Genomic DNA, 57671 nt, shown 5'->3' with positions numbered 1-57671 from the left:
GTATTATTGTAAACTTCTCGACGTCCAGACATATGGACCACGCGTCCAGCCATAAAACTCTCTACATTGTGAGGTTGGGCATCCCATAGTTTACCTTCGATTGTACCGGTCTCATCCTGGAAGACAAAGGCGAGGTAGTTTTTCCCGGCCCGCGTTTGACGCACTTCTGCTGACTTGATCAAATAGAATCCTTCGAACAATTCATCTTTTTTCATTTGGTTAATTTTGACCATCATCTTCTCCATCTTCTATATATACATCTAGTTCCAGCAGGTCCTCATCGCTTTCGATTTGGCGGAGTGTCCGCTCGATGGCACTGGTCCGTCTGGTGAGCAAATCATCAATATTATTGGAAGCATTCTTTAAATGGCGCTGGGTCTTGGCCAGAATCCCTCCAAACTTATGGAATTCTGATTTGACCGATCCCAACACCTTGCTAATGTCATCTGCACTCTTTTGGATGTTGAGCGTTTTAAAGCCAACAGACAAGGAGTTCAAGAGGGCTGATAGTGTGCTTGGACCAGCCACTAAAATTTGTTCGTCCCGACGCAAGCGATCGAAGAATTCTGGATTGCGAACCACTTCGGAATAGAGGCCTTCAGTTGGCAAAAAGAGAATTCCGAAATTCGTTGTCGCTGGTGGAAAGAGGTATTTTTGTTGGATATCCTTAGCAAAACGCTTGATACTAGCAAGAAGGGCCTTGCGGTAACGCTCGATCTCCTCTTTCTCTCCCGATTCATAAGCTTCTTCCAGACGATAGTAATCTTCCAGTGGGAATTTAGAGTCAATCGGAAGATAGACTGGTTCTTCTCCTTGTCCAGGAAGCTTAATGGCATATTCCACGCGCTCACTGGATTGAGGAACGGTGACAAACTCCCGCTCATACTGGGCTGGGGTCAAGATATCTTCAATAATTTGGCCCAGCTGCAATTCGCCCATAATCCCACGCGTCTTGGTATTGGAGAGAACTTTATTAAGAGTTCCGACATCCCGCGCCACTGTCTGCATTTCTCCCAGCCCTTTGTTGACCGACTCCAATTGTTTTGAAACCGTCTCAAAGGAGGTCTGCAAGCGGTGCTGCAAGGTTTTCTCCAATTTTTCTTCTACCGTTTGGCGCATCTGTTCTAGCCGCACTTCATTGGACTCTTGGATCTGGCGCATGCGCTCATCTGTTTTGTCCCGATTTTTAGTAAAGTGCTCATTCATCTCAGCGCGCAGAGCCGTCGTCTGCTGGTGGATCTCCACTCGCATCTCGGTTAAGCGATCTGTCAGGGCGATCTCTAACTGCTGATTGGCAATCTGGCTTGCTTGCCTTTCTTTTTCAAAACGATAGTCCAACTGGTCTGTCAAATGATCCTCGTGGTCTTCCAGCATCTCTCGTAAAGCCGGTCTGGTGTCATCTGACCGTTGCAAGAGATAGATGAGGAGGCCCAGATTGAGCAGGCCAATCAGAAGCAGAATGATATTCATATTAACCTCTGTCTTTACTATAAACAATGACAAGATAGCCACGATCAAGACTCACTTGAATCAGTTGATCCAAAAATTCATTGGAGCCATACATGGCCTTCAAAAAATAATTCTCCTGATGGAGCGGATACTTGGCTCCTGTGATCTCTAAGCGACCTTGTCCGACAGGCATAAAACCAACATAGGACATGGCTGGATCTGGCTGAATCTCATGGCAGCCGGCTGATCTGTAGATCAAGCGATTTTGACCGTCGACTAATTGGATTTGCTCCATGTAGGGAGCTAGGTCTGGATCGGTCGGCAAAAAGATATTGGACAAGAAGTGATCCAAACGACCGCCAAAGGCACCATAAACGGTGACACCAGCCTCTGGATAGGCCTCAAAGGCCGCTTTTAAGGCCAATTCCAAATCCGTATCGTTCTTTTCAGGGATGGATTGAATAACCTGCTTGGCTTGGGTTTGGATCTGGCGCAAATCGGTCTCAGAGACAGAATCGAAATCCCCCACAGCTATATCTAAAGGCAGACCTTGTTCCAGTAACTTCAAACAGCCACCATCAACGCCTACATAAACGTCATGATCTTTTGGCAAGAGCGTGCTGTCACCTCCTGCCAGTATTGCGATGTTACCCATTTACAGCATCTCGGAGCGTTTGAACGCGCTCATTGACCTCCCCATTAAAGACATAAGAGCCCGCTACAAAGACATTGGCCCCGGCTTCTTTTGCTTGGGAAATACTTTGAGCATCAATTCCACCATCCACTTCGATATCAAAGTCTAAACCTTTTTCTTCACGAAGAGCGACTAATTCGCGCACCTTGTCCATGGTTTCAGGCAAGAAGGCTTGGCCACCGAATCCTGGATTAACGGTCATAACCAAGACTTGATCCACCAAGTTCAAGACATGTTTGATACTGTCTACAGGAGTCCCTGGGTTGATCACGACACTAGCCTTCACACCCGCTTGACGAATTTTTTGAAGAGCTCCGTGGATATGAGGAGTAGCTTCCACATGGATGCTGATGATGTCAGCACCTGCACGGGCAAATTCTTCGATATGGTGTTCGGGATTGGTGACCATCAAGTGGCAATCAAAGACCAACTTGCTATGCGGACGCATGCTCTCTACGACACCAGCTCCAAAGCTGATATTGGGCACAAAATGGCCATCCATGACATCGATATGGGCATAGTCAGCTCCAGCTGCTTCTAAGCGTTTCAATTCACTTTCAAAATTGGCATAATCTGCACTCAAAATTGAGGGTGCAATTTTCATTGTTTTCATCGTTGTAGTGTCTCCTATTTTGGCATTTTTTTCGAAACTTTTTTATAGGTTTCGCGACGGTTTTCAATCTCACTTAGAAATTGCAAGTAATCCTCATAACGGAAAGGCGCAATTTCCTCTCTTTCAACGGCTGGTTTCACCGCACAAGCGGGCTCATGCGTGTGGGTACAGGTACGAAATTTACAAGAGTGGCTCACATCGGCGATCTCTGGGAAGGCTTGATTTAAATCTTCACTGGTCGTCACTTCGTAATCAAGGGAGGAGAAGCCAGGCGTATCTGCGATCTTTCCTCCATTTAAATGGTAAAAGCTGACAGCTCGGGTCGTGTGTCGACCGCGCCCCAGACTATCTGAAATCTCACCCGTTTCAAGCTCCAGATCCGGAGCGATTTTATTGAGCAAGGTCGATTTTCCTACACCAGTCTGCCCCATAAAGACCGTGGTTTGATTGGTCAAAAGGGGCAAGAGTTCCTCAATCGACAAGACAAAATCATAGCCAATAACCTGGTAGATTCCTTGGTAGTAGTGGATGTCTTCCATATCTTCTAACAAGTCCAGTTTTGAAATATAGACAATGGGATGAATCCCCTTATGCTCCAAAAGAACCAGAAAACGGTCTAAAAGATTGGCGTTGAAATCTGGCTCCTTAGCTGACATAATCACTACTGCCTGATCAATATTGACAATAGGAGGGCGTACGAGGCTATTTTTACGAGGGGCAATGCTCAAGATGTAGCCTTCTGAATTCTCTTCAGCAGAAAACTCCACCTGATCCCCCACATAAGGAGTCTGTCCTTTTTTTCTAAAATTTCCACGAGCCCGTGTCTGGTAAATGTGACCATCTGACTCCACGTAGTAGAAGCCAGCCAAGGCCTTGACGATTGTTCCTTGCAAATCGCACTCCTTTGAGATTAATACTCCTATTATACCAAAAAATGAGAAATAAGGCTGGATTGCTCAATAAGAAAAAACGAAAAGTGAACCTCTCCGGACGCTTTTAGAAACGAATAGGTTCGTTTTTTAAATGGATAGAAACAGAAGACGGAGTATCTGTTATGACTTGTCTTTTAGCAGAATTCGGGAAAGGGCACCTTCCTTTTTTTCCTTGGCATTTTTCCTAAAAAGTGTATAATAGAACTATGCGGAGGTGGTGGAACGGCAGACACGCATGCTTCAGGCGCATGTGCCCCTTCGGGCGTGAGGGTTCAAATCCCTTTCTCCGCATCTTGGAAAGGTGGCCCAGCTCGGTACGGCACCGGACTCGAAATCCGGCAAGTGGATTTTTATTCACGCGCGGGTTCAAATCCCGTCCTTTCCTTCTACAACAAACAAGACATGAGCTATGAAGCTCATGTCTTTTCTGTTATTTTATTCCCGCATCTAGAAGGCCATCTGCTAGGCGGGCGAAGTCTTCTAAGCTCAGAGCTTCTCCTCGTACAGAAGGTTGCAGGCCTGCAGTTTGGATTCCTGCTTCCAGCTTGGCTTTGATTTCTTCGGTCTTGCCGAAGCGACTAGTCAAGTTGTTCCAAAGTGTTTTGCGGCGGTGGACAAAGCTAGCCTTGCTGACAGAGAAGAAGAAATCTTCATCCTTGACGGTTACTGCTGGCTCTTCGCGACGGACCATCTTGAGGATGGCAGAGTCGACGTTTGGTGCTGGCACAAAGACGGTGCGAGGTACAATAAAGGCTACCTTAGCAGTCATATAGTATTGGACAGCAATGGATAACGAACCATAAGCTTTGGTGTTGGGCTCAGCTGAGATGCGGTCTGCCACCTCTTTTTGCATCATGACCACAAATTCTTGGAAAGGAATCTTGGATTCGATCAAGTGCATGAGGATGGGAGTCGTAATGTAGTAAGGAAGGTTAGCCACTACCTTAATCGGAAGGTCTGGGTTTTTAAACTCTGCGATGTACTGGTTGAGGTCTACCTTGAGGATGTCTTGGTTGACAACCGTTACATTGTCAAAATCCCGTAAGGTATCCGCCAAAATAGGAACCAAGCGGTCATCGATCTCAAAGGCCATGACTTCTGCCGCATTTTCCGCCAAAAACTCAGTGAGAGCTCCAATTCCTGGACCGATTTCGATGACATTGACCTGCTTATCAATCTCAGCCGTATCCACAATTTTTTGAAGGATGTTGGTATCGGTCAAGAAGTTCTGACCGAAGGATTTTTTAAAGGTAAAACCGTGACGCTCCAGCACTGCCTTGGTCACGCTATAATCTGCAATTCTCATTTTTTCTCTTTTCTAATCAGTTTAGAGGTAAAGAATCCCCTCTACTTCCGTCTTAATAACTAGCCATCGCCTCTTCGACTTGGGCCAAACAAATTCCAAACAACTCCAAGCGTTTGAGTAATTGCTTGCCATTGCAGTAGCCGATGCGCAAGGCTTCGCCTAGATATTCCCGTCGTTTGCGACTATCGCTTCCCATCAACAGTCCAAGCCGCATCAAGTCGGTCTTTGTGATATCAAAGAAATTTTCATCTTCATAGGAACCCACCAGCCCAGCAAGGGCTTTTTCTAAATCTTCAAAGTTCGCATGCTCCACTCCAAGAGAACGCCCCTTGGTCTTGGATTTGGGGACTGCTTCACCACGATTTAAAAAGGCATGTTTGGCCTGGGGCACCTCTTGCATAATGATCTTGCGAATGCGCTCGCCATTATAATCTGGATCGGTAAAGACAATGACCCCACGCAACTCTTGCAAGGTAGCAATTCGTTCCAAGTCATCTTGATCGATCGCAGAGCCTCGCGTTTCATAGGTATCCACCTCATAAAAACGACGGAGATTAGCTGTGTCGTCCTTGCCCTCCACTACAATCACTTCTGGTATTTTTCTTTTCTCAGTCAAGGCCAAATACCTTTCTTGCATTGTCATAGGTTGCCTGAGCCACTTCTTCTGTTGTTAAGCTACGTAGTTCTGCAATAAAATCTACCACATAACGAGTGTAGGCTGTTTTATTTTCCCGACCACGTTTGGGAACTGGTGCTAGGTAAGGGGCATCTGTTTCAACCAAGATCTTGTCTAACGGAAGGCCAGCTGCCGCTTCTTGGACATCTGTGGCTTTCTTAAAGGTCACCACTCCAGAAAAGGAGATCATCATTCCCAAATCCATGAAGCGTTTAGCTTCTTCTAAACTTCCTGAGAAAGAATGCATGATCCCACCGCGAGGACCGACTCCTTCACTCTTGATGATGGCATAAGTATCTTCTAAAGCATCACGTGTATGCACCACAAAGGGGAGGTCCAAGTCTTTAGACAATTGAATCTGACGACGAAAAACCTTTTCTTGGACATCTTTTGGTGCTGTCATCCAGTGGTAATCCAGACCGATTTCTCCGAGTGCGACGACTTTGGGATGTTTTAGCTGTTCAAGTAAATAGGCCTCCACTTCAGGACTATAATCTCCCGCCTCAGTGGGGTGCCAACCAAGCGTGAGATAGAGTTCTGGATGCTGGTCTGCCAACTCCATGGCACGCTCAATCGTCGGTTTGTCAAAACCAACGATATTGTGGGCTACAACGCCCATTTCCTTGGCCAAGTCGAGCTCTTCTTGTTCTTTTCCTGCGAATTCTTCCACATTGAGATGGGTGTGGGTATCAAAAATCTGCATGATCTTCCTTTTCTTCCGAGTTTTTCTTCTTTCTATTATAGCAGAAAGCGCCTCTAAATTCACTTTCGGACAAAACAAAAACCAGTAGTCTCGAGTTTCTACTGGTTTTTAGGTTTTTATCTGAATTAGGCAGCCAAAACTTTGCGTCCTTTACGACGACGAGCTGCCAATACGCGACGACCATTTTTAGTTGCCATACGGTGACGGAAACCATGTTTGCGCGCACGACGAAGTTTACTTGGTTGATAAGTACGTTTCACGATGAATACCTCCTCATAGATTTTGTATTCGTTTAGCCGGCTAGTTGTGATCAGTTACTAAACATACTTTACTATTCTATCGGATTCGACTCTATTTGTCAATAGCTATGGCAAAATTGTTGCAAATACAGGTCGGAGAACACCTTTCTACACCTGACGGGTTGCCAAGTAGTAGGGTTCCAGAGCCATCAGCGCCTCTTGCAACTGATCCAGGATATTCTCAGGAGAATCTTCCTCGACTAGAGAAACATCGTATTTGACGAGGACCTTACGAACCGCCCCTTCTGCTACTGCTTGCAACAGATCATGGCGATTCTTTTCTGTTCCTTCTACCCTTTGACTCTCTCCATTTTTCTGGGCGAAATAATAAACTGGCTGAGAGATAGGAAGGGTGAGAACCTTGTGTTGTTTTTGAAGGCTCTGCTCATCTTTTTTTCGCTCGATAAAGCTCACCTCTAAGGAAACACCAAAATCAACTGCATCTCCATAGAGCCTCAAGGCAAACATAGGCTCTGCCATCGTCCCTTCTCCTTTTAGATAGGCCCAAAAATGAGGGCGCAAGACCTGGGCCTGGTTCATCCACTGGCTGGTCCGATCTTGCTCCAAGTAGGGGTGACGCTTCTGAAAGGCTGAGACTAAATCGGTGAATTCCTTACGAGCCGCTTGAGCTAGGGCACGATACTGCTCCATCTCTAAGGCTAGCACTCCAGCCTTTGCTGGGGCCTGGTAGTGAATTCCTTGAAGCTTTAAAAACTCTCGAATCGCTGCAAATGCCATTTGCTTCCTTTCTAAACCTAAAAAAGGAGAGATCGGCTCAATCCCGTCTCTCCCTTATGGGAAATAATAGCTAGATTATCCTTCGATGTCTACCACCACGTAACGGTTTGGTTCTTCCCCTTCAGAGTAGCTAGTGACTCCTTCCATCTTAGAGACGATACGGTGAATGATTTTGCGTTCACTGTTTGACATTGGATCTGTCTGTTGGGCTTGCCCGTCTTCAAGGGCACGCGTTGCCAACTTCTGAGCATAGCTTTGAAGAACTTCCGCCCGGTGTTCTACATAGTCATTAACATTAATGGTAATGTAAAAATTCTTTGAGTAGCGGTTATAAAGATAGTTTTGTGCCAAGAGTTGAAGAGCCTTCAAGACTTTTCCATGGTAGCCGATGACACGTCCTGGCTCATTGGTATCAATTTGCATATTGACTGTACGGCGGTTGTGACTACTTGAGATGGTCGCATCCACATCCATTTCATCGATTACTGTTTGAACATAGGCTGTCACATCTGTGACGACTTCTTCGATATTGTAGTTTTCCTCTACTTCGATACCAAGGTTTGAGAAATCAGACTCATTTGATTCTTTTGCTACTGGTTCTTTGACTTTCTCAAGGATATGTTCATGCCCTTTTTCTTCAAGAACGGTATCTGCTTCTTTGTCATGTTTCAGGATTTCTGTCTTGATTTCTTCAGAGACAACTTCTCCTTCTTCTTCGACCTTTTTGATCGCTGCAACGACGCGTCCGAGATCGACCGTTGCTTCGCTCACCGTCTTCACCGGTTCGTTTTGTGCATTGATCTCATCTGGGACACCTTTGACAGCTTTTTGATTAGCTTTCACAACCGTTGTTTCTGCAATCGGCTCAATCTCTACTTGGGCTGGTTTTTTCCCAAACAAGCCAAGAAAACCTTTCTTTTCACGCGCTACAACCGTAATATGTGCCTTCATACGAGGAATATCTAAATCGTTCAGACCTTTTTGAATCGCTTCTTCAACAGTTGCTCCAGTATATAGGACCATATGTCCACCTCTTTCTTATTTTTTCTTTTTCTGTGCTTTGTTTAGGGCACGGCGTTTTTGTTTTTCCATGTCGCGCGAAGCTTGCTCTTTTGCTTCACGCTCTGCAATAATCTTGAAGGGGTTGTTCAAGAGATAGGTTTGCCCGACTTGGTAAGCATTGGAAGTCACCCAGTATAGTGCGACCCCGCTGGCTGAGAACAAGGCAAAGAAGAAGATCATCACAGGCATCACATACATCATGGTTGTCGCACTACCATTACGCTCTGGCATGGCTTTATTGGTCAACCAACTGCTGAAAAATGTGAAGAGTGCTGCAAGAACCGGCAAGATATAAGTCGGGTCGATCGCACCAAGGTCCAACCAGAGGAAGTGACCGACTTTAAGGAATTCGACACGGCTCAGCGCTTGGAACAAGGCCATCAAGACCGGCATCTGGATCAAGAGAGGAAGGAAGGCTGAAGACGTTTTGACACCTTTTTCCTTGTATAGGGCCCGCATCTCTTCAGAAAGCTTGGTCCGACTATCAAGATCCTTCCCAGGATACTTAGCTTGCAATTCCTTGAGGAGGGGTTGAATTTCCTGCATTTTGCGGGTTGAATTCATTTGATATTGGAAGAGAGGCAAGAGGACCGTCCGGATGACAATGGTAAAGACGATAATCCCTACACCGATACTTCCGCCAAAGGACAAGAAGCGGATAGCTTCTGCAAAGAAGTAGACGAAGCGTTCCCAACCACCTGTCGACTGAGCTGTCACTTGAGAGGTTCCACAAGCTGTCAAGACCAATAAGGCCGCTCCTAATAATCCAGTTAACTTCAGTTTCTTTTTCACATTATTCCCTTTCTTGGTAGACATGCGCTAATTTTAAGACATGTACAAGATTTTTCTCTACTTGATGAAAGTCGAGCTCCTCCACTCCTTTACGAGCAATGACAACAAAATCATCGGTCGTAAGGAAGGCTTGGTGTTTGATCAAAACATGGCGAATCAAACGTTTGATGCGATTTCTGGTCACAGCATTTCCCAGTTTCTTACTAACAGACAGGCCGACTCGAAAATGCGGTTGGTCTTTGCGCAAGCGGTAAACAACGAATTTTCGATTGGCAACATTTTGACCACTTTTAAAAATAGCATTAAAATCTTTGTCACGTTTGACGCGGTAGCTTTTTTTCAAACCTCAACTCCCTCTATTAAATTTATTCTATTATACCATATTTTCAAAAAAAACCAATCTCACTCAGGAAATCGGTTGCTACTTAAATACAGATAAAAGTAAAGGCAAGGTGTAGTAGAGATTGAGCAAGATATGAGCCAAAATAGGAGCAAGGAGCGTCTTACTCCGATAATACAGGATCCCAAAAATCACACTCGGCAGGAGATAGATGATAGAAGCTCCCAGCGAAAAGGGATTGTGGAGAAAATGTAGGCCACTGTAGATGAGGGCTGGAAGCCAAATCTCAGCATAGAGTTTCCAGCCTTTGAAGTAGGCATTCACCAAGGCTCCACGAAAGATCAGCTCTTCTGTCACTGGCCGGATGACAACCATTGCGATCACCAGGATAAGCACTCCTGTGGGGCTAATTTCCCGTGGAAACAGACTCAAAACAGCTGCCCGTCCTTGAACAAAACCACTGATGAAGTAGTCCAACCAGTAAACTAAACAGGCCGCAAAAACGGCTTCTATCAGAGCTTGAAGAGGATTCTTCCCCAGCTTAAACTGCGCTTTTTTAGAAAAACGATAGACCAAAAATCCTGTAAAGACTGCATAGAGGCCTTCTAGGCCAAATAAGGTCCAATAATAGCTATTGGCGCTTGCTACACTATTGGAGACATACTGGGCCAAGGGGCGAAATTGAGGCCGAACATAAAAATAAAACAAGAGCAGAAAGAGGGGATACAGCAGTGAGAGCTTTCCTTTGATGAATTTCATAGATACCTTTCCTATAAAGTCTGACAAATCGTATAGTGCATCTTACCATAATCGTGACAAGGTTTCAATGAAAAAGGATGCCTTCCTACTCTCTGAGATAGGCCACATAACCACCTAAGACAGCGACTAAAATCAAGAGACAAAGAAGAGTTTCCAGCCATACGAGAGCTGTCAAGAAAGGTAGTTGCAACAAGCCTTGGGCCATTTTCAAAGAGGTCGCTGTGATAACTGTTGGAAAGGTCAGAGCTGAAAAAGCAGGTTGAAAACCTTCTGTGATCATTCTCGGTAGGCGCGTCAAAACAAAGAAATAAAAACCTTGCGAGGCCAACACCATGATCAGTAAGAACCAGACAGGAAGGCTTGCTCCACCCACACGAACCAGGGCTGCTAAAAGAAGGGAAAAGGGAGCACAATAGATGCCTTCTTGGCCCAATAGATGACTGGGTAAAGGGGACTGCTTCAAATCATGATAGATAAGGGGATAAAGAAGAAAGGTCAAACCAAAACCAATCACTAAAGCGAGATAAGCAATCTCTCTGATTCCTACAACTGGATAAGTCAAGGCTGCTACTGCAATGCCCACATAGAGAACGGTCCAACTGGGAGTGGCATTGGCTCTTGGTCGCGCTAGGACATGGGTCTTGGTAAAATAGAGAATTAAACCCAGATCCAAGAGAAAGGCAGACCACCAGACCAACTGTGATAGACCTCCAAAGGCGGGAAAGAGGCGCAAAAGATAGGTGGATAGAATCATCCCTGCCATGGGAAAGGTCGCCATCCCAGATAAAAGAGCTGGTTGTTGGAGTTCTATCTTGGTTTCTTGCCAGCGAATTGCATGATAAACCACAAAGAAAAACCAGAAGAACAAACCTGTCAGACTAAAGGCGTGAGCAAGGAAGGGTAGCGAGTCTGCAAGAAGGTTTCCAGCGCCAACCAGTCCTAACAGACAGCCTGAAAATACTAAGGGGATCTTTTTCATCGGAAGCTCCAATCATGTTGTCGCTTTCAGTATACCATAAAAGAGAAGGAAGCAGGATAAAAAAGAGAGTGGGACAGAAATCGGTAATTCGTTAGAATTCGATTTCGTCGTCCCACCTCCGCACAGTTGAGTAGGGCTGTAAAAGCTGATGAAATCAGCGTAGTAGAGCCCACTCAACCACTGCGTCTTACTCGACAATCCAAAAATAATTGAGAGGCTAGGACTTTTGTCCCAGCCTCTTCAAATTGTAGATATCTCTTTAATTTTTTAAGTATCATTTAGGTTGCATTATCTAAGAAACAGATGGATTACATTCTAAAAGAAGTTGGAGAATACCAACTTCTTTTTATCCATTCTATTAAAGACTAGGCCTGTACGACCATCATATAAAGAAATAAGGATAGGAGAAAGACGATGCTAACAACAAGGGTCGCTAACTTGAGTCCACGGTGGGAGCGCCAGTAACTTGGCTTTCCTAGGTTACTGGTCGCATCTGTTGAGAGCGATTGTTGTTGGCGAGGCTGCAGGGTGATCAGAACCACAAGAGTGAGGGATAAGATCGAGATCCCGATTGCAAATACCATTTCCATCTTAGGATCCTCCTAACACTCTGAAGAGGGTAAAAATAACTCCCAGCAGAATCACCAAACCAATGATCACATTAAAAGTAACATTGATCTTTTCAGAACGTGTCGTCTTTTCTTTTTCGGCAGGACGGCGTTTGAGAGACTCCATCCGTCCTTCTACTTCTTTGTAAAATAAATCTTTCTTACGATCACTCACTGTATCCACCTATCCCTTCTTGCAAGCGAGCTTTGAAAACAGCTGGCTCAACGCTACTTGATTGGGCAGTTTGTTGCGCGACAGCTTCTCTGTAGTTATCCACAGATTGGTAGATTTCCTGGATACGGGCCACCATATCTGCTTCTTTTCCTTGATCAAAGATATTGGCTTGTGCGAGGAAGTGGCGGTCATGCAGGGTATGGCTAAAGGCAAGGATGACTTGCTGGTGTTCGAAGGCCTTGCGAACAATGCCTTGCACCTCTGCATAGTGGTTGATATCCAGATAAATACTAGAGACCTTAAGCAACTCTTTGATCCGCTCTTGACTGATATTTTGGTACAAGACTACATTTGGATAGCGAACCATAGACAAGAGGCTCGCAGACATCTCCGTCAAAGCTGCTACACGGAAGGTCACATTCGGCAAGTTCTCTACTAGGTAGGTCAAGGCTTCGATCTGATCCGAATTAGTCAAGACAAAGGCGTCTTTACGGATATCGTCTTTCACCTTGAAATCATACAGGTAGCCAAGAGGTCCAAAATAGCTATGCTGATCTTGCGAGGTCAACTGCAAAGCGCGATGATAGGTCGCGTTTTGCGGAATCAAGATCTTCTTGGTCCGGATTTCTGGGCTCTTTAGAATCAACTGCATGTTGCCCGGAAGGCTGTCGTGAAGAGGCTCTTGCCACACCAAGACGTCGCGTCCTTTGATGCCTTTATTGCCTAGCTGGAGACTAATGCTAAAGGAGGTAGCCAGCGTATTGTAGACCAAACCATCTAGATCAAAACCACGATACTCTAGATAAAAGACAAAGTAATCTAAGCGATTCTTGAAAATCCGCATGGGTTGATGGTCCAAGGTCAAGATCAAATCCCCTGTTTGGTGATTCTCTGTCAAGCGCTCGATATCCCCTTCAAAATAAGTGGTCACCAAATACTGTCCCTGATCGCCACAAGTCGTTACAGCAATCTTACGACCGTATTGGTCATAGTGCTCAACCATGACCACTTGCCCTTTGCCATCTAACCACTCTAAGCGCTCGACGATGCGTTTATAAGAAGCAGCATGGTAAACAATCCGAGCCTTTTCTTGACCATAGTAGGTCACTTTCCCCGAACTGTTGTCCCCAGAAACTTCCCAGAAATCAGGCACTGGAACTTCATTAAAGTAGCGTCCCCGCTTCTCCCCTTTTGCTTGTCCTAAGAAATAGATAAAGGGAGACTCGACACCGTCTGGTAAGAAACCATTTGGCTCCAAAATAACGGTCGGATGGTCAAAACCAGACTCTTTCATGGAGTGGAGCAGGTCTTGGCTTTCACGAGAATAACTATCAAATACGTTCAGCATGTGTCACCTCTTCTATCAATTGTGCCCAAGCTTCTTCTACTCGGCTGGTCAAAAAGTCTTCTGCACGCGCATAAGATGCTTGACGCATGCTGGCTAGATCATCTTTTTTGTATAGCTGGATCATTTTTTCCGCAAAGGCAGAAGCAATCTGGTCGACCACTTGATCTGCTGAAGGCGGAATGAGATAGCCATTTTTACCTTCTGTAACAAAGGTCTGGTTGCCATAAGGAACGTCAAAACCGATTATCGGAAGACCAGAACCAATCGCCTCCATCAAGGTCAACCCAAAGCCTTCACTGGTCGACGCTGACAGGTAAACCTCATAGTTCTTATAAATTTCCTCTAAATTGGCATGCCCTTTGAGGTGGATATAATCTGCTGCCCCCAATTCATCAATTAGAGAACGCAACTTGCCTTCTTCTCCACCTTTTCCATAGATGTCAAAAGACAGTTCTGGCAATTCTTTTTTGGCGCGAACCACTGCTCGCACCAACCAGTCAATATGCTTTTCTGTCGCCAAACGAGAGGCAGTAATCATAGAAAATGGGGTGCGATTTTCGTTTTGTGGCAAGCTTGCAAGACTCCCAACTGGAATGGTATAGATAGCTGGCTGATGGTTGGTGTATTTGGCAAACTGCTCGGCCAAGATTTCTTTTTGGCGGTCAGTCGCGACAATAAAGAAGTCCACCTTGTCTGCATTGGTAAATTGGTACTCGTAGTAGTTGTTCCACAGGATATACTGATCATCAACATTATTGGCACTGAAGTGCTCGGCGTGAACGACCACACCCAGACGGGCTTTTTGCGCTTCTTCAAAGATAGGCTGACCGATATTAGTTTCCCGATCCAAAATTACCAGATCTTGTTTGGTCAATTGAAGAGTTTGCATGAAGTAGCGGATCAATTCTTGGCGACCAACTAGGTAGCGATCTGGAAAACGATAAATTTCGCGGCCATCTGCCATCTGCATGCTGTAGGCAACCGTCCCGTCTTCATTGTAAAAACGGCGCTCAATCAAGTTGGCTTGATTGTTTTTGGGAATGAAGTACTCAGTACAATAGCGGGTATAGGAGAAATAATCCTTTCTCACCAAAATTCCTCTAGACACGTACTCGCAACGTTCAACATAGGGACTGTTTTCTGCGCACAGGTAGCAGGTCAAAAAGTTGTCCTGGTCCTCATAAAAGAAACGCTTGATCTTACCATCGACTTCTTCACGAGTCGGTTTCCCGGCAAAACCTGCTAAGACCTGATCAATGGTATAGGTCGTTGGCGCAATTTTTATATCTGTAAAATGGCTGTAGAGCCAGATGATTTCATCATTTTTAAAACCGATATTTTCTGTTAAATGTTGGATATTATCGGCTAGAATCATATCCATAAAGACAAACTTGGCTGGTTGATGGATATTGCGTAACAACTGGGCACGGTAGGCCTGGGCATACTCAACACCACTGCTGGCCCAACCGATTCCAAGGTTGATATTGTATACTGTCATAATGTCCTCTTTTATGGGAAATGCAAGACAATTTCCCCTTTTTTATTGATTTCTACTCGACTCAGTAAGAGATTGCGGACCATTTGTTCTTTGGCCGCCTCTTTCATTCGTTCAAAGGATTGGTAGGCTTCTTGGAAAAATTCTACCAAAGGGTTTTTCTGACTGGTGTACTGACCAGAGAGCGCCATGCGCAATTGTTGCAGATAGTCTACCTGCTCTACCCAGTTTTCATCGATAGCTTTTAGGATCGCCATGCGCTGGAATTGGGCGATCACCTCATCGGTGCCTAAGATCTCATACTTAGCTTCCAACTCGCTTTTAGCAATCTCCCATAAGAAATTCTCTTTGGTTTTCTTGCTACGGAAGGTTTGGTGGGCCTTTTCCGGATCTACTTGGTAGCTCACATTGTCTAACATATAGCGATAAAAAGCTACCGGTTCCTTGTATTCTTTTTTATGGGCTACACTTGAAAAGACGGAACGAAGCACTTTTTCAACGATATCATCCAAGCGTCCTTCTTGTTTAATCAAGCGGTCGCGCTCTTCGTAGACGATGGCACGCTGAATATTCATGCTTTCCGCAAATTCTAGTGTCATCCGACGACTGGCCTGACCAGAACTTTCACTAGCATTTTGAGCTCGCTCCACCAAGTTTCTATACTTGCGCTTGGTCAGAGCTTTGGCTGAACCAATTCGCTCATCCACATCATAGTCTTGATAGGTATCCTGGATCCAGTCTGGCCCCCAGTTTTTCATCAAATCGTCTTCCAAAGAGACGAAGAACTTGGTCAAACCGGGATCTCCTTGGCGACCTGAACGTCCCCGAATTTGAAGGTCAATCCGCTGGTTCATCATCCGCTCAGTCCCAACAACCACCAAGCCACCTAACTCAGCGACTCCTGGTCCCAACTTGATATCGGTTCCCCGACCGGCCATTGAGGTCGCAACCGTCACAGCTCCTTTTCGACCTGATTCCTTAATGATCTGGGCCTCTCGAGGAGCATTGTTGGCATTAAGAAGATTGTGTGGAATCCCTTCCCGCAAAAGAAGATTCGAGTAAAGAATCGACATCTCAACGGATCCGGCAAAGACCAGAATCGGATTGCCCTTTTCGTGGATCTTCTTCACATAATCCAAGGAAGCCACGATTTTCTCTGGCAAGGTCTGATAGATTTCATCTGGCAAATCCTTGCGGATCTTCTTGCGATTGGTTGGGATCTTGATCACTGACATGGCATAGGTATCAAGAAACTCTGCCTCAGCGACCTTCCCAGTCCCAGTCATGCCACCCAACTTCCGAAACATCTTAAAGAGGTTTTGGTAAGTAATAGAAGCCATGGCCCGTGTTTCTTGGGTGAGCTTGAGACCCTCTTTGGCTTCAATCGCCTGGTGGAGTCCTCCTTGCAAACGGGTCATTTCCATCAAGCGCCCCGTCGCCTGGTCTAGTAAGACAATCTCCGGTTGCCCTTCGACATTGGGATGGATGACATAATCCTTATCCTTAATAAAGTTTTTATTGGCCTGCAGGGCTAAGCTGATATGGCGGACCAAGTCACGGTATTGGGGATCATAGAGGTTGGGAATGGCTAGAAAGGCTTCTGCTGCATGAGCTCCTTTTCGAGTCAACCAAACTCGTTTCTTTTCTTCATCAAACTTGAAGTCTTCCCCTTCTTTGAAGGTTTGGATCAGGGTATCAATAATCCCATAAAGGTTGGACTGAACCCGAGGAGAACCAGAAATAATCAAGGGAGTCTGAGCACTATCAAGGAGCACCGAATCAATCTCATCAACAATGGCGTAATTGAAGTCTGCCAAAAATTGGCCATCTGCAGAAGCCGTCAAGTTCTCTGTTAAATAGTCAAAGCCCAAACTGGTATTGGTCGTATAAATGACATCTGACCGGTAAATCTCCCGTTTGACTTCTGGATCTAATTCTTCGTCTTCTGATTGTTTCAAGGGAACTCCAACAGTCAAGCCCAAAAAGCGGTAGACCTGTCCCATCTCTTCTGCATCCCGAGTTGCCAGATAGGTATTGGTCGTAATAACCATGACCCCTTTGCCCTCTAAGGCATTGAGATAAACCGGCATAGTTGCCGTCAAGGTCTTTCCTTCACCGGTATTCATTTCAGCGACATTGCCTTGGTGGAGGACAATCCCTCCCATGACTTGCACGTCATAAGGAAACATGCCCAAGGCCCGTTTATCAGCTTCCCGCGCAACTGCAAATGCTTCCGGTAAGAGATCATCCAAGGTCTCACCCTCTGCTAGACGTTCCCGAAATTCCACAGTCTTCTCCTGTAGTTGTTGATCCGTCAAGCGGGCCATGTCATCCTTCCAGCTATTGACTTCTTTTAAGATTTTTTTGATGTTTCTTAATTTAACGTAATCCAATGTAATCCTCTTTTTTTGCAGTGATGTTCGTCTATTCGAGAACTTCTGCTCCCTCAGACGATATTGGTTGAATCGTGAAATAGTGGAAGGTAAACTCTTGCAAACCTGCACTGAGCAAGCGTACTTCATAGGCGTATGCTTGATCTGGATAGGTAAACGGCAAGCGACCTTCTGCGGTTACTCGACGGCCAACGACCTCTCCAAAGCGATCTTTGAAGACGATTTCTACCATAACGGTATGAGCCGGAGTCGCTTCCATCGTGATAACCAGTTCATAATCTTGCTCTCTTTTGAGCAGAGGCAGACTAGGAATTTGACGAGTTGCGCCAAAATTTGTCTGCGAATGCCAAGTTTTCAGCACTTGACCAGATGGCATGAGGGGGTTCTGAAACTGAACGCTTCCTTGGGCAGTCGCCTGAATGGTCGACCCCCAAAGATAATCTGCTAGAACAGTATCGCCCCAGTAGATTCGTCTGCTTTCATTTTCTTTTATTTTTATCATTGGTTTCTTCCAAAGTCTCTTTCCATGATTTCTTTGTACTGGGTCACAAACCACTCAATGATCGGACCACTCGCATCGTTGTGTCGACCAGCACGACTAGTGCTGATAATACGAACCGGCAATTCATACAAGGTCTCTAAAATATCTGGATAAGCCTGCTGGTCGTAGTCATCATCTCTCATATAGGCAAGGGCTAAAATCGTATCCTTGAAATCTGCCTGGTTAAACCGGTCCCAGAAGCGTTGATTGAGCTGACCGATCCCTTCTTGCGACACTTGACCAATGATCAACTGCATCATATCCAAGGACGTTCCAAACTCATCTGGGCGTTTAAATTTCAGGTTGGCAGCGACATCTCCCAGGTTGACAATGGGTTTTCCGACCAAGATCGCATGAGGAGAATAAAGAGCCCCATAGTAAAGGGCACCAAAGGTCCCCATGGACAAGCCAGAGAAATTCATATCTTTTGGCTCAAAGCCGAGCAAGTCCAAGTGCTGATCAATAAAAGCAGTGATTTGACTTTCCAATTCTTCTGAGCCCATATAGAAGGATCCACCTTCCAGTCTTGGGTCAGAAAAGAGAATAAAGGGACTCCCCATCGCACGCATCATCCCAAACCCTTCAAATCCTTCAGCCGGACGATACCCAGAAAAGTAAATGTTTAAAGGTGGCTTCAGATCGCCAGGATGGAAATAAGCAAAAATTTCTTGGCGTTTGTGGTCCCGTAGCGTCTTAGCTCCTACGGTCATCTCTCCTAAAGGACCATGTGACAAGCGCTTATGTAAGGCTCCGATCGTAAGCGTCCCTTCTCCTTTTGCTTCCAGCGAAAAGGCTAAGTAATAAGGTTCTGCTCCGTCCAATTCTAGTGGTTGCTCCATCTCTTCTTCTGAAAAGACTGCATCTTTGACCCACTCTCCCAGAGCACCAAAGCGGTAAAATTGAATCCGCAATTGCAGCTGACAGCTTGGATCTTTTTCATATTCCAACCAAAAATTGATGGGACGACTAGCATCATACACGTAGTTGTAGACCCACTGAGCAATCGGTGTAAACTCTTCACCGTATGGGCCATCCAGCTTCAGAAAATGTTGCCCCAGCACCGTTTGCTGGCCAGCAAAATCCGGTCTCACCCGCAGGTCACGAACTGTAAAGGCATCTCCATATTGATTGTCGTATAAAAAGCGGTCTAAGACATAGAGAAATTGATGCTTGTTTGAGAAATCCCAGGGTCTTGCTTGCTTGAGCCTTAAGAGGTGGGCCAATTCTTCAGAAGGCGCCTCTAGTTCATAGCTTTTATCATAAAAAACAGTATAAGGCTGGAAATAAGCCAGGTCTTCTCCTAAAGCTAATAAATCTTCTGACTTTTCCAGAATCAAGGCTTTGAATTTGGAGATTTCCTCTTCTTCCATATACTCTTTGAGCGATGGAAGAGTGGTAGCTTGAAAAAAGTGCCAGCCTAATCCAGCAGGAAGCTCCACCTGATCTCGCCAACTGCTTGAGCCGATTTGGAGAATATGGGGTATTTGTAATTTTTTATCCATGACGTTCTTTCATCCATCCTTCCCATTTCTCGATCAAGCGTTGACCGGTGTATTCTTGAATTTTTTCGATCGAGTAGACCAAGGCTTCGTTCCAAGGCTTCAATTCCAATAAGAAGTGCGTGATTGCCTTTCCTAATTCCTTGTCTCCCTTTGATAAGACATAACCGTTTTTCAAATGATCGACATATTCTGTCTGGACGCGGTTGACCTGAGGAATCCCAGCAGAGATCCCTGCAATCTGAGTATAGAGGTTGGGTTCCTCGCTTAAATCTACGATCAAGCGGGTTTTTTCCAACTCTTGAATAATGTCATTTTCATTTGAAAAATTCTTAACTACAAAGCGATAGTCCGGTGCGTCTTGTACGGACTCTTCATCGATAATCTGGTTTTCCCCAAGCCCTTCCATTTGGGCTGGTGATTGAACCAGATGCAAGTCCTGCTCGCTAGCGATCAATTCCTCGAGTTGCCCTTCTAATTCTTTCACCCGCTCCGGCGAGCCATTGTAAAATGCAAAAACAACTTCAAATAAAGGATGGTGAGACAACACTTCTAAGACCTTCTTGAGCTGGCTCTTACTTGGGAGCTCGGCTTCATTGACATAAAAGTAAATCTTCGATTCCTTGCGCTCCTGACTAGAACCCAAACGGAGTCGGGAGTCAAAAGAGGTGATCCGGTGTGTCTTTTGAGCCAAACTAGGAGAAAAGACTCCAATCGCTTCTTTGGTTTTTTCACTATCTGTAATCAAGAGCTGGGCATCAATCATATCAAAATAGAGGGCAAAATTTTCAGCAGACAAGGGCTGACGATCCCCATAGAAAGACAAGACTTTCTTGACGCTACTTGCTGTATCTTGTAAAAAAGCCAAATTTGCTGGATGAGCTGCCAGAACCAACTGATCTCGTCCTGGAACCAAGGTTGCTAGCTGCTCCTTCATTTTTTCAGCGACAACGTCTCCCATATTGGCATAGCTTTCTTTTTTGAAGGCATGAAAGAAAGCTTCATTAACCATGACGGAGTGGTTCTCTTCGATCAACATCTCTCTCAAAACCCATTGCCCATCAAAACTCAGATACTCTTGGAAATAGGGTTTTCCCTCATTGTAGTAGATTCTACTAGAGATAAAGCCACGATCATCTAAGTACTCGATGTAGCTGATCTCGTCATTCTTATAACGGGTCAAAGAGAGAAGGTTTCCATCCACTCCCATATCAATTTTTGCTAGGTGGTGGCCCTTTCGAAATGCCATCACCAAAAAGGGAGTATAGGAAAAAGTGGTCTCACTCGGCCATTCGATGTCCTGAAGCTGAACTGGGCGCATCGCCAAACTAGACGGAACCTGTTGGATCTTATCAAAAATCGAAAGGACATCTGTCTCTAACAAATCTTGGCGGTGTAAAAAATAGCACAGTTGTGGACTATATTGAGGCAACAATAAGATCCGATCCATTTCTGCTTCTTGAAAAATACGAACTTGATTAATGGTATCGTCAAATTCAATAGACTCTCGCATCCAGTACCAAGGGGTAGCTGTTTGCTGCCAGATGCGGTCCGTTCCATACCAGGCTGGTACAAAATAATACATGGTTACTCCTAGAATATTCTTGTATAACGTTGATTCACACGAAGGGCACGAATTTCTTCTCGGATATTGTAAATCATCCCGACAAACATGAGGAAGGTTCCTGGAATCATGGTCAAGCGCAAGAGATCCTTATCCCATAACAAGAGAGAAAAAGGAAGCGCCGTGAAGAGGATCAGATACAAGGTTCCAAAAACCGTCAAGCGTAGCACAATTTTATTGATATAGCGACGTGTATCTGCTCCAGGATAGACATGATCGATATACTCGGAAGCCTTCATCATCTTATCTGCAATTTCTTCTCCGTTCACATTAACAAAGGCGAAAGCAAAAGAGAGAAGGGCGATCATCAGAATGTAAAGAAGGATCCAAATCGGATCTCCCATCACCAAGTGTTTGGCTAAACGAGCAGCCCACTTAGCATTGGAATCCATAGACAAGATCAAGAGCATGGCATACTGAGGAATGGACACCAAGGTCATGGCGTACATAAAGGGCATCCCTCCTGCTGGGTTGAGCTTGATATCCAAAAAAGTATAACTTTTCAAGTTGTTGTGGATCCCTAATTTATTGACAGGAATCTGGTACTTGGAATATTCCACCAAGACTGCCACATAGACAAAAATCAAGATAAAAATCACGCCCAGAACATAAGCGATCTCTGGGATATTATTGACACTTGAAAGGGTCTGCATCACATCTTCTGGCAGGTACATAACCATCCCAGCCATCATGATCACAACAGAACTTCCAAGCCCCAAAGCGGCATTTAGATCTGAGAGCCAAACTAGAAAGAAGGCTCCGGCTACCATAATCATGGTATTGACCGTAATGACAAGTCCGGAGTTCAACCCTGTCTTCAAGGGGAGATACATGGCCACTGCCAAGGACTGGACAATGGCGAGTGCCAAGGTCACGTACATCTTTCGCCGCTCCACAATTTCCGAGCTGGTTTTTTCAAGGTTAAAGCGTTTTGAAACGGTAAACATCCGCCACAAAATCATGGAAGACATCCACGGGGATAGACCGATCGAAAAGATCGACATTCCACGGAGGTTTCCCCCCATCACAGCACTTGAGAGCTGTAAACCGGTTGTCGTTCCCTCATTGAGTCTCAAGGCCTTTGATAAGTCAACAAAAGGCAGGGAAATTTTACTTCCCAAAACATAAATAAAGACGAAAAATATCGTCCAACAAAATCTCTTTCCTACTTCAGATCGTTTTAACATTTCTTTTAAACTTTCTCTTACTCATTTTGACTCTTCCACTTGGAAAACAGCCTTTAAATATGTGCCTTTAGAGCATTTTATCTCAACTTATTTTACCATAATTTGCTTATTTTCTACACTTATTTGTCACTAATCCTTAATATTGTAAAAAATTATAGCCTTGGTACCGTATTCAATAAAAAATTCTTCAGATTTATGTCTGAAGAATCCTATTTTATTCTATTTATTTTCCTAAAGCCATGACACTATCAACAAATAATTTCTTTGTAAAATAGCCATTGCGAATCAAATAAGAAGTATGTTGAGCCTTTTGAACCATTTGGGCATACTCTTCTTCTGTGCAGTCTTGAACCAAACGATTGGCTTCTTCGAGACTGGAGGCTACAAATCCGATCCCTTTTTCTCGAATATAGTCTGCATTTGACAAATAATCTGGTACCACTACTGGAAGACCAGCAGAAAGATAGGTTGATAGTTTGTAGGAAATATTTTCTTTGTAGTAATCCCGCTCATCCTCAGGATTCTCTGAATTTCCCCAGACAAGTCCAAAACCACCCTTGGAAAGTTCGAGAAGCAACTCTTGCTTGGTCCGCCAGCCTTCGATATGGACCTTAGAATAATCGACTCCTTCAACTGGTTCGGTATAGACATGAAGGGGGGTATCATATTTCCAATCGATGATATGAGGGAAACGCGAAGGATTTCCTGAGAAGATCAACTTTTTCTCAAATTGTGGAGTGTAGAGATCCAAACTGTGGGTCAAATCCCACAACTTTTGGACCACATATTTTTTTACTGTAAGCCCTTCTGATACTAGACGATGGTACATCTGTTCTGATGGGACAACAACAAGGTCGCTTTTATTATACATCTCAATATAAGCAGGCATGAGATAATAATTACTTTCAAACATGAGCGGCGGGACATCATGGATAAACATGACCAGCTTGGTTTGAAGGAGTTTTAACTTATCCACCAAACGGCGGTCCCACTCAATCCCATTCCAAGAAGGCGATTGAACGAAAACGATATCCCCAAAAGCAACGCCTGCTAAAATCCCATCCATTCGCGAGTTCAATTCACTAGCTGGTTCATTGCTATGATCATAAAAGTAGATCCCTAATTCATTGACCCCAAGCTCGCGAACGACATTCATGATATCGTTTTGGGCCATCAGGGCCACGCTCTGAGAAGACTGCCCGAATAAATTTGTAAAATGGATTTTCATCTCTTTCCTCTGACTCTTCTTTTTTTGTCCCATATTTCCTGAAGATATGAAGGCAAACTGAGCTTTCACAAAGCAACCTTTTTCATACCCTTCAACGAAAACTTCCTCATTCATTATAACATATTTCACAACTTCTTAGACATTCTAGATCAATAAAAGACCAGTTCATTCCGGTCTTTTAAGGTTTTATTTGCCATCCTTTTTCCGAATTCCTAAAAGGGCTAATCCAGACAGAAGAATGGAAGCTCCTGTAGCAAGAATATTAGATGAAGGATGGGCACCTGTCTCTGGAAGAGCAGGTTCTGAAGAACGCGTCGCACTTAGTGAGCTTGTGTCTGATGGAGATTCTGAGTAAGAGGTGCCAAACGAAGACACGACAGACTCCGAAGAACTTGTCACAGCAGAAAAACTTGACGCATAAGACACACTAATCCATTCAGAAATTTCCTGCGATAAGGATTGACTCTCTGTCGATGATGCGCTTATAGAATCTGAAACACTCGTCAAAGGAAATTCAGATACTGGCATGGACGTTGAAGCCGATTCGCTTGTTGAAAGGAGTGAAGCTGATTGGCTATAGGAGTCAGACTTCGATAGCGAGGCCGACGCTAGAGATCCTGAATGGGATGTCCATTGTGAAGCAGATAGACTCTCAGAAACGGATCGAGAGAACGATCCAGACTCTGAAACCTGCGATGCAGCTACGACATGAGAAGTTGAAGCCGATTCGCTTGTCGAAGCAGAAGCTTGAACTAATGAATCTGATTGACTCGCGGAAACCGAAGCTTGGACCAACGACTCTGAGTAGCTATTAGAGATCGAAGCTTGTATCAACGATTCAGACTGGCTTGCGGAGACTGATGCTTGAACTTGTGACTCAGATTGGCTCGCTGAAGTCGATGCTTGAACCAACGACTTTGATTGACTGGCAGATACAGATTCCTGAACCAACGACTCTGATTGACTTGCAAAGATCGAAGCTTGAACTTGTGATTCTGACTGACTCCATGATGTTGATTGCAAATCAGTCGATACTTGCGATTCCGACTGACTCATTGAATCAGAACGAGAAAAGGACATAGATTCTGTATTTTGAGACTTAGATTCGACATCAGAAGTAGATTGTGATTGACTCACTGAAACCGATTCTTGTACTAACGATTCTGATTGGCTCGCTGAAACGGATGCTTGAACCAAAGACTCTGATTGGCTAGACGATACAGATGTCTGAGCCAAGGAGTCTGATCGACTGGCGGAAACTGATTCTTGTACTAACGACTCTGATTGACTCACTGAAACCAAGGCTTGTACCTGCGAGTCTGATTGGCTCGCTGAAACTGACGCTTGTACCAACGACTCAGACTGACTTGCTGAAACTGATTCTTGTACCAATGACTCAGACTGACTTGCTGAAACTGATTCTTGTACCAATGACTCAGACTGACTTGCTGAAACTGTGGCTTTTACCAAAGACTCTGATTGGCTAGACGATACAGATTCCTGAACCAAGGAATCAGACTGACTCGCGGAAACTGATTCTTGTATCAAGGAATCGGACTGACTCGCTGAGACAGATTCTTTAACCAGCGAATCGGATTGACTGGCCGATACAGACTCCTGAACCAATAATTCCGATTCACTCTCAGAAACTGAGGCTTGGACCAACGACTCTGATTGGCTTGCCGAAACGGACTCTTGAACCAATGAATCTGACTGGCTTGAAGAAACCGACTCTTTGAGCAGCGACTCGGACTGGCTAGCAGAGACTGAGGCCTGAACTAACGAATCCGATTGACTTGCTGAAACAGAGGCCTGAACCAACGAATCAGACTGGCTGGCAGATACGGATTCTTTAATCAAGGAATCTGATTGACTGGCTGAAACCGACTCTTGGACTAGAGACTCCGACTGACTAGTGGAGATCGATTCCTGAACCAACGAGTTGGATTCGCTTGTCGATACAGATTGTGACAAGGAAATCGAGGTTGAAACCTGTGAATCTGATTGACTGGCGAAGCTAGATGCTTGTGACAAGGAAACGGACTCACTGACCGAAACAGATTGAGAAGATGAAATGGATTCTGAAACTAGTGACTCTGAAGTTGAAATCGAGAAGTTTTGAGATTGTGAAGCAGATTCTGACGGTGTCATCTTCCGATAGTAATAATTCACACTCGTTAAGGGATATGAATCTACTATTTTTTTGATCGTTTGTTTGAAGTTGGAAAAACCATCTGCTCCTTGAGGTGTTGCATCTTCTCCAACGACCATGGTCGTATTTTTATCGAGGTAGGCTGATTTTGGAAGTTCCGTGAATGGTTTTGGAACAGTATATTCTATTCCTGTTTTCTCATCAGTGTATGTAACTGTCTCCTTACTAGAGAACCAACCTGTAATATCCAACTCAAAATGTTGGTAATCTATTCGTTTTGGTGTAACATTCAGGAAATAATCCTTGTTTTTACTTTCAACTTTACGAGTTCCACCTAAATCTGAAAGGTTATCCGTACTATCTTGTTTAAATTCTTTTTCATAAACAAGTGTATATACATCGGTTACCTTAGCGTTTCCTACATCACCACTACTAACATCATGGATTTTAGAAGGATCTAAAACATAGTAGCGAAGAGAATAATCACCATTTTGATTAAGGGTGACAACTTCACTTTTAATGAAATGCTCACGCGCATCCCCTAATAGTTCAATTCTTGATTTCCCATTCTTACTATTATCGAACACCCCACTTTTACGATTCGGGAACACGGTGTGCGCTGGGACCTGTACATAACCAGGAAATTCGCGTGGATTGGAAGCTGTATAATGCTGGCCTTCCAATCCGTAGATTCTATACTCTAGTAAGGATCTTTCTTTCCCCGTTGGTTCATATTGCCCATTAAACCATCTACCATTCGGGTCCACTTCTCTATAGAAGGTCGATTGTTGTCCCATCATAGATGGAATTTTGATACTAGGATACGTCCTAATCAATTGCCCCTGATTCTCAGGCGTCATGACATCATAAATACTCCGGAATAAGAAAGCCTGTTCCGGAATAAAATTCGTTAGCATTCCAAAGGTCCCATTACCTGTAGAAGGTTCCGAATTAAAAACCTTGTTCCCAAGGGGAGCCTGACCAATTAGTACTTCTTTTGGTAATTGAATATCTTGGCCATATCCTTCTGGAGATACAGTTTGTGAAAAAATTTCAGCCCCATCTGATTTTCGGACAATGCGGAAATAAACATCCATTGCCTTATGCTTTTCCGGATCTATCTCACTGATATCAATCGACATGGTCGCATAGTAACCAAGTGACTCTCCTTGTTTATTCACAAAGTCCCAAATACCAAATGTATAACGATTGGTGTAGGGTTCACCTAAAAAATTTTTCAACTCTTCAGGCGAAAATCTTAAGAGATCTTTATCTAGATGAGGATCCTTAGCATATCCTGGTGTGTCAAGTGTAGGATCTTCTACACTCGCACCATTGGGATCTTCTGGGTTCGGGCTCATATCCAATACATCATCAGCCAAGTATGTTTCCTCAGCTAGAGGAGCCAACTGAGCAGAGATCGCAGGTTTCCCATCTACATTTGTATTTCCCACAAAACCTGCAGCTGTCAAGGTCGTCATCATCTCATCGACAGCTTTCTCCAAACGATCGCGCTGGTCAGCATAAGCTTGAGCACTGGCATTGGTGTGGATCAAGTTATTACTTGCAGTCACTTCGGCCTGCACTTTGTTAATGACCGCTTCGACAACTGATCGGCGATCGGTGTCCGTCATTTTAGATGCGTAATTCCCTGCAATTTCTTGAAGCAATTCAGCTTCAGAGGTATTTTGTTCTAAAACAGTGGCTTCTTCTAAACTAGTCGGTTCATCAACAACTACCTCTGACTCTAGAGCTTGAGCAGACTCGCTAAGTGCCGTTGATAATGCAGTTGATCCAACTTCGCTCAAGGATAAAGATGCGGATTCACTGATCGAAGTAGATACACTCACAGATGTAGAAAGGCTAGTTGATCCTGAAACAGAGCTGGATTCTGAAGACTGGGTAGAGGTATTTCCTAAGACCACACTATCCACTTCTGCCAAGGTTTCCTCTTTTGTCTCAGAAACCGTTGGTGCAAGTGATGTTGCATCCTCCGCCTTAGCTGTCGTAGCAAGCACAGCACCACCAAAAACAGTCCCTACCGTAATCAAACCTTTTAAGAAGGCTTGGTTATGCTTTTGATTTTCTATTTGATCTTGCTGTACGTTGGCAATGATGGTCTCCTCCACTTGCCCACGCACCACGCGAAAGAGGCCTAGAGCAGCCGTTGATGCTCGAAGCCAATTTTTTCCTGATTTAATTAATTTGAAGCGTACGACACGATCTGTTTCACGAAAGTTTCCTTTTGAACGCTTAAATTGCATGATATTCCCCTTACATTGTAGTCATTATTAATTATACAGGAATACTACGTAGATTCAAGTAATTTGCTACAAAAAACTTCTATATTATTGTTTAATTTTCAAATTTTTTTGTAACACATTAAAAACACTTCATTCTACTAGTAAAAAAGTGAATCTCCTATGAGATTCACTCGAAAAAAATGATATTTCCTACTAGATCATTCCCCCTTCTTTTTACGTCGGATAAGTCCAGCAATTCCAGCTAACCCTGTAACAACCCCAAGAAGAGCTGATGTTACAGATCCTGTTTCGCCAGTATTTGGAAGCACTACAGACTGGCTGTGTTTTTGTGATCCACTTGCTGATTCTGATGCAGACAATGACTCTGAATGAGAAATTGATTGGCTCATTGAGTTAGAGTATGAACCGCTACCAGATGTTGATCCTGATTGTGATTGACTCACTGAAACTGAAGTACTTACTGATGTTGAAGTTGATTCAGGTGCAGAGGTACTCAATGATGCTGACTCAGATGCAGAGACTGATGTCGAAACTGAAACCGAAGTAGAGACTGACTGGCTTTCAGATACTGAACTGCTCAACGATGCTGACAATGATTCAGATGTCGAGATTGATTCAGACGTTGATGCTGATTCAGAGGCTGACGCTGACTCGGACGTAGAAACGGATTCAGATACAGAAACCGATTCGGACGTTGACACTGATTCTGATGTTGAAACCGATTCAGACACTGACACTGATTCTGATGCTGATACCGATTCAGACGTTGACACTGACTCAGATGCAGATGCTGATTCGGACGTAGACGCCGACTCTGATGTCGAAACTGAAACTGAAGTAGATGCCGATTCTGATGCAGACACTGACTCAGAGGTAGAAACTGATACTGACTCGGACGCAGATGCTGACTCAGAGGTAGAAACTGACTCGGACGTTGATGCTGATTCAGACGCTGAAACTGACTCAGAGGTTGAGACCGATTCAGAAGTTGAAACTGATTCAGACGTTGAGACTGACTCTGACGTCGAGACTGACTCTGACGTCGAGACCGATTCAGACGCTGAGACTGATTCGGATGTTGACACTGATTCAGATGTAGATACTGATTCAGACGTTGAAACTGATTCAGACGTTGAAACTGATTCAGACGTTGAAACTGATTCTGATGTAGATACTGATTCTGATGTAGATACTGATTCTGAGACTGAGACTGATTCAGACGTTGAAACTGATTCTGAAGTAGATACCGATTCAGATGCTGAAACTGACTCAGACGCTGACACTGATTCGGACGTTGAAACTGATTCAGACGTCGATGAAGATTCAGACGTTGATACTGATTCGGATGCTGAGACCGACTCAGAGGTTGAGACTGATTCGGATGCTGAGACCGACTCAGAGGTTGAGACTGATTCGGATGCTGAGACCGACTCAGAGGTTGAGACTGATTCGGATGTTGATACTGACTCAGACGCTGACACTGATTCGGACGTTGAAACTGACTCCGATGTCGATGCTGACTCAGATACAGATACTGACATCGAAACTGAAACCGAAGTAGAGACTGACTGGCTTTCTGATACTGAATTGCTCAACGATGCTGACAATGATTCTGATGTCGAGATTGATTCAGACGTTGAAAGTGATTCAGAAGTAGACACTGATTCAGACGTTGAGGCTGACTCAGACGCAGAAGTTGATTCCGATGTTGAAACCGACTCAGAGGCTGACAATGATTCAGAGACTGAAACTGACTCAGATGTTGAGACTGAAACTGAAGTAGAAACTGACTGACTTTCTGATACTGAAGTGCTCAACGATGCTGACAATGATTCTGATGTCGAGATTGATTCTGATACAGAAACCGATTCAGACGTTGAAACTGATTCGGACTCTGAGACTGATTCTGATGTTGAAACTGATTCAGAAGCAGAGGCTGATTCTGATGCTGATACCGACTCAGATTCAGAGGCTGACGCTGATTCGGACGTAGATACTGACTCAGAGACTGAGACTGACTCAGACGTCGATACCGATTCAGAGGTTGAGACTGATTCTGATGTAGAGGCCGACTCAGAGGCTGATGCTGACTCAGATACAGAAACTGATTCAGACGTTGACACTGATTCTGATACAGAAACCGACTCGGACGTAGACACTGATTCGGATACAGAAACCGATGCAGACGCTGAGACTGATTCAGACGTTGAAACCAACTCAGAGGCTGAAATTGACTCGGATGTTGATACTGATTCAGAGGCTGAAACCGACTCAGACGTAGAGGCCGACTCAGAGGCTGAAACCGACTCAGACGTAGAGGCCGACTCAGAGACTGATGCTGACTCAGAGGCTGACGCTGACTCAGACGCTGATTCAGAAGTTGACGCTGACTCGGACGCAGAGGCTGATTCAGAGACTGAGAATGATTCTGATGTTGAAACTGACTCAGACGCTGAAACTGATTCAGAGGTTGAGACAGACTCGGATGCAGAAACCGACTTAGATGCAGAAACTGATTCGGATGTCGATTCCGATTCAGACGTAGACACTGATTCAGATACAGAAACCGACTCGGATGTTGATACTGACTCGGACGTTGAAACTGACTCAGACGTTGATACTGATTCGGATGTCGAGAGTGATTCAGAAGCAGATGCAGATTCGGATGTTGATACTGACTCAGACACAGAAGCTGATTCGGATGTTGATGCCGATTCGGAGACTGAAACTGACTCAGAGGCTGACGCTGATTCGGATGTTGACACTGATTCGGATGCAGATGCAGATGCCGATTCGGAGGTCGACACTGATTTGGATGTTGAAACCGACTCAGACGCTGAAACTGATTCAGAGGTTGAGACAGACTCGGATGCAGAAACCGACTCAGATGTAGAAACTGATTCTGAGGTTGAAACCGATTCGGATGCTGATGTTGATTCGGACGTTGAGACCGACTCAGAGGCTGAAACTAACTCAGAGGCTGACGCTGATTCAGAGGCTGACGCTGACTCAGATGCAGAAACTGATTCTGATGTAGATGCCGATTCGGACGTTGAAACTGACTCTGAAGCCGATACTGATTCAGACGTTGAAACTGACTCTGAAGCCGATACTGATTCAGACGTTGAAACTGACTCGGACGTTGAGACTGATTCGGATGTTGACACTGATTCTGATGCAGATGCAGATGCAGATGCCGATTCAGAAGTAGACACTGATTTGGATGTTGAAACCGACTCAGAAGCTGAAATTGACTCAGATGTTGAGACAGACTCGGATGTAGAAACTGACTCAGAGGTTGAAACTGATTCTGAGGTAGATGCTGACTCTGATGTCGAGACTGATTCGGATGTTGATACTGATTCAGATACAGAAACCGATTCAGACGCTGACAATGATTCAGATGTCGAGATTGATTCAGACGTAGAGACTGATCCGGATGTTGATACTGATTCAGATGTTGATACTGATTCAGATGTTGATACTGATTCGGATGTAGATGCAGATTCGGACGTTGAAACCCACTCGGAAGCTGACGCTGACTCGGATGCTGAAACTGATTCTGAGGTTGAAACTGATTCTGATGCTGAAACTGACTCGGATGTCGATACCGACTCAGACGTTGATGCTGACTCGGATGCTGAAACTGATTCTGAGGTTGAGACTGATTCTGAAGCAGAGGCTGATTCGGACGTTGAGACTGACTCGGATGTCGACACTGATTCAGAAGTTGACACTGATTCAGAAGCTGACGCTGACTCAGACGCAGAAGCTGATTCAGAAGCTGACGCTGACTCAGACGCAGAAGCTGATTCAGAGGCTGACGCTGACTCAGATGCAGAAACTGATTCGGACGTTGATACTGACTCAGACGCTGAAACTGATTCGGATGTTGATACTGATTCGGACGCTGAGACTGACTCAGAGGTTGAGACTGATTCGGATGTTGATACTGATTCAGATACAGAAACCGATTCGGACGTTGATACTGATTCAGACGCCGACAATGATTCAGATGTCGAGATTGATTCAGACGTAGAGACTGATTCGGATGTTGATGCAGATTCGGACGTTGAGACCGACTCAGACGTCGATACCGATTCAGAGGCTGAAACTGACTCAGAGACTGATGCTGACTCAGAGACTGATGCTGACTCAGAGACTGATGCTGACTCAGAGGCTGACACTGATTCTGATACAGAAACCGATTCAGACGTTGATACTGACTCGGACGCAGATGCTGACTCAGACGTTGATACAGATTCTGATGTAGATGCTGACTCTGATGTTGAGACTGATTCAGATGTTGAAACTGATTCAGATGTTGAAACTGATTCAGACGCTGACAATGACTCTGAAGTCGACACCGATTCAGACGTTGATACTGACTCAGATGCTGACAATGACTCAGACACCGATACTGATTCTGATACAGAAACCGATTCAGAAGTCGAAACGGACTCGGATGTTGAAACTGATTCAGACGTAGACACTGATTCAGACGTAGACACTGATTCAGATACAGAAACCGACTCGGATGTTGACACCGATTCAGACGTAGACACTGATTCAGACGCTGAGACTGACTCTGAGGTTGATGCCGATTCTGATGTCGATGCCGATTCAGAGGTTGAGACTGACTCAGAGGTTGAAACTGATTCTGATGAAGATGCTGACTCTGATGTCGAAACTGATTCAGAAGCAGAAGCTGATTCGGATGTCGACACCGATTCAGAGGTAGAAACCGATACCGAAGTAGAGGCTGATTGACTCTCTAATACGGAAGTGCTCAACGATGCTGATTTTCTAGCGGACTCACTCAAAGATACTGATGCAGACTCCGACTGCGATTGACTCACTGATTTTGAAGCCGACTCGCGAGTAGATTGACTTAGTGACTCTGATGCCAACTGTGATAGCGATGCTGAAGCTGACTGACTCACTGAAACAGAGGCGCTCGTTGAAGCGGATGTCGAACTTGAGATAGACTGGCTAACCACCTTGGATACACTCGCCGATACTGAAGCAGACTGCAAGTCACTGACACTTGCAGAAGCTGACTCTGAAACCTTCACAGATTCAGATTTTCTTACCGATACAGATTGACTCGTTGAAGCGGATTGAGATTGAGAAACCTCCTTGCTCAACGATTGACTGCGAGATAAACTAGCTTGAGCGGATGCACTTGTAGACGCTGATTGGCTTAGTGAAGCCGACAAACTTTGCGAGCGAACCGAGCTCAGTGACTGACTCAATGAAACGCTCTGCTGAGCCGATACACTCTGTGATTGCTTCGTACTTAAAGACTGACTGATCGATTGCGAAGTCTTCGTAGACGCACTCTGACTGTTTGATACAGACTGACTGTGATCGCTATCTGACAGTTTCACCGCTACAACATTGGTCGTACTATCTTTATAAGTAATGGTGACTGTACCATCACTATTAACCGTATAGGACTTAATCCGGTTGGCCACCTCTGGGTTGACTGCCGATACAGCAGCAATCACCTTGCTCTTATCTGCATCTGTCAATGCAGTTAGACTCGTCACCTGAATAGTGCTTGTCGGCGCCACACCTGGCGTACGATCAGCGAGACGCCCCTGGGTAATCCGAATCTCACCCAAACCGTTTGGACGGTTCATATTGGAGGCATTGTCAATAGCCGCGACGTTGCGTTGCCATGTATTTCGGTAGGTATGGTAAAGATCATCCTTCAAATGAATGGTCGTTGTGATGGTTGCAGGGTTTGCACTGGTAGCCGTAATATCTCCCGTGATAGGAGCAATATCACCTGTCCCATACTGGCTACTACCAAAGAAATTGCCGTTCAAGGCATTGTCGTTCAAATCTGCTCGTGCAACGACTTTCATTTCTTTCAACTTGCCACTGTCATCAGTAGCTGTAAAAGTCACAACTGCATCATCACCAGCATAAATGGTATAATTCTTCCCACCACCCTCAAGAGGGGTTGATTTCGGTTCCACACCATTGACAGTTAACTTAGCCGTCACTTCAGGACGTGTGGCATCTGTTACAGCAACCATATTACTGGCATCAGAATAAACCGCGTGATCACCATACATGATCCGTGCTTTAGCTGTTACTCCACCCGTCTGTAAGGGAACATTCGGTGTTACGATCGCTTGTCCAGACGCATCCGCCACTGCTGTTCCGATTTCATCATCATTATTGTACAAAACAACAGCAGACCCTGGCTCAGCCCCCGTCACCGTTACAGGTGTCTGAGTATAGGCTTTCTCTAGTAAGCGAGTCTCAACCATCGGTGCTGCTAGGCGCTTAACAGGAGCAGTCACATCATTTGTGGTGTTATCTTTATAAGTAATAGTCACCACACCAGATGATGAAACCGAATAAGATTTAAAGTCCTTTGAAGTGGCAATATTGGGGTTAGCAGTCTTAAACGCTTCCCAAATCTTCTCTTTTTCAGCCTGGGCCAAGTTAGTAGTATCATTGACAAAAGTCGCTGTCGTCACAGCCGTAATCGGGTTTCGAATGCCATCATTTTGTGGCAAAACCTGAATACGAAGCGTACGTGTCACTGACTGCTTAGCCGTATTAGTCACTACAAAAGAAAGATTATAAATGTTCCCAGGCGTTACGACCTCTGTCTGCCCAACAGTCCCCACGATATTAAAAACAGCTGCACTATTTTTCAAGGCCGATGTTTGCGGAACATAAATGCCATTCACACGATCGCTACCAGAAGCGTAGCCAATGCTCTTAATATTATTTCGTGTAGGATTGGTTTCAACAACATTATAAACCTGATTGATGTAATCAGAGTTATACACAGAAATCAAGGCATTGTTGGCAGGACCTGAATTATATTGAGGCGCACGGAGGCTCGTATCTGTGTCAATACGGTTCCCATTTCGAGGGTCGCGCTGACCAGATGTCGCGCGCAGCACCGCGTTGGCCAAGCGATTGCGAGCAATCTTTGCTTGGCTTTCCACGGCATCGATTTGAATTGCCGGATTAGACAAGCCAGTTCGAATAGCCTCTAAGGCCAGATCTCCATTCTCAATTGCAGATGCGGTCCCCGGGATTTCCAAAGCTCGCGCTCGATAGGTGTATAAATCCAAAGCCAAAGTTTGCAGACGCTTCACATGGTCTTCCGAGCGAGTGGTCTGAGTCGTTGCTTCTTTCTCACTCGTTTCAGGAGTAGCCCTGTGAATTGAATCGTCCTCTGAGAGACTGCTACTAGCAAATTCTGATGTGGACTGACTCGCTGAATGACTAACAACATGTGATTCGCTCAAAGAAACCGACTGAGATAAAGAAAGGCTGTCACTAGCCGACTCTGAAAATGAGATAGATTCACTGATAGATTGACTGGCTGATACAGAATCTGTGATAGAGGTCGTCCCCAAGACAAGACTATCCGAACCCGCTACACCGGTCGATGGGCTGATTTCAGACCCAACAGTCGCATTCATCTCATTTTCCTCAGCAAATACTGGATTGGCAACGGTTGTCGCTCCAGCAAGAGCTCCTAGCACAACCATCCCTTTGACCAGATCTTTAGGCATAGAAGATGATGATGCTTCATATTGAACCACGATATTTTCATCCACACCACCTCGCATGACACGAAATAGGCCTAACCGAGATACAGATGCCCGTACCCAATTCTTTCCTGATTTGATTAATTTATAACGCGTGATTCGCTCCGTTTCACGAAAATCACCCTTCGAACGTTTAAAAAACATGTTCGCTCCTTAAATTTAGATATCGAGTTATTATACACTAATTTTCCCCAAAAGTAACTAATTAAGACTAGTTTTTAACACAAATAACAGCATACAAAAAGAGAACCTCCGGGTTCTCTTTTTGGATCCTTTTTCATTTCCCACATACCTGAAATGACCGAATCAAATTAGGATAGAAGATTATTTTTCATCTTCCTTTTTGCGACGTCCAAGTGCTGCAACCCCTGCAACCCCTGCAACTGCTCCAAGAAGAGCTGAAGCTACAGATCCTGTTTCACCAGTATTTGGAAGTTGTTCAAGAGCTGGAGCTGGTTGAGCTGGTTGCTCAGGAACTGGGTTCACTGGTGTATTAGGTGTTGGATCTACCGGTGTGTTTGGTGTTGGATCCATTGGTTTATTAGGTGTTGGATCTACCGGAGTATTTGGTGTTGGAGTTGGTGGCACTGGAGTGTTTGGTGTTGGAACGTTTGGAGTCTTCACAAGTTTGTAAACATAAGTAACGTTCTTATCACCTTCGATAACTTTACCAGTTGTTGGGTCAGTTGTTGTCAAGTGACCTTCACCGTCAACCTTACCTACTGGGTAGTTACCTTGTGGGACCAATTCATAGACTTTACCATCTGCAGTTGTGATTGTCTTAGGACGGTTATCCACTACTGTATCGTAGTCTTTACCTACTGGTTGGTCTTTTTCATCCACTACTGAAGTCTTGATAGTGTTACCATTTTCATCTACATAGTGTACGTATACGCTACCCTTAGGTTGAGTTGGCTCTTCTTTCACTTCTTTGTAAACGTAAGTGATGATTGAACGTGGTTTATCAACTTTACCTTTAATTGGATCAGATGATTCCAAGTGTCCATCGCCATCAACTTTACCTACTGGGTAGTCACCTTTCGGCACGATCTTGTAAGTCTTACCGTCTGGAGTCTTGATAGTGTTAGGTTTTTCACCTTCCTCAGTTGTGTTATATGGTGTGTCATATGGTGAGTTTGGTGTGTCTTGACGAGGTTTTTGAATTTCTTTACCATTTTCGTCTACGTAAGTGATGATTACGTCACCTTCTTTAGGTTTCGTTGGATCTTCTTTAACCTCTTTATAAACATAAGTAATCTTAGAAACTGGTTTTTCTACTTTACCTTTGATTGGATCAGAAGTTTCAAGATGTCCTTCACTATCAACTTTACCTACCGGATAATCACCAGCCGGTACACGTTCGTATTTCTTACCTTCAAACTCAATGTACTTAGGTTGTTCATCGTTCTCAGTAGTGTCATAAGGCGTGTTGTAGTCTGACTTAGGAGTATCTTGACGTTGGACTTTAATTTCCTTACCATCATTCTCACGGATATAAGTAATAATAACTTCACCTTGAGGTTTTTCACTTTCAGAATTTGATGAAGAGTTAGATGCTGATTGTGATACAGATGTAGAAAGTGATGTTGAAGCTGATGTGCTCAATGATGCTGATTGACTTGCAGATACGCTTGCTGATTCAGATGCTGATGTGCTCAATGATGCTGATTGGCTCGCTGATACAGAAGCTGATGCTGAAGCCGATGTGCTCAATGACGCTGATTGGCTCGCTGATACTGATGCTGATTCAGGCGCTGATGTACTCAATGACGCTGATTGGCTCGCTGATACTGATGCTGATTCAGACGCTGATGTACTCAATGACGCTGATTGGCTTGCTGAAGTAGATGCTGATGCTGAAGCCGATGTGCTCAATGATGCTGATTGGCTCGCAGATACTGATGCTGACTCAGACGCTGATGCGCTCAATGACGCTGATACTGATTCAGATGCAGATGCTGATTCAGATGCTGATACTGATGCTGATGTGCTCAATGACGCTGATTGACTAGCTGATACAGAAGCTGATGCTGAAGCCGATGTGCTCAATGATGCTGATTGACTAGCTGATACAGAAGCTGATGCTGAAGCCGATGTGCTCAATGACGCTGATTGGCTCGCTGAAGTTGATGCTGATGCTGAAGCCGATGTGCTCAATGATGCTGATTGACTTGCTGAAGTTGATGCTGATGCTGAAGCTGATGTGCTCAACGATGCTGACTCAGATGCCGATACTGACGCTGATTCTGATGCTGATTGGCTTGCTGATTCTTGCGCAGACGTGCTCAACGACGATGACTCAGATGCTGATACCGATGCTGATTCCTGTACTGATTCAGACAATGATGTAGAAGCTTGTTCTGATATAGACTGTGAGTTAGATACAACTTCTGATAATGATTGTGAAGCTGATTCTGATGCTGAACCTGAATCTGATTGAGATTCGTCTTTCAACTTATAGATATAAGTAACATTCTTCTCACCTGAAGCCACTTTACCAGTCGTATCATCATCACCTGTCCAGTGACCTTGGCTGTCAACTTGACCTACTGGGTAATTACCAGCTTCTACAAGTTCGTAAGTTTTACCTTCAAATTTAATTTCTTTAGGACGATTATCTACTACAGTATCATAATCCTTATCAAGTGGTTGATCTTGCTCATCAATAACAGATCCCATGATCGTATTTCCGTTAATATCTTTATAATGAACAAAGACACTTCCAACTTCTTCATAAACGTAAGTAATGGTTGATTTTGGTTTGTCAACTTTACCAGTAATAGGGTCTGAAGACTTCAAATGACCGTTTTCATCAACATCTCCTACTGGGTAATCACCTTTAGGAACAATTTTATATGTCTTACCATCAGTTGTCTTGATGATATTTGGCTTTTCACCTTTTTCAGTTGTATCATATGGTGTATCATATGGAGATTTAGGTGTATCTTGACGAGATTTTTGGATTTCGTTACCTTTCGTATCTACATAAGTGATAACAACTTCACCTTCTTTTGGTGTTTCTTTCACTTTATAGATATACGTTACATTTTTATCTTCTTTAGCAACTGAACCTTTAACATCATCTGAAGTTGTAAGGTGACCATCTGAGTCGACTTGACCAACAGTATATGTACCTGCTGGTACCAACTCATAAGTTTTACCGTTGTACTCAATTGTATCTGGACGGTTATCTACTACTGTGTCATATGCTTTGTTGATAGGTTGTTTATCTTCATCTGTTACTGAAGCTTTAATAGTTGTTCCTTCAGTATCTTTATAGTGAACGTAAACACTTCCTTTTTCATCTGACTTAACAAAGTAATAGTTCACATCAGTCGATGGTTTAATCGCAGTTGGAATTGAGTAGTTGTTTGAGAATGAAGAGTAACCTTTCAACTCTGTATAAGTAATGCTTCCATCTGGTTGAGTTACCTTAGATTTTGCAACAATATCAGCATTACGTCCTGCGATCAAGTTCCAATCGTTGTTTCCTTTACCAGCAGGAGTCAATGAAGGATCTGGAGCACCTGTAAATGGTTTGTCAAATGCTTCAGTAACCTTGGTTTCGTCATGAGTTAGATTAACTTTCTCAGTATTAGACTGCCAACCAGTAATAACGAGCGATTTGCTTCCGGCAGTTTCAGTGACATCAATATGATAGTCACCGTTTTTGCTGTTTACTTTTGTAACTTTAGACTCATCAGCCTTCCACTCTTCCCCAGCTTTGTTAACTTTACTTGTATAGATGAGTGTGTACTTAGATACATCTTCAGTACCAATATCTGATGTAGCAAAATTGTTAACCTGTGATGGATCAAGGGCGTAGAATTTCGTTACAGTTGAGCCATTTGTATCCACGATTTCAGAAATACGTTTCACATAATAGTGGTTGGCTCCACCTTGAAGTTCGACAAGTTTTTGTCCAACGACACCCTTACCAAGGATACCAGATGTTTTTTGAGTTGTATCTGTTGTTGCTGGAACTTGTTCATACCCCTCAATATTACGGTTTCCTGAAGCTGTGAATTGTTGACCTGCAAGACCTGTTTGCGTATAGCTTGCAAGGACTGTTTCATTTCCAGTTGGTGTATAAGTTTGTCCTTTTGTGTACTTGCTGCTATCAACAACTTTATAGTAAGTAGTTTGATCAGCTTTCGCATAAGGAACAGAAGTTTGAACGTTTGGTTTATCTTCATTTTCGTTACCTGGGTAGTTGGTATCACGAATTTGAAGTGTTTCATACTCAAGGTTATCGTTTACCAATGAGAAGGTTACGTTACCTGGATCAGTTCCGTTAGCACCTGTATAAGTCAAAGTATTTGTTACATCAGAGTTATTGTTTGTGATGTAGTTTGGAAGAGAGATATTGCTTTCACCAGCATGAATAGTACGTGTGTAAGCTTCTGAACCATCCGATTTCTTCACAATACGTAAGTAAACATCTGGGTTAGCTGAAAGGCTACCAGTGATGGCAGAACGGTCTACTGAAAGAGTAGCATAGTAATCAAAGTTGGTTTTAGCACCAGTAGTATGGTTTGTTTTAAGGAATTGCCATACACCAAAAGTGAAGCGATCAGCGTTTGGATCCAAAGCATAACCAGATTTATTGAAGGCTGCATCTTCAATCGTTGCACCATTTGCATTTGTAATAACTGGTGTAGTATCTACACTACCAGTAGTGCTTGTTGAGATTGGAGCCAACTGTGCTGAAATGGCTGGAGCACCATTCACTGTTGTGTTGCCAGTAAAGCCTGTTGCAGTCAAGGTTGCCATCATGTCATCTACTGACTTGCTCAAGCGTTCGCGTTGGTCTGCGTATGCTTGCGCTGATGCATTTGCGTTGATCAAGCTGTTGCTTGCTGTCAATTCAGTTTGAACTTTAGAAATGGCCGCATCAAGTGCTGCTTTCTTCTCTGGAGCTGATACAGTTGTTGAGTAGTCTCCTGCAATCTTGTTCAACAATGCTGCTTCTGAAGTGTTTTGTTCCAAAACAACTTTATCTTCAGCTTTCGCTACTGTTGTAGTGCTTTCTACACTTGCTTCAGAGCCAGCTGCTACAGTTGATTCGCTTGAAGCTGCTGAAAGTTCTGCTGAACCTTGTTCGCTCAATGAAGCTGAGTGAGATACAGATACGCTTGTAGAGGTTGAAGCACTTGCAGATGCAGAAGCGCTAGCTGATTCTGTTGTTGACTCAGTTGTTGATTCAGACTGAGATTCTGTTGTTGAAGTTGTACCAAGTACTGTACTTCCTTGTTCTACAAGAGCTTCACTTGAAAGCTCAGATGCAGTCGCAACGTCTGATCCTGTCTCATCTGCTTTGGCAGTATTCGCTACTGTAGCTGCACCAAGAACAGCCCCTGCTGCTACGATCCCTTTGAGCAAGCCACGGCTTGTCATTTCTTTCACTGATACTGCGTCTTCACGCACTTCAGCTACAACAGTCTCTTCGACTTGACCACGAATGACTTTCAAAAGACCAAAGTTAGAAGTCGCAGCACGCAACCAGTTTTTACCTGATTTGATCAATTTGAAACGAGTCACACGATCTGTTTCACGGAATTCACCGTTCGAACGTTTAAAAAACATTTCTGTCTCCTTATTACATTTTTTATTTCCCTAACATTATAGACTAATCTGTCGATTTTTGGAAGCAATTATCCTTAATTATTGCTATTTTTTTATAATTTTTGTTTTAGATAGTGATAAAATCGTTTTCAGTAGGATCAATTTGTCAAACCGGGGCAATTTTTTGAAAAAATCCTATAATACTTTTACTTTAGAGGTAAAACAAAAATCCCCATTTAATAGGGACTTTCCTGATAATTATCTGATTTTTTCCAACATGCTTTCAATATGTTGGATGGATTTTTCGCGTCCAAGTAAGTAGATGGTATCTGGTAATTCAGGACCATGCATTTCACCTGAAACGGCGATTCGGATTGGCATAAAGAGATTCTTCCCTTTGATCCCAGTTTCTTTTTGAACCGCTTTGATTTGTGGGAAGATATTTTCTGCCACAAACTCATCGTCTGACATGGCTTCAAGTTTTGCTTTGAAGGCTTCAAGTACAGTTGGCACTGTTTCACCAGCCATGACTTCTTTCTCTGCTTCTGTCAATTCTGGGAAGTCTGAGAAGAAAAGATCTGTCAATGGAACGATTTCATCCACTGACTTCATTTGTGGTTTGTAAAGTTCCACCAATTTCTCAGCCTTGTCTGTTAGACGACCTGCTTCTTCAAGGAATGGTTTAGCCATTTCAAAGATAGTCGCAAGATCCGCATTCTTGATGTACTCATTGCTCATCCAGTCCATTTTCTTTTGGTCGAAAGCCGCTGGAGACTTGCTGAGACGGTTTTCATCAAAGAGCTGGATAAGTTCTTCGCGAGAGAAGATTTCGTCTTCCCCACCAGGGTTCCAACCAAGCAAAGCGATAAAGTTAAAGACTGCTTCTGGAAGGTAGCCCTTCTTACGGTAATCTTCGATAAATTGAAGGGTGTTGGTGTCCCGTTTAGACAACTTCTTACCAGTTTCAGAATTGATGATCAAAGTCATGTGACCAAACTCAGGTGCTTCCCATCCAAGCGCTTCATAAACCATGAGCTGTTTTGGTGTGTTAGCAATGTGGTCATCTCCACGGATAACGTGAGAGATTTGCATATCGTGGTCATCGATCACAACGGCAAAGTTGTAAGTTGGGTAGCCATCTTTCTTCTGGATGACCCAATCCCCACCGATATTGCCACCTTCAAACTCGATATCGCCTTTGACCATATCATGCCACTTGTAGATACCAGACTCATTCACTGCCAAACGAACCGTTGGAATGATGCCCGCTGCTTCACGTTCTGCGATATAAGCAGCTTTTTCTTCTTCGCTCATGCCGAGATATTCGTTGATATAGCGAGGTGTTTCACCCGCAGCTTCTTGGCGTTCACGTTCAGCCGCTAACTCTTCTTCAGTGACGTAAGATTTGTAAGCTTTTCCTTCCGCCAAGAGTTGGTCGATGTATTTTTGATAAAGTGGTAGCCGTTCTGATTGGCGGTAGTTTTCGTGCGTCTCAGGGCTTTCATCCCAGTCCATGCCCAACCAACGAAGGTTTTCAAGCTGTGAACGTTCTCCGTCTTCGACATGACGTTTGCGGTCCGTATCTTCGATACGGATGATAAAGGTTCCACCATGGTGGCGCGCATACAAGTAGTTAAACAATGCTGTACGAGCATTTCCGATGTGTAGTAGCCCTGTTGGACTTGGTGCATAACGCACACGAATATCTTTTGCCATATTTCTCTCCTCTTATCTTGTTCGCTATTTCTAGCTCATTTTTCAATCGTTCCTATTATACCACAAAGAAAGCAGGACTGAAATGAATAAGTGGCCTTTCTAGCTTTTCTTCCTATATATAAAAAAAGCCAGAACAAATGCTCTGACTGATATCCAATCTATTTGTATCTTATTAAACGAACACGGGCTGCGGATTGTGTCAAAAACGCAAGCTGAATAGCAATTAATTCAAGACACAGTAGCTGATTGGATTCTTCTGTCGCTTTCTAAGCTCAGAAGAATACCTAATCAGCCTTGTGGGGGTAGGACAACGAAGCGTTTATAAATGATATCGCTTCTGTCCTACTCCCTATTTTGACTGTATCCGCTACGCCCTTTGTATCTTAACTTAGTCTTTCTTCTAATTCAAAGTCGATTGGTAGGGTTTGTAAAAAGTGCTCCAACTCACGTTCCCAATAGAACCATTCGTGCTTGCCTGGGCTGTGGGTATAGGTGACATCCAAACCTAACTTTTCTAGTTCCTTGACTTCAAAATTATTGGCCTCATAAAGGAAATCCTGCTCTCCACACCAGATCCAGAGTTTGGTCTTCTTATCTGAAAACTTCTTGGCAGCAGTCTCTAGCGAATAGGGACTGGTCGTCCAATCCTCAATCTCTCCAAAGATCCCCTTCCAAAAAGCTGGTTGTTCCAAGTCATTGTTTTCAAAGTCCCGATCGTGGAAACTCAGAGCACCGGAAAAACTAGCCGCATGGGAGAAACGATTTGTCTTGAGAGCCAAGAGCATCGATCCATAGCCTCCCATAGATAGACCAGCAATAAAGGTCTTCTCCCGTTTCTTGGTCATATTAGGGAAGAAGCGAGAAAGAGTCTCTGGCAATTCCTCTGCAATGGCCGTGTAGTAGTTGTAGCCATACTGGGTATCTGTGTAAAAGCCATTATTGGTATTAGGCAGGACCACGATCAGATTGGTATTTCGCAAAATGCGCTCCACATTAGTCCGCTTCAACCAGGAGTGGTGGTTGCCATTCATCCCGTGTAAGAGATAGAGAACTGGAATATCCGTATCCGCTGGATCTTCTACGCGCGATGCATCGGGATAAAGGACGGACACGCCCCACTCCATCTTCAAGGCTTCTGAATAATACTCAATCTGCATAACTGCCATTTGATTTCCTCTTTCTACTGTTAAAAACACTCGGCAAACCTCTGGCTGCCAAGCGTTTCGTTTTCTACTATTATTTCACTTCCATCACGACTGGTAGGATGGCTGGACGGCGTTTGGTTTGTTCAAACAAGAACTTAGACAAGTTGTCGCGTACCAAACCTTTTAACTCACCCCAGTCAAAGCTGTCTTGTGCCAAATAGTCTTCAACGCTTTGGTTGACCAATTCGCAACTTTCACGAAGAATATCCCGACTCTTCTTGACATAGACAAAACCACGGGTGTGCACGCGCGCTTTAGAAATAATTTTCTTCTCTTTGCGATTCACGGTGATCGCCACGATAAAGATCCCGTCTTCTGACAAGACCTTACGGTCACGAAGGACAATATTGCCCACATCACCAATAGCATTCCCATCAATCATGACATCTCCAGCTGAGACGCTACCGGCAGGGACGAAGTCCCCCTTTTCGTATTCCATCACCGTTCCGCGTTTTGGAATAAAGATATTTTCAGGCAAGATACCAACTTTCATCGCTACTCGTGCATGAGCATCCAATTCGCGGTATTCCCCTTGGATTGGGAAGAGGTATTTAGGACGAAGAAGGTTGATCATCAACTGCAAGTCCCGTGCGTTTCCGTGACCAGACACGCGCAAGCTTGACGTGATCAATTTAACAATGCCACCTGCTTGGTAGATCATGTTTTCCACACGAGCCACCACAGCTTCTTTAGCAATAGATGGCGTTGTGACGACGTAGACCAAGTCCCCATCTTTGATTTCCACATAGCGGTGACGGCCAATCGACATCTTGCGCAAACCGTTGATCGGCTCACCCATCCGGCCTGTTTCCAAAATGATCAATTCATGATCCTCGAAACGGCTCATTTCTTTTGGCTTGATCAAGAGTTTTTCGTTGGCAAGAGACAATTTGTTCAAGCGAATAGCTGTGCGGACGATGTTTTCCACATCAAACCCTGTCAAGACCACTCGACGGCCAGTCTCAGCCGCAGCATCAAAGACCTGCTGGATCCGAGAGAGGTTGCTGGCTACCGCCGCTACGATGACACGACCATCCCAGTCTGCAATCGTATCTAAGATGGCATCGCCTACTTCTTGCTCACTGGCAACTTGAATATTACTATCCGCATTGGCCGAGTCACTCAAGAGAGCGAGTACGCCTTCACGTCCAATCTCAGCTAGGCGAGCAAAGTCTGTCGCGTATGACTCGCTGGCAGTTTGGTCAAATTTAAAGTCTCCTGTATAGACGATATTGCCCTCAGGAGTGCCAATCACAATCCCGATACTTTCAGGAATCGAGTGGGTTGTTTGAAAGAAAGAGACGACGGCATCGCCAAAATCAATCTCAGAATTTTGATCGATGACATGGAAGTCGTTGAATTTCTTCACACTGTCATTGCTTTTGACAAAGAGTTTAGCCAACTCAATGGTCAACTCTGTCCCGAATACAGGAACTTTGGCTTCGGCCAAAAGATAAGGCAAGGCCCCAATGGCATCCGCGTGACCATGGGTCAAGAAAACACCCGCAATGCGGTCCTTGTTTTCAAATAGATAGTCCATGTTTGGGATAACGACATCCACCCCAAGTTGCTCATTTTCTGGATACTTCAAACCTGCATCCAAGACAAAAATCGAATCGTTCACTTCGGCAACGTAGAGATTTTTCCCATTTTCTCGAACACCGCCCAAAGTGACTAATTTAATACTACTCACTGTTGTCTCCTTTAGTGTGATTATTTTAATACTTACGGTCCTTGGTCGCCCAAGTCGAATTACAGTTTTGCAAATACTTGCATATCCACTCTATTATACAATTTTTTTCTCTTTTTTTCAAAAAGCTTTCCACAGCAAAAAAAGCCCTCTCATCTGAAGTAGATGAGAGGACTTCTAGGCGCCTATTTTTAGGGGGAAAAGACCCTAAAGATGGTAATCTCCCCGTTTATTTTCAATGATCCGCATAGCTGCCTTGATCACATGAAACTTGCCTAACAATTCCTCTAGACGCTTACTATTTCGCTCGCTCAATTGGCCGTTCTTGACCGCTTGGGACAGGCGATAAAAGTCATCCAAGTCCTCCCCAATGTTTTCAAACAGCTCTTTGGCTTCCTTGAGTCGGTAGCGATTGACTAGGTAGTTCACATCTTTTTTGAAGGAAGCGACATTATTTTCGTGAATATCCGTATAAGCTTCCTCTTCTTCCTTGGGCTCTTGGTAATTTACCGCCTTAAAACAGGTGATGAATTCCCGACTTTTTACATTGCAAACAAAGATGACACCGTCACTAGCTACATAAGTTTTTGTATTAGCCGGCTGAACCACGTCACTATCATAAGGGGAGAGAGAGGGGAGATGTTGGTTAATCCACCGGTTCAGGTGCTGATCATCTACGCCAAATCGCTCAAAAGCTCTCTGCCGGAAATGGTCACGGCAACTATATTCTTGCGCATACGACAATCCCATACTCTCACCTCCTCCTGAGTATTTTATAAAAATGGCCTCCAGTCTTACGGGACTAGAGGCCTGGTCTGCTTCACTGACTTGGTGCAATTAACCTTTTGGCTAACAAAACAATGTTTATGATGTTGATTTCATTTAATAGTATTTGCGTAAAATACCAGAGGTTTTCTTTGCTATTCCAAATCCAAATGATGAGTTTTCGACTGGACGCATTGAAGTTTGAAAACCTTTACAAAAAGCTTCTACCTACTATTTCCACGTTTTCTTATGTCTCCGGACAAACTAAGCAGGTTTGCCCGACCGTCCAACCGATCCGACACACACGACATGACTGCTCATTTACGATAAGAGCATGAACAGATATCAGCAAAACAGGCCTAAAACGAAGTAACCTAAATTTTAACTCGATAAGGCATTGGTATCAATCCCTTCTTTATCTTTCTAACTATATTATACTCACCTACCTGAGTATTTGCAAGCGATTTCAGCTGAAACTAGTTCCAATTTTTATGCGGTTTTATTGATGATTTAAGAAAAAGAAAAGAGGCTGGGACAAAAGTCCTAGCCTCTCAATTATTTTTGGATTGTCGAGCAAGACGCAGTGGTTGAGTGGGCTCTAGTACGCTGATTTCATCAGCTTTTACAGCCCTACTCAACTGTGCGGAGGTGGGAGGACGAAATCGAATTCTAACGAATTACCGATTTCTGTCCCACTCTCTAGCATGCAGACAAACTACTTCTACATCAAACAACCTAAGTGATGTCGCTTCTGTCCTACTCCCATTTTACGGGCTTTGTATCTTAGTCTTTCTCAAACAATTGATAGTAGTCTGCGATGGTCATTTGGGCTTTTTCTTCTTGATTGAGATCTTGGACGATATGTCCATCTTTCATAACAATCAAGCGATTGCCATATTTCAAAGCATCTTCCATATGGTGAGTAATCATAAGGGCAGTGAGAGCATCTTGTTTGACAAACTCATCGGTCAAGGTCATCAGAGCCTGACTCGTTTTTGGATCCAAGGCTGCGGTGTGTTCGTCTAAAAGCAAGAGTTCTGGACGTTTCAGTGTAGCCATCAACAGACTCAAAGCCTGGCGTTGTCCCCCTGAAAGAAATTCAACCGCTGTGTCGATATGATTTTCTAAGCCATTGCCAATCTTAGAAAGAACTGCTTGAAACTCTTCTTTATAGCTTGCCAAGTGGCGCGGAATCAAGCTACGTTTTTCTCCACGAAACTTCGCTACCAAGAGGTTCTCTGCCACTGTCATCCGGGGTGCAGTTCCCATTTTAGGATCTTGAAAAACCCGCGATAGGTATTTGGCTCTCTTTTCTGGAGAGTATGTGGTCACATCTTCCCCAAGAATATAGATCTTTCCACTGCTAACTGGAAGGGTTCCTGCAATCGTATTAAAGAGGGTTGATTTTCCAGCTCCATTGCCCCCCAAAATCGTGATAAAATCATGTTCTCGAATTTCTAAGGAGACATCATCCAGAATGACTTTTTCTTCATTCATCCCATTGCTCACAGACTTGGTTACATTTTTTAATTCTACAATCACTGTCATTTACTGAGTTTCGCTCCTTTCATGATTTTTTCTTTAAAGGTCGGAATCATCAGACAGATAGCTAGGATCAAGGCACTGAAGATTCGAATATAGCTGGTATTGATGCCAAGGGCAATCACAGCCCAAATCAAAAATTGGTAGGCGATCGATCCGATCGCAATACTGAGCAAGCGCTCTGTCAAGGTGACATTTGAAAAGAGAACCTCTCCAATAATGAGGCTGGCAAGCCCAATAACAATGACACCGATTCCACGCGAAGCATCCGCATAGCCTTCTTGCTGGGCCATCAGTGCACCAGATAGAGCAATAATCCCATTTGAAATGACCAAGCCCATCAATTCCATCCGGTCTGTGTTGATCCCAAAGCTCTTGGCCATATCTGGATTGTCCCCTGTCGCAATATAGGCTTGACCCAAGCGTGTATCCAAGAAGAAGATCAAACCAAGGATCACAAGCGTGACGAAAATCAAGCCAATCAGAATCTCATTGAACCCACTGGCAAAAGGAAGAAATTCCTGAATTTTTTTATAGCCCAGAAGTCCCAAATTGGCCCGCTGCATGACAAATAGAATGACCGAGTTACAAGACGTCATCACAAGGATCCCTGATAAGAGTGTTGGTATTCTCCCTTTTGTGTAGAGAAGACCCGTCGCAAGTCCTGCCAAGCACCCTGCTCCAATAGCAGCCAGCGTCGCAAGGAGTGGATTGACCCCTTTGGTAATCAAGGTCACCGCCACCGCTCCTCCAAGCGGGAAAGAACCTTCTGTCGTCATATCTGGAAAATCTAGAATTCGGAACGTCATAAAGATTCCTAACCCTAAAATGGCCCAAATCAAACCTTGTGAAACAATTGAATTAATCATAGTTTCTCCCTTCGATAATAGTAGTTTAATTGTAACATAAATAGGGAGGAGAACCTATAGGAAATTGATGCTTCTCATTGCATTTATTTTTTTACTTTTGCGCTTTGTTCAATTTTATATCGAAAAAACGAATCAAATTATCTTTGCGGTTCATTTTTTTGTAAATATTTTTTTGGATATAAATATCAATATTTAAAAACTCACATTTAAAGCTTTTTTCTGGCACTTTTATGAAAACATCAAATTCACTTTCTTTCCAAAATTGACACTATCTAGTGAAAAATCGTATACTTATTTGGTATAAAATGAACAAATAATACAGAAACGTTGATTTACTTATTTAGACTGTATGTGGGAGAAAAAAATGAAACAACAAAAAAATAGTGTCTCTGAAAAAGGGCACGGCTATTTCCGCAAACGCAACAAGGCATTGGTCTCTATGATTACCCTTTTTGGAGCCTTGATGGTAAGCTCTGTTGCCATGGCTGACGAGGTCAACACCAGTCCGACTTCTGAAATCACAGCAACCGCTCAACCAGTAGCAACCAATACCAGTACTCCTACCACTACTAGTGAGGAAGGTGCTACGACGGAAGCGACTTCTTCGCCATCGGAAACAACACCAACTGTAACTGCCACTCAACCGGTCAGTGCAACTCCAGCAACTACTTATAATACTCCAAAAATCACCAACGACGTCACCTTTGATAAAGCGACTTATAAAAGTGGGGAAGACGTTCGGATCTCCATCAACAACCCTGAAGTGGTTTCTTCTGATATCACTGTCTCTCATTTAGATCAGGTCATTTATGAAAAGAAAAACGTTGAAGGCGGCGAACTGACAATTCCAAGTACGGTCTTTTCACCTAATGCTGGATTTATCGTTGATGTCCTTGGTAAGAAAGCAGATGGCTCCCAAGCATTTCATAAGGCAGCGGGTCTTGCTGTTGAAGATGACTGGACGATCTACCCACGTTATGGGGTGGTCGCCGGCTCAAAAGACAATCACAACTCCATCACCAATGATCAGGTAGACGGCTACAAGAATAGTATTGACCAATTGGCCAATATGCATATCAACAACTACTTCTTCTACGACGTTTACAATACACCTGCCAACCCATTCCCGGCAAATGTTGAACGTTTCACTCAAGATTGGGCGACTTTCTTGATTCCAAATAGCGAAACAGATCCTGACAAACGCAAGTCCTACTTACCTGTCATCGATACAGAAGCAGTCAAAGAGCTGGTGGATCATGTCCATACGACTGGTGCCAAAGCCATGCTCTATAACATGATTTATGCGGTTTCCCTCGAAGAAGGGGTTCCAAATGAAGTGAAAAGTGCCATTGTTCGCAATCTACAAGACCATTTCAACTTTGGTAAAAAGGGGGATGTCACAGCGACCGATATCCAACAATTTCTCGATCCGGGTGATCCAAATTGGCAAACATTTATCATCGAAGTCATGACCAAAGCCATGAAAGAAGGGAATTTTGATGGATGGCAAGGGGATACCATGGGCTCTAACTGGGTGGAAAAAGTCAGTGAACCTGGAAAAGGCTTCTCTTTGAGCGAACACTATCCAGAACTAGCCACAGCTGCAACAGAGGCCCTCAAAAAAGAAGGCTATGACTTCATGATCAACGATATCTCTACTGGAGATGCTGATCGACTAGGTAAGACCAATGTCTCTGCACCTTATGCGGAAGTTTGGGGAGATAGCATTGCCTATGACTCTACCTACCAAGCCTTGACGCGTCTTACCGAACGGATGCGTGATTTATACAAGGGGAAATCTCCTATCATCGCAGCCTATACCCATCGTGGTAAAAATGCATCAGCCCTCAGCAAAGACAACGAATTGCTGACAGATGCTATTATCGCAGCGAGTGGTGGCTACCATATGACGACTGCAGCCCTCAATACTTCTCAAGATGCTAAAGGTTTTGGGGTGATCCAAGCAGAATGGTATCTCAATCAAAACCTACCAGTCAATGCTGACTTTGCTAATGCAGAATTCAACTACCAAGAATTCATCGTTGCTTATCAAGAACTTCTCCGCGGGCGCGAAACCTTGGCGCATGATACTCGTCGGATCGTAGACAATACAAATGTACTGGTAAACGGCAACTTCATCGGATCCAACCTGGATAATGCTGACGGGGTTCAACCTGGAACTGTTTATACCATTACAAAAGAAACCAAGACGGGTGATCGGATTGCTCACTTGATCAATTTGGTCGGCATCACTGAAAATAAATGGAACAGCGCTGTGAATACAACCGAAAAATTGACCAATATTCAAGCTTTTGTTCCACTCGGAAAAATCACAAAAGACCAGGCTGAACACGCCAGCATTTACTGGGCAACACCCGATGCTGTTGAAGGAAAATACAACATCAACCTCCGAGAAACAAGCGCAAATGTTTATTATGACGGAGGGGCTGGCCAATGGATGGCTGCTCTCGATGTTCCTAGTCTTGATGTATGGGACATGCTCTATGTCAAACTCAATGAAGCCGCTCATGTTCTTTATCAAGACGAAAACGGGGTTGAGCTCGAACGTTCCAGTGACTTGGTTGGTCATACAGGTGAAAAGATCAACTACTCGACAAAAGAAACCATTGCCAACTATTTGAAGAAAGGCTATGAACTAGTAGAGAATGGCTTCGATGCAGACGGACAACCAAACTTTGACCGCGACGCTACCAACACCAATGAAGATGGCGTTCAAGAGTTTATTGTCCGCTTGGCACCAAAAATTGTAGAATTTTCTGCAACACAGCCCATCCAAGCCGGTCAAGTTGTTCCAGGAGACAGCGAAGGTCGTGTCTATCCAACTCCTCTAGCTCCAGCTGGTCAAACAACGGCTGATCTGGATCATTTATCTAAAACAGTGACCCGTACGGTGACCTATGTAACAGAGGACCAGGATGGATCTAACCGCCAGCCTGCAGGAATAGCTGATCAAACTGACAGCCTTCATTTCACTCGCAAAGGTACCATCAATTTGGTGACAGGCGAGACAAGTCTTGAAGACTGGACAGCGCAAGACGGCACAAGCTTTGTAGCTCTTGAAAATCCCGTCAAAAAAGACTATGTTGTCGTAGCAGAAGAATCGACTGATACCACCTCTTCGAATCTGACAAAAGCAGGAGAACATACTGGCATTCATGCTGATGCAGCAGACATCACAGATACGGTCATCTATCGCCCAGTCGGTGCCTATAGGATCAGCTATGCTACTGGTAAAGAACCAGCCCATGCTCAAAAAGAGATCACTTATCTAAATGATCCCACAAATCCTACTGCCATCGCATCTCCTACTGCTATCCTTCCTTACGTAGAGGGATTAGAGCCAAAAGATGCTCGTGGACAAGTCTTAAACCTTGTGGATCCACTTGACGAAACCAAAGGCTATCTTCTTCCAAGCCCTGAGTCTCCAACAGCTGATACCGCTATTTCCTATGCTATCGCCAAAGGATCGGTCAGAGTACGATTCCTCACTGAGGGAGGTGACACTGATCTGCGAGAGGCGCAAAACCTCGCTACAGAGGTAGATTTCGGCACCAAGTACACCAGTGAGGCCCCAACAGAAATCACAAAAGATGGTCGTATCTACCATCTAGTTGGACACCGTGCTGATTCTGCTGATCCAAGTGGCACAGTCACTAAGGGAACGAAAACTGTCATCTATGATTACAAGTTAGCTACGGGAACGGTCATCGCGCGATTTGTCATCCAAGATACTAACACTGAATTGCAACCAGAGCTTGCTGTTGCAACAAATGTGGACAATGGAACTCATTACGTCGCTAGCGCACCAGATGAGATCTCCTACGACTGCCACATCTATGAACGGATCGGTGCAGCTGAACAAACTGGGAACGTAGAAGTGGGAACAACCATCTTGATCTTTGCCTACAAGGTCAAAGAAATCCCTACTCCACAATCATCCCAAGAAACAGAAAATGAAGAAACAGTCAGCCCTCTTCCTTCCGTGACAAAAGTAAAAACAACTGACACTCATGAAGAAAAGGGATCACCACTTCTCTCTAACAAAGAAGAGGAGAAACCTCTTGAAACAACAAGCCAAAAAGAGGAACTCCCTGAAGTTGTTCCTAACACCCCTCAAGAAGGAACTCATCTACCTGCAACAGGTGAAGAAACCTCTCAGCTAGCCCTACTTGGACTTGGCCTCTTAGCAGGTTTGTCCAGTCTTATCCCTTACAAAAAGAAACAAGAGTAGATCCCAAACACAAAGAAACTTCCTATGGAATTCTGTTCCAAGGAAGTTTTTTTATATTTATACAACTCATTCGGAGTCTATGTCCCGTTTATGAGGGTGACTGACGACAATAAGGGTGTGAAGTACTACCACTCCAAACCCTACTGTATTCCAATTCAAAGTGGATTCATTCCCCTTGTTGCCGGCAGTTTGAAAGATCAAATTGCTTTACTAGTATACTGTTTTCTCTACTTCAAGTCAATGGAATTTTACTGAAACTAGTAACCGAATGAAATGAATATATAGAATTTTACTGAAACTTTTTCATCACATTTATGCATGTTTTTCTAAGTTTCCAATACCAAACAAAGAGGCCTTGCTCTTTCGAGCAAAGCCTCTTCCTGTTGGATCTAAAATTGTCACCTCATCAACAAGTTTGCTGATGTCACCTCAATTTTAGTCTTCGCGTTTCTTGCGTTTTGCAAGTCCCGCAAGGCCAACCATACCAAGTGCAGCACCTAACAATGCAGCAGATGCTGATTGTTCTTCACCAGTTTCAGGAAGTGCTGGAGCTGGAGGAGTTGTTGGTGTTGGTGGCGTTGGTGGTGTTGGCGGTGTTGTTGGTGGTGTTGGTGGTGTTGGTGGCGTTGTCGGCGGTGTTGTCGGTGGTGTATTCGGTGGTGTTGTTGGTGGTGTATTTGGCGGTGTTGTTGGCGGTGTTGTTGGCGGAATAACAGTGTTGTTAAACTCTGTATCTTCTGGCAACTGAGTAATAGCCGTCAATACTTTACCGTCTTTGTTAATCATAATACCCACAGTGGCAACCATCTTATCGTATTCGATGCTAGAATCTGTGCCACGGATTTCTTCTACATGGTAGAGATGAGTTCCTTCTTCACCACGTTTGAATTCAAGATTTGAGAAGGTGATCTTACCAGCCGCATCATTGGTTACGGTTTCGATCACATTTCCTTTTTCGTCCTTAAGAACGAAACTGAATTCACCAGCCTTCAATGCACGACCTTCCAATTTCTTAGTGAATTGGAATTGAACCTTAACTGGAATGTTGACTACACGTTTTTCAGTTGGTTTTTCTGGTTTTTCTACAGTCTTCTTAGTTGGATCGTATTGGTGTACGATTTGTGAAGCTGTATTTTCAATGTCCACACCATCTTGAGCAGATTGTTTAATTTCTGCAGGAATTTCAAACTTGTAGTAACGTCCAAAGGCCAACTTAGTTGTGTCGATAACTTGTGTATTTTCTGCGTCTCCAAGTGACTTAGTCAAGTCTGCTTTAGATGTTGCAGTAATCACACCGTTTTCAACCTTGATATCAAACTTAGCTGTTACATCTTCTCCTGTTACAGAGTCGTATGCCTTAATATCAGCTCCGTTGACAGTCAAGTTCGCACTGTCATATTTATCTGTAACACCAACAGATTGAATATTGTGTGCTTCAGTGAATTTAGTTGTATCCAACCATACTTGGTAGTATACTTTATCACCTTTCTTGAGTGTCTTCGTATTGATGTTTTGAGCTTCGTTGTTGGCAGTACCATCCGCATATGGGTTGGCATTTGTGTCCGCAACTTTATGTTCTAACTCGTTATCATCATCGAGAAGTTTCACACCTGTAAGATCGAATTTAGATTCATTCAGGATATACTTCTCTGGGTTGAATTCTGGAGTTTCTGGAGGTGTTACACGGTTGTTGAACTCTTTATCCGCTGGATCTGTTACGTTAGTGATGAGAGCTTTCGCTGTTCCGTCATGTTTAACTTCTACAGTTACTACTGCTTTCATCGCATCATAAGTGACAGTTCCGTCAGTACCTTTGACTTCTTCAACTGTGAACTTGTGTTCGCCTACTTGTTCTTTCTTGAATTCAAGTTTAGAGAACTTAACGTTACCAGATGCATCATTGCTTACAGTTTCAACAACTTTACCTGTTGAATCTTTCAGTACGAAGCTGAATTCGTTGGCTTTAAGCTCACGTCCTTCTAGACGTTTAGTGAAGTTGAATTCTACTTGTACTGGTACGCTGTTTACACGTTTTTCAGTTGGTTTGTTTGGTTTTTCAACAGTCTTGCTTACTGGGTTGTAGTAGTTGACTACTTGAGCCGCAGTATTTTCGATGTCTACTCCACCTTTAACATCCGCTTTAACAGTTGCTGGAATATCAAACTTGTAGTAACGTCCGAATTCGAATTTAGTTGTGTCGATCACTTGTGTGTTTTCCGCATCGCCAAGTGACTTAGTGAAGCCATCTTTAAGAGTTGCAGTAATCACACCGTTGTTCACAGCGATATCGAATTTAGCTGTTACATCCGCACCAGTCTTACCATCGTATGCTTTAATAGCTGAAGCTTCAACGTCGACTTTTGCCTCATCGTAGTCATCTGAGATTCCTACTGATTGGATATGGTCTTTGTTGTTTGCATCAAATTTAGTTGTATCCAACCATACTTGGTAAACAAGTTTTTCACCTGGTTTAACTGATTTAGTGTTAATGTTTGCTGCTTCGTTGTTAGATGCGTCGTCCGCATATGGGTTCGCATTTGTATCTGCGTACTTGTCTGCTAATTCTTTATCATCATCTAATAATGAAGTTCCTGTTAAGTCAAATTCTTTTTCGTTTAGAACGTATTTCTCTGGGTTGAATTCTGGAGTTTCAGGAGGAGTTACACGGTTGTTAAATTCTTTATCCGCAATGTCGCCTACAGTCGCGATCAGAACTTTAGCTGTTCCGTCGTGTGATACAGTGACTGTTACATTCGCTTTCATTGTGTCGTATGTAACGGTTGCGTCTGAACCTTTAACTTCTTCTACAGTGTAGTTGTGAACACCTTCGTCACCCTTCTTGAATTCAAGAGCTTTGAACTTAACGTTACCAGATGCATCATTGCTTACAGTTTCAACTTCTTTACCAGTTGAATCTTTAAGAACGAAGCTGAATTCGTTGGCTTTCAGTTCACGGCCTTCCAAGCGTTTAGTGAAGTTGAATTCTACTTCAACTGGAACGTTGTTTACACGTTTTTCAGTTGGTTTGCTTGGTTTTTCAACTTTCTTAGTTGTTGGGTTGTAGTAGTTTACAACTTGAGCCGCAGTATTTTCAATATCTACACCACCAGGTACATCAGCTTTCACTGTTGTTGGGATGTCGAACTTGTAGTAACGTCCGAATTCGAATTTAGTCGTGTCAATGATTTGAGTGTTTTCTGCGTCGCCAAGTGACTTAGTGAAGCCATCTTTAAGGGTTGCAGTAATCACACCATTGTTCACAGCGATATCGAATTTATCTGTTACTTCTGCACCTGTTACTGAATCGTAAGCTTTGATCTTAGTAGAATCAAGTTCCAACTTAGTTTCATCGTAGTCATCTGAGATACCTACTGATTGGATGTTGTCCTTGTTAGTTGCGTCGAATTTAGTTGTATCCAACCATACTTGGTAAACCAACTTGTCGCCACGTTTAACAGTCTTGGTATTCAAGTTTTGTTTTTCGTTGTTTGATGCATCGTCCGCATATGGGTTCGCATTGGTATCTGCGTACTTGTCTGCCAACTCTTTATCATCATCAACGAGCTTGTCACCAGTGATATCGAATTTCTCTTCAGAAACAACGTATTTCTCTGGTTGGAACTTAGGTTCTTCTGGAGGAGTTACACGGTTGTTAAATTCTTTATCCGCAATGTCGCCTACAGTTGCCACAAGAACTTTAGCAGTACCATCGTGTTTAACTGTGACTGTTACATTCGCTTTCATTGTGTCGTATGTAACGGTTGCGTCTGAGCCTTTAACTTCTTCTACAGTGTAGTTGTGTACGCCTTCTTGACCCTTCTTGAATTCAAGAGCTGAGAACTTAACGTTACCAGAAGCATCATTGCTTACAGTTTCAAGAGTCTTACCTTCTGAATCTTTAAGTACGAAGCTGAATTCGTTAGCTTTAAGCTCACGACCTTCCAAACGTTTCGTAAAGTTAAATTCTACTGGTACTGGAACATTGTTGACACGTTTTTGAGTTGGTTTCTCTGGTGTTTCAACCTTCTTAGTGGTTGGGTTGTAGTAGTTTACAACTTGAGCCGCAGTATTTTCGATATCTACACCAGCTTTAACTGTTTGTTTAACTGTTGTTGGAATATCAAATTTGTAGTAACGTCCGAAGGCGAACTTAGTTGTATCGATCACTTGAGTGTTTTCCGCATCGCCAAGTGACTTCGTAAAGCCATCTTTAAGAGTTGCAGTGATCACACCGTTGTTCACAGCGATATCGAATTTAGCTGTTACATCATCACCTGTTACTGAATCGTAAGCTTTGATCTTAGTAGAATCAAGATCCAACTTAGTTTCATCGTAGTCATCTGAGATACCTACTGATTGGATGTTGTCCTTGTTAGCTGCGTCGAATTTAGTTGTATCCAACCATACTTGGTAAACCAACTTGTCGCCACGTTTCACAGTCTTGGTATTCAAGTTTTGTTTTTCGTTGTTTGATGCATCGTCCGCATATGGGTTCGCATTTGTATCTGCGTACTTGTCTGCTAACTCTTTATCATCATCAACGAGCTTGTCACCAGTGATATCGAATTTCTCTTCAGAAACAACGTATTTCTCTGGTTGGAACTTAGGTTCTTCTGGAGGAC

36 protein-coding genes and 2 tRNA genes (1 of these 38 running past the window's edge) are annotated in these 57671 nt (G+C 43.8%); 3 read left to right on the top strand and 35 right to left on the bottom strand.

Annotation, left to right across the window (positions count from 1 at the left end; all coding sequences use genetic code 11):
• The 5 genes in view from I2F76_RS04265 to rsgA are tightly spaced (at most 14 nt apart) and all read right to left on the bottom strand, a layout consistent with a single transcriptional unit that may run on beyond the window.
• Nucleotides 1-233, bottom strand: the 5' end (the start) of a protein-coding gene (locus I2F76_RS04265; protein WP_049514801.1) for a 3'-5' exoribonuclease YhaM family protein. The gene continues 712 nt to the left of window position 1, outside the view; only the first 233 of its 945 coding nucleotides appear in the window; its start codon is at nucleotides 231-233; its stop codon lies beyond the left edge, outside the window.
• Nucleotides 220-1470: a DNA recombination protein RmuC gene (locus I2F76_RS04260; protein WP_195423546.1), complete on the bottom strand. Its 1251-nt coding sequence runs from the start codon at nucleotides 1468-1470 to the stop codon at nucleotides 220-222. Before I2F76_RS04260 ends, I2F76_RS04265 begins: the two co-directional genes overlap by 14 nt.
• 1 nt (nucleotide 1471) lies before the next feature.
• Entirely contained in the window at nucleotides 1472-2104 is a 633-nt protein-coding gene (locus I2F76_RS04255; protein WP_195423547.1) for a thiamine diphosphokinase, read from the bottom strand.
• Nucleotides 2097-2756: a ribulose-phosphate 3-epimerase gene (gene rpe / locus I2F76_RS04250; protein WP_023919231.1), complete on the bottom strand. Its 660-nt coding sequence runs from the start codon at nucleotides 2754-2756 to the stop codon at nucleotides 2097-2099. Before rpe ends, I2F76_RS04255 begins: the two co-directional genes overlap by 8 nt.
• 14 nt (nucleotides 2757-2770) lie before the next feature.
• Nucleotides 2771-3649, bottom strand: coding sequence for a ribosome small subunit-dependent GTPase A (rsgA, locus tag I2F76_RS04245; RefSeq protein ID WP_049474638.1), 879 nt, complete (start codon nucleotides 3647-3649; stop codon nucleotides 2771-2773).
• 247 nt (nucleotides 3650-3896) lie between these two features.
• On the opposite strand from rsgA, the gene I2F76_RS04240 reads away from it, so the two are divergent.
• Both I2F76_RS04240 and I2F76_RS04235 read left to right on the top strand, forming a co-directional pair.
• Nucleotides 3897-3979, top strand: a tRNA-Leu gene (locus tag I2F76_RS04240).
• Nucleotides 3980-3983: 4 nt separating this feature from the next.
• Nucleotides 3984-4073, top strand: a tRNA-Ser gene (locus tag I2F76_RS04235).
• Nucleotides 4074-4118: 45 nt separating this feature from the next.
• Here the strand turns inward: I2F76_RS04235 and rsmA are convergent.
• From rsmA to I2F76_RS04090, 29 genes are all read right to left on the bottom strand, one after another.
• Nucleotides 4119-4994, bottom strand: a complete 876-nt coding sequence (gene rsmA / locus I2F76_RS04230; RefSeq protein ID WP_070665666.1) for a 16S rRNA (adenine(1518)-N(6)/adenine(1519)-N(6))-dimethyltransferase RsmA — start codon at nucleotides 4992-4994, stop codon at nucleotides 4119-4121.
• A 52-nt stretch (nucleotides 4995-5046) separates the two neighbouring features.
• Nucleotides 5047-5631, bottom strand: a complete 585-nt coding sequence (gene rnmV, locus I2F76_RS04225; RefSeq protein WP_125826631.1) for a ribonuclease M5 — start codon at nucleotides 5629-5631, stop codon at nucleotides 5047-5049.
• Nucleotides 5603-6373, bottom strand: coding sequence for a TatD family hydrolase (locus I2F76_RS04220; protein ID WP_195487293.1), 771 nt, complete (start codon nucleotides 6371-6373; stop codon nucleotides 5603-5605). Before I2F76_RS04220 ends, rnmV begins: the two co-directional genes overlap by 29 nt.
• A gap of 125 nt (nucleotides 6374-6498) precedes the next feature.
• Nucleotides 6499-6633 (bottom strand): 50S ribosomal protein L34, encoded by a 135-nt coding sequence (rpmH, locus tag I2F76_RS04215; RefSeq protein ID WP_003003086.1) that lies wholly within the window; start codon nucleotides 6631-6633, stop codon nucleotides 6499-6501.
• A 147-nt stretch (nucleotides 6634-6780) separates the two neighbouring features.
• Entirely contained in the window at nucleotides 6781-7410 is a 630-nt protein-coding gene (locus I2F76_RS04210) for a ribonuclease P (RefSeq protein ID WP_195423551.1), read from the bottom strand.
• Between the two features lie 75 nt (nucleotides 7411-7485).
• The gene (gene jag, locus I2F76_RS04205; protein ID WP_031573879.1) at nucleotides 7486-8433 is read right to left on the bottom strand and encodes an RNA-binding cell elongation regulator Jag/EloR; all 948 of its coding nucleotides are present in this window, start codon (nucleotides 8431-8433) and stop codon (nucleotides 7486-7488) included.
• 15 nt (nucleotides 8434-8448) lie between these two features.
• Nucleotides 8449-9264, bottom strand: coding sequence for a YidC/Oxa1 family membrane protein insertase (locus I2F76_RS04200; protein ID WP_003015944.1), 816 nt, complete (start codon nucleotides 9262-9264; stop codon nucleotides 8449-8451).
• Nucleotide 9265: 1 nt separating this feature from the next.
• Nucleotides 9266-9607, bottom strand: coding sequence for a ribonuclease P protein component (gene rnpA, locus I2F76_RS04195; RefSeq protein WP_003002960.1), 342 nt, complete (start codon nucleotides 9605-9607; stop codon nucleotides 9266-9268).
• A gap of 78 nt (nucleotides 9608-9685) precedes the next feature.
• Entirely contained in the window at nucleotides 9686-10363 is a 678-nt protein-coding gene (locus I2F76_RS04190) for a CPBP family intramembrane glutamic endopeptidase (protein ID WP_118227799.1), read from the bottom strand.
• Nucleotides 10364-10448: 85 nt separating this feature from the next.
• A complete protein-coding gene (locus I2F76_RS04185; protein WP_195487292.1) occupies nucleotides 10449-11342 on the bottom strand; it encodes a TDT family transporter in 894 nt (297 codons plus the stop codon).
• A gap of 365 nt (nucleotides 11343-11707) precedes the next feature.
• Nucleotides 11708-11932, bottom strand: coding sequence for an accessory Sec system protein Asp5 (asp5, locus tag I2F76_RS04180; protein WP_155170293.1), 225 nt, complete (start codon nucleotides 11930-11932; stop codon nucleotides 11708-11710).
• A 1-nt stretch (nucleotide 11933) separates the two neighbouring features.
• Nucleotides 11934-12134, bottom strand: a complete 201-nt coding sequence (gene asp4 / locus I2F76_RS04175; RefSeq protein WP_023919249.1) for an accessory Sec system protein Asp4 — start codon at nucleotides 12132-12134, stop codon at nucleotides 11934-11936.
• Nucleotides 12118-13473 carry an accessory Sec system glycosylation chaperone GtfB gene (gene gtfB / locus I2F76_RS04170; RefSeq protein WP_155170295.1) on the bottom strand — a complete coding sequence of 452 codons (1356 nt, stop codon included), beginning with the start codon at nucleotides 13471-13473 and terminating at the stop codon, nucleotides 12118-12120. The genes asp4 and gtfB overlap by 17 nt, the downstream gene beginning before the upstream one ends.
• Nucleotides 13457-14971: an accessory Sec system glycosyltransferase GtfA gene (gene gtfA, locus I2F76_RS04165; RefSeq protein ID WP_023919253.1), complete on the bottom strand. Its 1515-nt coding sequence runs from the start codon at nucleotides 14969-14971 to the stop codon at nucleotides 13457-13459. Before gtfA ends, gtfB begins: the two co-directional genes overlap by 17 nt.
• Before the next feature lie 11 nt (nucleotides 14972-14982).
• A complete protein-coding gene (gene secA2, locus I2F76_RS04160) occupies nucleotides 14983-17367 on the bottom strand; it encodes an accessory Sec system translocase SecA2 (RefSeq protein ID WP_195487349.1) in 2385 nt (794 codons plus the stop codon).
• A gap of 25 nt (nucleotides 17368-17392) precedes the next feature.
• Nucleotides 17393-17863, bottom strand: a complete 471-nt coding sequence (gene asp3 / locus I2F76_RS04155; RefSeq protein ID WP_023919257.1) for an accessory Sec system protein Asp3 — start codon at nucleotides 17861-17863, stop codon at nucleotides 17393-17395.
• Entirely contained in the window at nucleotides 17860-19404 is a 1545-nt protein-coding gene (gene asp2 / locus I2F76_RS04150) for an accessory Sec system protein Asp2 (RefSeq protein WP_195487291.1), read from the bottom strand. The genes asp3 and asp2 overlap by 4 nt, the downstream gene beginning before the upstream one ends.
• Nucleotides 19397-20986, bottom strand: a complete 1590-nt coding sequence (gene asp1 / locus I2F76_RS04145) for an accessory Sec system protein Asp1 (protein ID WP_195487290.1) — start codon at nucleotides 20984-20986, stop codon at nucleotides 19397-19399. The genes asp2 and asp1 overlap by 8 nt, the downstream gene beginning before the upstream one ends.
• A gap of 8 nt (nucleotides 20987-20994) precedes the next feature.
• Entirely contained in the window at nucleotides 20995-22212 is a 1218-nt protein-coding gene (gene secY2 / locus I2F76_RS04140) for an accessory Sec system protein translocase subunit SecY2 (RefSeq protein WP_031573838.1), read from the bottom strand.
• A gap of 223 nt (nucleotides 22213-22435) precedes the next feature.
• Nucleotides 22436-23440 carry a sugar transferase gene (locus I2F76_RS04135; protein ID WP_195487289.1) on the bottom strand — a complete coding sequence of 335 codons (1005 nt, stop codon included), beginning with the start codon at nucleotides 23438-23440 and terminating at the stop codon, nucleotides 22436-22438.
• Between the two features lie 186 nt (nucleotides 23441-23626).
• Entirely contained in the window at nucleotides 23627-27856 is a 4230-nt protein-coding gene (locus tag I2F76_RS04130) for an accessory Sec-dependent serine-rich glycoprotein adhesin (RefSeq protein ID WP_195487288.1), read from the bottom strand.
• Between the two features lie 197 nt (nucleotides 27857-28053).
• Complete coding sequence (locus tag I2F76_RS10720) at nucleotides 28054-35589, bottom strand: accessory Sec-dependent serine-rich glycoprotein adhesin (RefSeq protein WP_195487348.1); 7536 nt, start codon at nucleotides 35587-35589, stop codon at nucleotides 28054-28056.
• Between the two features lie 180 nt (nucleotides 35590-35769).
• On the bottom strand, nucleotides 35770-41031 hold the full coding sequence (locus I2F76_RS04120) for an accessory Sec-dependent serine-rich glycoprotein adhesin (protein ID WP_195487287.1): 5262 nt from the start codon (nucleotides 41029-41031) through the stop codon (nucleotides 35770-35772).
• A 237-nt stretch (nucleotides 41032-41268) separates the two neighbouring features.
• Nucleotides 41269-42726, bottom strand: coding sequence for a glutamate--tRNA ligase (gene gltX, locus I2F76_RS04115; RefSeq protein WP_151379418.1), 1458 nt, complete (start codon nucleotides 42724-42726; stop codon nucleotides 41269-41271).
• A 383-nt stretch (nucleotides 42727-43109) separates the two neighbouring features.
• A complete protein-coding gene (locus I2F76_RS04110; RefSeq protein ID WP_003008948.1) occupies nucleotides 43110-43892 on the bottom strand; it encodes an alpha/beta hydrolase in 783 nt (260 codons plus the stop codon).
• 70 nt (nucleotides 43893-43962) lie between these two features.
• Nucleotides 43963-45624: a ribonuclease J gene (locus tag I2F76_RS04105; RefSeq protein WP_195327011.1), complete on the bottom strand. Its 1662-nt coding sequence runs from the start codon at nucleotides 45622-45624 to the stop codon at nucleotides 43963-43965.
• Between the two features lie 204 nt (nucleotides 45625-45828).
• Nucleotides 45829-46371 carry a hypothetical protein gene (locus tag I2F76_RS04100; RefSeq protein ID WP_023919753.1) on the bottom strand — a complete coding sequence of 181 codons (543 nt, stop codon included), beginning with the start codon at nucleotides 46369-46371 and terminating at the stop codon, nucleotides 45829-45831.
• A 798-nt stretch (nucleotides 46372-47169) separates the two neighbouring features.
• Entirely contained in the window at nucleotides 47170-47934 is a 765-nt protein-coding gene (locus I2F76_RS04095; protein ID WP_195487286.1) for an ABC transporter ATP-binding protein, read from the bottom strand.
• The gene (locus I2F76_RS04090) at nucleotides 47931-48797 is read right to left on the bottom strand and encodes an ABC transporter permease (protein WP_195487285.1); all 867 of its coding nucleotides are present in this window, start codon (nucleotides 48795-48797) and stop codon (nucleotides 47931-47933) included. The genes I2F76_RS04095 and I2F76_RS04090 overlap by 4 nt, the downstream gene beginning before the upstream one ends.
• 364 nt (nucleotides 48798-49161) lie before the next feature.
• Between I2F76_RS04090 and I2F76_RS04085 the strand changes: the two genes are divergently transcribed.
• A complete protein-coding gene (locus I2F76_RS04085) occupies nucleotides 49162-53049 on the top strand; it encodes a glycoside hydrolase family 66 protein (RefSeq protein WP_195487284.1) in 3888 nt (1295 codons plus the stop codon).
• Nucleotides 53050-53484: 435 nt separating this feature from the next.
• Here the strand turns inward: I2F76_RS04085 and I2F76_RS10540 are convergent.
• Nucleotides 53485-57671: SspB-related isopeptide-forming adhesin (locus tag I2F76_RS10540; protein ID WP_229289663.1), on the bottom strand; the 4187-nt coding region annotated here is incomplete at its 5' end.

Origin of the sequence: Streptococcus parasanguinis, assembly GCF_015557775.1 — a bacterium.
In the GTDB taxonomy this organism is placed as follows: Bacteria; Bacillota; Bacilli; order Lactobacillales; family Streptococcaceae; genus Streptococcus; species Streptococcus parasanguinis_AA.
This window is presented reverse-complemented; position numbering and strand designations above follow the sequence as displayed.

What these genes read in the sequence shown, in the direction of transcription:
- I2F76_RS04185 (WP_195487292.1), bottom strand. Translation starts at nt 11,342, where the DNA reads ATGAAAAAGATCCCCTTAGTATTTTCAGGCTGTCTGTTAGGACTGGTT.
- rpe (WP_023919231.1), bottom strand. Translation starts at nt 2,756, where the DNA reads ATGAAAACAATGAAAATTGCACCCTCAATTTTGAGTGCAGATTATGCC.
- jag (WP_031573879.1), bottom strand. Translation starts at nt 8,433, where the DNA reads ATGGTCCTATATACTGGAGCAACTGTTGAAGAAGCGATTCAAAAAGGT.
- I2F76_RS04130 (WP_195487288.1), bottom strand. Translation starts at nt 27,856, where the DNA reads ATGCAATTTAAGCGTTCAAAAGGAAACTTTCGTGAAACAGATCGTGTC.
- asp1 (WP_195487290.1), bottom strand. Translation starts at nt 20,986, where the DNA reads ATGTATTATTTTGTACCAGCCTGGTATGGAACGGACCGCATCTGGCAG.
- I2F76_RS04120 (WP_195487287.1), bottom strand. Translation starts at nt 41,031, where the DNA reads ATGTTTTTTAAACGTTCGAACGGTGAATTCCGTGAAACAGATCGTGTG.
- I2F76_RS04220 (WP_195487293.1), bottom strand. Translation starts at nt 6,373, where the DNA reads ATGCAGATTTTTGATACCCACACCCATCTCAATGTGGAAGAATTCGCA.
- gtfA (WP_023919253.1), bottom strand. Translation starts at nt 14,971, where the DNA reads ATGACAGTATACAATATCAACCTTGGAATCGGTTGGGCCAGCAGTGGT.
- rnmV (WP_125826631.1), bottom strand. Translation starts at nt 5,631, where the DNA reads ATGCAAGAAAGGTATTTGGCCTTGACTGAGAAAAGAAAAATACCAGAA.
- I2F76_RS04110 (WP_003008948.1), bottom strand. Translation starts at nt 43,892, where the DNA reads ATGGCAGTTATGCAGATTGAGTATTATTCAGAAGCCTTGAAGATGGAG.
- asp3 (WP_023919257.1), bottom strand. Translation starts at nt 17,863, where the DNA reads ATGATAAAAATAAAAGAAAATGAAAGCAGACGAATCTACTGGGGCGAT.
- gltX (WP_151379418.1), bottom strand. Translation starts at nt 42,726, where the DNA reads ATGGCAAAAGATATTCGTGTGCGTTATGCACCAAGTCCAACAGGGCTA.
- asp2 (WP_195487291.1), bottom strand. Translation starts at nt 19,404, where the DNA reads ATGGATAAAAAATTACAAATACCCCATATTCTCCAAATCGGCTCAAGC.
- I2F76_RS04260 (WP_195423546.1), bottom strand. Translation starts at nt 1,470, where the DNA reads ATGAATATCATTCTGCTTCTGATTGGCCTGCTCAATCTGGGCCTCCTC.
- I2F76_RS04100 (WP_023919753.1), bottom strand. Translation starts at nt 46,371, where the DNA reads ATGGGATTGTCGTATGCGCAAGAATATAGTTGCCGTGACCATTTCCGG.
- secY2 (WP_031573838.1), bottom strand. Translation starts at nt 22,212, where the DNA reads ATGTTAAAACGATCTGAAGTAGGAAAGAGATTTTGTTGGACGATATTT.
- I2F76_RS04095 (WP_195487286.1), bottom strand. Translation starts at nt 47,934, where the DNA reads ATGACAGTGATTGTAGAATTAAAAAATGTAACCAAGTCTGTGAGCAAT.
- I2F76_RS04085 (WP_195487284.1), top strand. Translation starts at nt 49,162, where the DNA reads ATGAAACAACAAAAAAATAGTGTCTCTGAAAAAGGGCACGGCTATTTC.
- I2F76_RS04090 (WP_195487285.1), bottom strand. Translation starts at nt 48,797, where the DNA reads ATGATTAATTCAATTGTTTCACAAGGTTTGATTTGGGCCATTTTAGGG.
- I2F76_RS04135 (WP_195487289.1), bottom strand. Translation starts at nt 23,440, where the DNA reads ATGAAAATCCATTTTACAAATTTATTCGGGCAGTCTTCTCAGAGCGTG.
- asp5 (WP_155170293.1), bottom strand. Translation starts at nt 11,932, where the DNA reads ATGGAAATGGTATTTGCAATCGGGATCTCGATCTTATCCCTCACTCTT.
- gtfB (WP_155170295.1), bottom strand. Translation starts at nt 13,473, where the DNA reads ATGCTGAACGTATTTGATAGTTATTCTCGTGAAAGCCAAGACCTGCTC.
- I2F76_RS04255 (WP_195423547.1), bottom strand. Translation starts at nt 2,104, where the DNA reads ATGGGTAACATCGCAATACTGGCAGGAGGTGACAGCACGCTCTTGCCA.
- I2F76_RS04210 (WP_195423551.1), bottom strand. Translation starts at nt 7,410, where the DNA reads ATGGCATTTGCAGCGATTCGAGAGTTTTTAAAGCTTCAAGGAATTCAC.
- I2F76_RS10720 (WP_195487348.1), bottom strand. Translation starts at nt 35,589, where the DNA reads ATGTTTTTTAAACGTTCGAAGGGTGATTTTCGTGAAACGGAGCGAATC.
- rsmA (WP_070665666.1), bottom strand. Translation starts at nt 4,994, where the DNA reads ATGAGAATTGCAGATTATAGCGTGACCAAGGCAGTGCTGGAGCGTCAC.
- I2F76_RS04190 (WP_118227799.1), bottom strand. Translation starts at nt 10,363, where the DNA reads ATGAAATTCATCAAAGGAAAGCTCTCACTGCTGTATCCCCTCTTTCTG.